The following is a 55,894-nucleotide window of genomic DNA, read 5'->3' on the forward strand; positions in this document are numbered from 1 at the left end:
TTGCGGGAATTCGAAACGCTCTATCGCTACGGCTCTCCCGGCGGCAGCAGGGCCATCCGTGCCCACCGCCGCAAGATCCGTGAAAGGCTCTCGCAGGCGATCGACGCGAACCCGGAGATCCTGCCGCGCGAACCGGCAGAAAAACCGGTGACCGCCTTCCTGCCGCGGGCGCTCGATATCGCGGCGCGCGGATCGGTCTACGCCCTGGCGCGCGCTTTCGGGCGTATCTGCCCGGCGCTGACCTGGGAATACGGATACGAGAAGGTGCCCAAGGCGCTGGAAAAGAAATATGCCTATTGCGAGGTGCTGGGACCCAAGGGGCCGGTTCAGGCCGATAAGCTCATCCTCGGATTCGTTCTCTTCGCGCCGCGCACGACCTATCCCCAGCACAGCCATCATGACATCGAGGAAAGCTATGTCTCGGTGGCCGGCGCATGGTCCGAGAACGACGCGGCCGTCTACGCGCCCGGCTCTCTGATCCTGAACAATCCCGGCCATGAACACCGCATCACCACCGGCGATCAGGAACCCTGCCTGCTCGCCTATGCCTGGACGGGAACCCAGGAGCGCCTCGTCGCGCCGGGGATGAAATTCTCCTCCACCCGCAAGATCCGGGCCGCCAAGGGGATCTGAGCCCCGAAGTGGAAAGGCGTCTGGCTTCCTCTTTAGCGGAAATGTCTCCGGAACGGCGCCTATGGGGGCAGGCCCCGCCCCTGCTCCGCGCGAAACGACGCTAGCGCCGGAACAGCACAGACTGGCTCGCCTTGTCCTTCCGGAAATCGCCCCGCTTTTCGGCCGCAAGCGCGCGTCCCCGCTGCACGCCCGGACGCGCGCCCATCGTCTCCAGCCAGCGCGCCATATGCGGCTTGTCGTCCAGCGTCTGCTGCTGCCCTTCCCAGAGCGAGGCCCAGCCCCAGATCGCCATATCGGCAATCGAATAGAAATCGCCGGCCACGAATTCATGCTTTGCCAGTTGCCGGTCCAGCACGCCGTAAAGTCGCGCAGTTTCGGCCCGGTAGCGGTCTTTCGCATAGGGCAGGTCATTGGGCGGATCCATCGCCGGGGCGTATTTCAGAAAATGATGCGCCTGTCCCGCCATTGGGCCAAGCCCGCCCATCTGCCACATCAGCCACTGGTCGACGGCAATGCGCTCGCGTTCGCTCTCACCATAAAAGCGCCCGGTCTTGCGAGCGAGATATTGCAGGATGGCGCCGGATTCGAAGATCGAGATCGGCGCACCATCGGGACCCTCGGGGTCGATGATCGCCGGCATCTTGTTGTTCGGCGCAATCTTGAGGAAATCCGGCTCGTACTGCTCCCCCTTGCCGATATCGACAAGGTGCAGCTCGTAGGGCAGCGCCATTTCTTCCAGGGCGATGGATACTTTCCAGCCATTCGGGGTCGGCCAGAAATACAGATCTATCGGCTCCCGCTGCATTGTACCCTCCCGTGAGTCCGGCGGTCAGATTGCCGCTCAGGAGGCGAAGGGCAAGGGCGGAATGCACCGTGCGAAGCTGCCTGTGCCAATCCTCTCGCCTGCTGGCCTCGGCTGGGGCGCAATCAGACTGACCAATGCAATGGCACGCCCGCGCGCCGGAGATCGGTATCTCGAATCCTTGCGCCGCCAGCGCCGCCACGATCTCGCGTCAGGCAATAGTCACATCGGTCCAGTTTCGAGGCGCCGCGAAATGCCCATCCCGAGCGCCCGCTCGTCAAAGCGTAGCGGTGTAACCAACCATTCCAGCAGCTGCGATCCGGGGCGCGCGACAGGATATGGGGGCGGGCTGTTCACGTGTCATTGCCACGGCGGGGGGACGGCCCGATTGCAGCGCCGTGACGCATCGGTAACGAAATGGCAACGCTCTCGGCCCGCGCTTGACGAGACGTCCCTCAAGGCGATAACTGCCCCTCACGAGACTCGTGGCGATTTGTGCACCGGATTGCGGGCCACGTTAAACATGCCGCTAAAGAGGTCAGAAGCGGGTCGCCCCGCCGCTGGCTGCGGTGGGGCTTTTTTGTTGGGAGGTCTCCACATGGAAGACTGGAAAACGCGCACCAAACTGATCCATTCCGGCATTCGCCGAAGCCAGTATGGCGAAGTGGCCGAAGCGATCTTCATGACCCAGGGCTTCGTCTATGAAAGCGCCGAGCAGGCCGAGGCTCGCTTCCTTGAGGCAGGGCCGGACGAATTCATCTATGCCCGCTACGGCAACCCGACTGTCAAGATGTTCGAAGACCGCATTGCCGCGCTGGAAGGCGCGGAGGACGCCTTTGCTACCGCCTCCGGCATGGCCGCAGTCAACGGCGCGCTGACTTCCATGTTGAAGGCGGGAGATCACGTTGTGGCCGCGCGGGCTCTGTTCGGTTCCTGTCTCTATATTCTCGAAGAAGTGCTGACCCGCTTCGGCGTCAACGTGACCTTTGTCGACGGTACCGATCTCGACCAGTGGAAGCACGCGATCAACAAGGACACCAAGGCGGTCTTCTTCGAATCGATGTCCAACCCGACGCTCGAAGTGATCGACCTTCCGGCGGTGGCCAGGCTGGCCCGCCGCGTGGGGGCAAAGGTGATCGTGGACAATGTCTTTGCCACGCCCGTCTTTTCCCGCGCGCTGGAGCAGGGCGCCGACGTGGTCGTATACTCGGCCACCAAGCATATCGACGGGCAGGGCCGTGCACTGGGCGGCGTGATCCTTGGAACAAAAGAGTTCATCCGCAAGACGGTCGAGCCCTATCTCAAGCATACCGGCGGTTCGATGAGCCCGTTCACCGCCTGGATCATGCTGAAGGGACTGGAAACGCTGGACCTGCGCGTGCGCGCACAAGCGGCGACGGCGCAGGCCATGGCCGAAGCTCTGCAATGGGATGCCCGGCTGGAACGGGTGATCTATCCCGGCCTGGAACAGCACCCGCAGCATGTGCTGGCCGGGAAGCTTCTGGAAAAGCCGGGCACGGTCCTGTCGCTCGACATCAAGGGCGGGCAGGCGGCGGCGTTCCGCTTCCTCAATGCGCTCAAGATCATGACGATTTCGAACAATCTTGGCGACGCGAAATCCATTGTTACGCACCCGGCGACGACGACGCATCAACGCCTTAGCGATGAGCAGAAGGATATGCTGGGTATCACGCCGGGACTCGTGCGTGTCAGCATTGGCATCGAGGATTCTGACGACCTGATCGCGGATGTGAAACAGGCGCTGGATGCTGTGGAGGCCAGATAGCGGTCGGTTAGCGAACCGGGTGGCCGTCGGGTGGCGTGCGCTTCGCGCGCGTGAACGATCCTGCGGATCATGCCTCCGGCGGAAGTATTTGGAGAAAGATGAAAGCGGAAGCCGCTTATCATCCTCTTTCTGAAAGTATCCTGGGGGGAGTGCTCGTAAGAGCACCGGGGGGCAAGGCCCCCCGAAACCGTCTATATCGGCTCCTTCCAGCTAGTCCGAATTACGTCCCCAGCGGACCCGTGCCCAGGCTCGCTCGTGCAGCATATAGGTGACCATGCCCGATGCCGCGCCAAGCAGGGCAATGGCGCCGCCTGTTTCAACCGATCCCGTCAGCGCCCAGGTGATCGCGGTCATCACCACCAACCCCATTGCCTGCCATGTCAGGGCCTTCGCGAAACTACGCCTGGGGGTCTCTGTCATGTCCAATCTCCAGATCTTGTTGGTTTTTTCATCTCTCTATCGCGCGGTTCTCCGCTGTTGGAAACTCTGCAAATACTCTTGCTTTTTTCTCCATTGGTGAGAATAGTCTGCAATTATGACAAATATGGACAAGCGTGATCGTGTGGTGACGTTCCGCGAAAGGCTGATCGCGCAGATGGCAGCCTCCGGGATGAACCGCAGTGCTCTGGCGCGCGCCACGGGTGTGGACCGCTCCACCGTGGCCCAGATCCTGGCCGAAGGGACGGCGCGGCTGCCGAATGCGCATCTGGCGGCGGAATGCGCCCGCGCGCTCGGAGTTTCCTCGGACTGGTTGCTGGGTCTGACGGATCGACCCGAACGGCCCGGCGATGTGCTGGCCGCGGCGATGACAATGACCGAGGCAGCGCGTTCCTCGGCAGATGCGCAGCTTCACGAGTGGCACCGGGAAGCCGCCGGTTCCAAAATCCGCCACGTTCCGGCGACGTTGCCGGATGTGCTCAAGACCGAGGCGCTGCTGAACTGGGAGTACAGCCGCTTCCTTGGCAAGACACCGGAGCAGGCAATAGGTGCCTCGCAGGATCGTTTCGGCCTTCTGGGCGAGCAGATGTCGGATTACGAGATCGCCATATCAACGGGCGAGTTGCGCGCTTTTGCCAGCGGGGCTGGGTACTACCAGGGGCTCGATGCCGGGATACGGCGTGAACAGCTCGATTACCTGATCGAGGCCTCGCGCGAGATCTATCCCGCCTTGCGCTTGTTCCTGTTCGATGCACGCCGGGTCTTCAGCGCGCCGGTCACCGTGTTCGGCTCTTTCCTCGGCGTGGTCTATGTCGGGCGGTTCTACCTGGCTTTCCGCTCGCGCGACCGGGTTCGCTCCCTGGCCGAACATTTCGACAACCTCGTCCGGGAGGCGGAAATCGGCGACAGGTCAGTCTCCGACTGGTTGACGGAGCTGCGCGACGGGGCCGAGATGGCTTGACCTCCTCGGGGGCAACACGGCAGATGCAGGAATGCAAACAGGATCCCGCCCCATGAAGCCATTTCTCATTCTGCAATTGCGCCCCGAACCGGAGGCCTCGGACAATGAATTCGATGCCTTCCTCGAAAAGGGGGGGATGCGGCTCGAAGAGACACGGCGGATCCGGCTGGAACGGGAGGAGATCCCCGCCGACCTCGACCTGACCGATTATGCCGGCGTGATCGTCGGCGGCGGTCCGGGATGCGTGTCGGACCCGGACGAAAGCAAGCCCGCCATCGAGAAGCATATCGAGGAGGAGATCCTCGGCCTGATGCCGCAGATCACCGAACAGGACATTCCCTTCATGGGATGCTGCTACGGGATCGGTATCCTGGCGCATCATCTTGGCGGGAAGGTATCGAAGGAGCGCTATGGCGAACCGGTGGGAGCGGTGCCCTGCACCGTCACCGCCATTGGGCGGGCCGATCCGGTTCTGGCGGGACTGCCGGAGCGGTTCGAAGCGCTGGTCGGGCACAAGGAGGCTGTGCAGGAGTTGCCGCGGGGCTGTGTGCAATTGCTGAGCTCGGAGCCTTGCCCGTTCCAGATGATCCGCCACGGGCAGAATGTCTATGCCACGCAGTTCCACCCGGAGGCCGATGGCGCGGTCTTCGCGCTTCGCATCGCCATCTACAAGGACAAGGGCTATTTTCCGCCTCAGGAGGCCGAGGCGCTGACCCGCACCGTGCTGGCCTCGAAGACCGAGCTTGCCCCGCGTATCCTGCGCAATTTCGTCGAGCGATATCGGTAATTTTTCTCGCCCGGGCGTTCGACCTCCGTGCCGGGAACACTATTTAGGGCCAAACGGGTATTGGAGATGACCCGAAAGCGGCGCAAGGTTGACTCCTGTCCGCTGAAACTGGACACCGGAGGGGATGTTATGAACCGCCCAATGACTGCGCCTGACCGAGAACCGAACCGCAACGAAGCGAAACGTGCGCTGGAGCTTTTGCGCAAATGGGCGGATTCGGCTTCCGATGCAGAACTCGTGGACCTCGATCCGCTGGTTGCGCGGCTGTTGCCGCAGGGGGCGCCGAACTCCTATCCGGCGCTGAGCCGCCTCTACCCGTCGGATTTCCGGGTGGATGAGTCCTACAAGGCAAGCATGCCCGACCTCCAGAACGGCCCCGAAAGCCTGATCCGCGGCGCGAAGCGGCAGATCCAGCATGTCGGTATCTCCAATTTCCGCCTGCCGATCCGGTTTCACCGCCGCGAGGGGGCGGAGTTGGCGCTGGAGACCTCGGTCACCGGCACCGTCAGTCTCGATGCGGAGAAGAAGGGCATCAACATGTCCCGCATAATGCGCAGCTTCTATGCCTCGGCGGAGCGGACCTTCAGCTTCGAGGTGATCGAGGATGCGCTGGAAAGCTACAAGCGCGACCTTGAGAGTTTCGACGCCCGGATCCTGATGCGCTTCTCCTTCCCGATGATGGTGGACTCTCTCCGCTCGGGCCTGAGGGGCTACCAATATTACGACATGGCGTTGGAGATGACCGAGCAGGCGGGACAGCGGCTCAAGGTCATGCATCTCGACTATGTCTATTCCTCCACCTGTCCGTGTTCGCTGGAACTGGCCGAGCATGCCCGCAAGGAGCGCGGCCAGATGGCGACGCCGCATTCGCAGCGCTCGGTGGCGCGGCTTTCGATGGTGGTGGATCCGTCGGCCTCCTGCCTATGGTTCGAGGATCTGGTTGAGATGTGCCGCAGGGCGGTGCCGACCGAGACTCAGGTGATGGTCAAGCGCGAGGACGAGCAGGCCTTTGCCGAGTTGAACGCCGCCAACCCGATCTTTGTCGAGGATGCCGCGCGACTCTTTGCCGAGCAACTCCATGCCGACCCGCGCGTGGGCGATTTCCGCGTCGTGGCCAGCCACCAGGAGAGCCTGCACAGCCATGATGCCGTCAGCGTTCTGACCGAGGGCGAGACGTTTTCCGGGGCCAGCCTGGAGCCGCATCTCTTCTCCAGCCTCGTGCACGGAGGCTGATCTCAGCCTCGACGTGTTCCGAAAAGCTTCTGCGCCGCCTCGGCGCGGTTGCGCACGCCGAGCTTGCGATAGGCTGATTTGGTGTAATCGGCGACGGTATTTGGCGAGAGGTCGAGCTTTCCAGCGCATTCCTTGCGCGAATCTCCCGTCCCGATCAGCTCGATGATTTCTCTTTCGCGGGGCGTCAGAAGGCTGAACCCGTCGGCATCGGTATGCGACAGTTCTTCGAAACGGCGATGCAGAAGCAGGCAGAAACCGCGGATATCTGCCAGTTGATCAGACATTTCGGCCTCGAACCGCTCGCGGTCCAGAGAGGTGCCGATATTGAAGCCGCCGAATCGCGGTGAGCCGTCCAGCCGGGTCGGGATGCCGAAGCCAGTCCGAAATCCGACCTTTTCGGCGGTAAGAATGAGTGCGCGGGCTTCCTCCGGCAGGTAGTCATGAGTCTGCAGGTACTCCACGCCCGTGCGCGTGGCCTGATAGCTTGAACAGCAATATTCCAGAAAAGGGTCGCGGGCAGGATCGGCCGTCCCGTAGATCTGCGGGATGTTCGTTCTCAGATCGACCGTGCTACGTTCCGCGTTGGTCAAGATATAGATGACATGCGGAAAACCGGCGGCGGCGAAACTCTCAATGGCGCCGGCCCAAAGACCCTCCGCTGTTGCCTCGCGTTCCAGCAAGGCCGCACGTTCCATCAACACCGACAGCCCCCCATTTGGGGGGATATTCGTCGCCCCCCCACACTTGTACTCTTCACACGTACCCGGGGCGGTCCCGGGCAATTTAAACCGGTTCTAATTCTAACGAGTTCAGCCGACCAGTACGAAATACTTTTTTCAATTCAGGCGCGTGGTCTGAACGGGTTTTGTTTCCATGTCCCCTCGGAACTGCCTGTCCGGCCCATGAGCCCGCGGGGCCGCAACGTGGAGATCTGCTCGTCCTCCCGTCAGGTGGGGGGCAGGCAAAAACGATGACCGGCTGCGGTGAGTGAGTGGCACCTCGGTCGGTCATCGTTACATTGCCGGGTGTTGACAGCCGCGTGCAGGCACGCCAACCCTTGCCGCCATGTTCGACTATCGCCCCGTAGGATACGTCATTGGCTTGCTTGTCGCCGCACTCGGGGCGGTCATGCTGCTGCCGATGCTGGCCGACCTTATTTCAGGGAACGAGCACTGGTTCGTGTTCCTGGTCTCCTCGCTCGTGACGATATTCGTTGGCGGCCTGATTGCGCTGGCCTGTCAGAATGGCGTCGAGGCGGGGCTGACGATCCGGCAGACCTTTATCCTGACAACGGGTGTCTGGGTGATGCTGCCTGTGTTCGGGGCCATTCCCTTCGTGCTGGGCGAGACGCAGGCCAGTTACACCGACGCATTCTTCGAAGCGATGTCCGGGCTGACCACGACCGGTTCGACCGTCTTTACCGGGCTCGATGATCTGCCCGAGGGCCTGCTGCTGTGGCGCGGGCTCATGCAATGGCTTGGCGGTATCGGCATCATCGTCGTGGCGATGGTGTTCCTGCCCGAACTGCGGGTCGGGGGGATGCAGATCTTTCGCTCCGAAGCCTTCGACACCTTTGGCAAGATCCTGCCGCGCGCGGGCCAGATCGCCAGCCAGATCTCGGTGATCTATTTCCTTCTCACGGCCGCCTGCGCGCTGGTCTATGGGAGCCTTGGCATGGCGCCGCTGGATGCAGTCACCCATGCCATGACCACGATCGCCACCGGTGGTTTCTCCAATTACGATGCCTCTTTCGGCGGGTTCCACGCTGGGGTGGAATATGCGGCAGCGGCGTTCATGATCCTCGCTGGCCTGCCCTTCGTGCGCTACGTGCAGATGGTTGCCGGGAGCTGGAACGCGCCGTTGAGGGACCCGCAGGTGCGTGCTTTCGTTGGTATCGTGGCGACGGCGGCGCTGCTGATGGCCCTCTGGCAGGTTTCCCAGAGCGGGCGTGACTGGGAGCCGGCGATCCGCAAGAGCCTGTTCAACGTGGCATCGATCATCACCGGCACCGGCTATGCCAGCGAGGATTACATGCTCTGGGGGGCCTTCCCGGTAACACTCTTTTTCTTTGTCGGGCTGGTCGGCGGCTGCGCGGGCTCGACCGCCTGCTCGGTCAAGGTCTTTCGCTACCAGCTCCTGTTTGGCGCGATCATGACCCAGGTGAAGGCGCTGCATTCGCCGCGCGGCATGTTCCCGCTGCGCTACGACGGTCGCACGGTTTCCGAGGACGTGCTGAGCTCGGTGATGTCCTTCTTCGTCATGTTCATGGTGACTCTGGGGGCGCTCTCGGCGGCTTTGGCGCTGACGGGACTGGATTTCATCACCTCGGTTTCCGGGGCGGGCGCGGCGCTGGGCAATATCGGTCCGGGGCTGGGGCCCATCATCGGGCCGGCTGGGAATTTCGGAGAGCTGAACACGACCGCGAAATGGCTGCTCTCGATCGGGATGCTGATCGGGCGGCTGGAACTGCTCGTCGTCTTTGCCATCTTCACGGTGAATTTCTGGCGCCGGTGAGCGCTGGAACGGAAGCGCGGGGCGCGGGGTCAGGTGATCCCGAGCCCCGCCGCCTGTGTCAGTTCCAGCAACTGATCCGCACGGTCACGTCGCCCGCCAGCGTCACCAGGTCTTCGGGTGCCAGCGATTTGTTGAGAACGGCCGCACGCGGCGACAGGCCCGCTTGGCCGAGGAAATCGGCGATGGCCGGCACGTCGACGGCAAAGTTCACATCCGGCGGGAGCTGCTTGTCTGCCTGCTCGTTGCGCGCCCTGAGCATTCCCAGCACCGCGCCGGTCGTGTCGAAGACCGGGCCTCCGGCATCGCCCGGCAGGGCGGACAGCGCGAGGCGCTCGACGAATTCCTCGCCCTGAAGGCCGCGAATATCAGCAAGCGTTCCGAAGGTCAGCACGGGCAGGTCGAGGATGTCCTCATAGGAGAAGCCGGCCAGCGTAACCTCGGAGTTCAGCCGCGGCACCGAGCCCTGGAATTCGGCCACCGCGAGCGGGCGCAGGGATTGGCGCGGGGTCAGGAGGGCAAGCCCGAGCGTATCATCCCGCGACGTCACGTCGGCCTCGATCTCCTCGCCGATGGTGATCCGGGCGCATTGGCCCAGCACATCGGTCGTTGTCAGGACCTTGCCGGTTTCGTCGATATAGAAACCGCTGCGCGAGCGCTCCGGGCGGCGGATTTTAAGGCCTGCCATCAGGTCAATGCGTTGATCCGAGCCGTCGCCCGACAGCGCGTTGTCGGGCAGAACGATGCCCTCCACTGGCGCGAAGCTCTCCTGCATGGTGTTGACGACGCGCTCCATCACCCGCGCGTCGCCGCCGGGCTTCCAGCTGACGGTGAAGCCCTTGATCGCGCCATCCTTGAGCTCGGCATAGCTGTAGGAGTTCAGCGTGGAGGACTGCCCGGTCAGCACGAAGCTCTGCTTCTTGCGCTCGCGGAAGCCCTCGGTGGGTACCATTTCGAGCGTCTGCATGATGTCGTAGAGGCCGAACAGGGTCGCTTCGTCGCCCGACTGGCTGATCAGGATCACCTGGACCTCGTCCTCGTCGGTGCTGTCGTAATGCACGAAAGGCGCCTCGGCGCGGGAATACTTGACCTTGCCGGTGGGCAGGATCATTTCGATCCCGGCAGCATCGTCGCGCACGGAGGCGAGGCCGAGATCGGCGAAGGGGGAGCGGTAATCCCCGACCAGCTCGGTTCGCTGCCTGGTGGTCAGAACGCCGGTCGCGTCATAGCCCTTGGCCTCCTGCCAGGCAGCCATTGCGCGCCGTGTACCGGCGCCGAAGGAGCCGTCGATTGCCGCGTCGTAGAAACCTTCCCATTTCAGGCTTTCCTGCAGCAGCATGCGCTGCGCGGCATCGAGCGCGCGTTCGCTGGCGCGCGCCTCGCCCGGGGTCTCGTCGGGGATGTAGGCCGGCGGAACCGGTTCCTGCGCCAATGGCTGGTCCGTCTGTTCAGGCTGGGCGAGAGGCGACAGCACGGTGTCTTGCGGCGTGGCAAGCAGCGCATTCGCGCCAACGGGCCAGAATTGCTGTTCGTACTGGTTGCTGTAGGCGATGTAGCTGTCCTGCGGAATCAGCCGCCCGCGCTTGAGAGCACCCAATTCGGCACTGGCCGCGGCCGGGGTGTAGGGGCCCAGGGCAACGGCGTACCAGCGGCCGCCGACCCGGAAGCCCGCCACGTTGGGAAAGCTGGCCGCGTAGCTGCGCGCGCGCGCCTCGCCATCGGCCAACGTCCGCAAGGCTTCGATCTGGATCCAGGCGCTTCCCTGTTCCTGCGCGTGCGCGCTGGAGGAAAAAACCGAAAGAACGAGGGAAAATACAAGAACAAGAAAAGTCTTCACTGCGTCGTCCTCAATAAAAACTGGCGCCTTGGCGGTGCCGAATGGTTCTTTCGGGACAAAATAGCAGAGCGGCGGCGCTGTGCACTTCAAATCTGCCACAGGCCGCTATGCGTGGCGCGGATGCATCGACAGGGCGACGGTTGCGAGCGGCGCCACCGTCAAGGGCGACAAAGGCGTTGGTTTCTTGGCAAACCCGCCTTGATGACCGGGGCGCTTCATTGACCCCAATGCCCCGCAAGCCTATTGAGACGCGAAATCACGACGCGCCGTGCGCGCGACCACGTTAAAGAGACCGGGACATCGCAATGACCGAGACGAGCCGACCGACCTGTTTCCAGGAGGTGATCCTGCGGCTTCAGAATTACTGGGCCGAGAAGGGCTGCGCCGTGCTGCAACCCTATGACATGGAAGTGGGGGCAGGGACCTTTCACCCGGCCACGACGCTGCGCGCGCTCGGCTCCAATCCCTGGGCGGCCGCCTATGTGCAGCCCTCGCGCCGGCCCACCGATGGCCGCTATGGCGAGAACCCCAACCGGCTCCAGCATTACTACCAGTACCAGGTGCTGATCAAACCGAGCCCGCTGGACCTGCAGGCGCTGTATCTCGGCTCGCTCGAAGCCATCGGCATCGACATGGGCCTGCACGATATCCGCTTCGTCGAGGACGACTGGGAAAGCCCGACGCTGGGGGCCTGGGGCCTTGGCTGGGAAGTCTGGTGTGACGGGATGGAAGTCAGCCAGTTCACCTACTTCCAGCAGGTCGGCGGGCATGACTGCAAGCCGGTCTCGGGCGAGCTGACCTATGGCCTGGAGCGGCTGGCGATGTATGTGCTGGGCGTCGATCACGTGATGGACATGCCCTTCAACCGCCCCAACGCGCCGATTCCGCTTACTTATGGCGATGTCTTTCGTCAGACCGAGGGCGAGTATTCGCGCTGGAATTTCGATGTGGCCAATACCGACGTGCTGCTCAAGCAGTTCGAGGAGGCTGAGGAGCATTGCGACTTCATCCTGACCCATCCGGAGGTCGACCCGAAGACCGGCAGGCGCATCGTCATGGCGCACCCGGCTTATGATCAGTGCATCAAGGCATCCCACCTGTTCAACCTGCTCGACGCCCGTGGCGTGATCTCGGTCACCGAGCGGCAGGCCTATATCGGTCGCGTTCGCGCGCTGGCCAAGAAATGCGCCGATGCCTTCGTTCAGACCGAAGCGGGAGGCTGGAACGCCTGATGGCGCCTGATCGCCAGAAGTGCCAGCTGGCTTCAGGCCAGCCCGGGCAGCAGGGCTTTCAGCCCGGTCGCGATCATGTCGATCGCGATGGCGCGTTGTACCTGCGGAGACGCACCCTCGGTCACGCCGAGAAAGACCGGCAGGTTGGTAATCGGGTTCATGATGGTGAAAAGCGCGCCGAAGAACTTGATCGCGAATTCGAGGTCAATGGAAATGGCCTCGTGCAAAAAGTGTCGGCCTCCGCGCTAACATGGCTGCGGTTGTGTCGGAAGCCTGTCCGTTGCGGGAGGGTCGCGGTATGAGCGGCAAGATTTTCGCAGGAGGTATCGTGGTGCTCGCCCTGATTGCCGGAATCGCGATGTATTACCTGCAGGTCTATTACTATTACGAAGAGGTGGATGTCTCTGCCGAGCAGGTGACGCTGACTTTGCTCGAAGGGTCGGCCGATCCCATCGTTGCCGACAACCTGCAGGCCATCGACGCGACCTCCTCGCCGATCCGCTACCGGGCCTGTTTCACCACGTCCCACTCGCTCGCGATGCTGAGCGAGACCTATGAGATGTATGAAGGCGCCGAGCCGCTCATCGCTCCCTATTGGTTTGAGTGTTTCGACGCGATGGAAGTCGGCAAGGCGCTGGAAAAGGGCCGCGCGCTGGCCTTCCTCGGCCAGAAAAACATCGCCCATGGTGTAGACCGCGTCGTCGCCGTGATGGAGGATGGGCGCGGCTTCGTCTGGCACCAGGTCAACGAGGAGATCAAGAAGTGACTCCGGAAGTCATTGACATACATCCATTTATTTCCGTTACCGTGGCGTTTCTGGTTTATATCCTGGGGGCCAAGCTGACCCGGAAGGTGGCCTTCCTGCGCGATTTCAACATACCCGAGCCGGTTTCGGGCGGTTTGCTCGTTGCCGTTGCAACCATGTTGGTCTTTATCTTCTACGACCGCGCAATCTCATTCGACCTGTCCGCGCGGGACTATTTCCTGCTCGTCTTCTTCACGGGCATCGGCCTGAACGCCCGAATCTCGGACCTGGTGAAAGGCGGCTTGCCGCTGGCGATCCTGCTGGGGCTGACGATAGTCTACGTGATCCTTCAGAATATCATCGGCGTGGCTGGCGCGCGGCTCTTCTCGCTGCCGCCGGAATTCTCGGTGTTGCTGAGCTCGGCCGCGCTGATTGGCGGGCATGGCACCGTGATCGCCTGGACGCCGCGCATCGAGGAAATGACCGGCGGCGCCGCGGGCGTCAGCGAGCTGGGCGTGGCCGTGGCGACGATCGGGCTGGTCTGCGCGGCGCTGATTGGTGGCCCGATCGCGAAATACCTGATCAACCGCTGGCGGCTGGAGCCGGATCGGCCGGACGAGGAACCCACGGTCGGTGTTTCCTTCGAGGACGAGGGATCGGAGACGATCAACCACCTCTCCTTCATGCGGGTCATGCTCTGGGTCCATGTGACCATCATTATTGGCTACGCGCTCTGGGAAACGCTGGAATACCACGGAATAAACCTGCCGCCCTTCGTGCCCTGCCTGCTGGCCGGGATCGTGCTCGGCAACCTGATCCCGGTAATCCTGCCGCGCGTGGTCGAGGTGCGCCGCACGTCAACGCTGGCCATGGTCTCCGACTTCTCGCTCGGCACCTTCCTTGCCATGTCTCTGATGTCGCTCCAGCTCTGGACGCTGCAGGGCATGGGGCTGGTGCTGATCGTGGTGATGACGGCGCAGACACTGCTTTCCATCGTATTTGCCATCCACGTGCTCTTCCCGGCCATGGGGCGCGGCTACCGCGCCGCCGTGCTGGCCTCCGGTTTCGGCGGCGTCACGCTCGGCGCCACGCCGACGGCCATCGCCAACATGACAGCCGTCACCAAGCGCTACGGGCCCTCGCCCATGGCCTTCGTCATCCTGCCGCTTGTCTCGGCCTTTTTCGTGGACATCGTGAACAGCTTCGCGATCCAGTTCTTCCTTCCGCTCTGAGGACCCCGCAATGCCCGATCTGCTGATCGAACTCTTTTCCGAAGAAATCCCCGCCCGGATGCAGGCGCGCGCTGGCGCTGACCTGAAGAAACTCGTGACCGACGGGCTGGTCGAGACGGGCCTCACCTATGCCTCCGCGCAGGCCTTCACCACGCCGCGCCGGCTGGCGCTCACGGTCGAGGGGCTGCTCGCGACGAGCCCGACCCTGACCGAGGAGCGCAAGGGGCCGCGCACGGATGCGCCGGAGAAGGCGCTGGAAGGGTTCCTGCGCTCGACCGGGCTCACGAAAGACCAGCTCGAAGCACGTGACGACAAGAAGGGGCAGGTCTGGTTCGCCAGGATCACGAAGGAAGGCCGTCCGGCGGCCGAGATCGTGGCCGAGGTTCTGGAATCCACCATTCGCAATTTCCCCTGGCCGAAGAGCATGCGTTGGGGCGCGGGGGCCCTGCGTTGGGTGCGGCCGTTGCATTCGATCCTGTGCATCCTGAGCGACGAGGCGGGGGCCGATGTGGTGCCGCTGGACGTGGACGGGATCGCCGCCGGCAACACGACCCGGGGACATCGGTTCCTCGCGCCCGAGCCTTTTGCCGTGACCGGCTTCGAGGATTACGCGGCCAAGCTGAAACGTGCCAATGTCGTGCTGGACCCGGCCGAGCGGGCCGAGACGATCTGGCATGACGCGACCAACATGGCCTTTGCGCAAGGGCTGGAAGTGGTCGAGGACAAGGGGTTGCTGGCCGAGGTGTCCGGGCTGGTGGAGTGGCCCGTGGTGCTGATGGGCGATATTGCCAATGATTTCCTCGGCCTGCCGCCGGAAGTGCTCAAGACCTCGATGAAGGAGCACCAAAAATTCTTCTCCGTCCGAAACCCGAGAACGACCCGGATCGAGAAATTCGTCACCGTCGCCAACATGGTGACCGCAGACGACGGGGCGACGATCCTTGCGGGCAACCAGAAGGTGCTTTTCGCGCGTCTGTCGGATGCCAAGTTCTTCTGGGAGAACGACCTGCGCGTGGCGCAGAAGGAGCAGATGACGCCGTGGCTGGAGAGCCTAGACCACGTGACATTCCACAACAAGCTCGGCTCGCAAAAGGCGCGGATCGACCGAATTGCGGCGCTGGCGCGCGAGATTGCCCCGCTGGTCGGCGCCGATCCGGACGCCGCCGCGATGGCCGCACAAGTGGCCAAGGCGGATCTCTCGTCCGAGATGGTCTACGAGTTCCCCGAGCTTCAGGGCATCATGGGCCGTTACTATGCCGAGGCCGCCGGCCTCAGCGCCGAGATCGCCGCCGCCGCCGAGGAACATTACTCGCCGCTCGGGCCCTCGGATGACGTGCCCACCGCGCCGATTTCCGTCGCCGTGGCGCTGGCCGACAAGCTGGACACGCTGACCGGCTTCTGGGCGATCGACGAGAAACCGACCGGTTCAAAGGACCCGTTTGCGCTGCGCCGGGCGGCGTTGGGGGTGATCCGCTTGCTGCTGGTCAACAACCTGCGCCTGTCCCTCGACAGGCTGAACGATGCGCAACTCCTGCGGCACAAGATTGATCCGGGCAATCACCACGAAGCAGCGCTTCTGGATGCGGTGCTTTGCGAGATCGCGCGTCACGGGGTGTTCGGTGCCGCAGTGCACGGGATCATCGACAAGATCGAGGGGGACGCGCCGGAATGGATCGAGCATGTCGTCAACCACGATCCGGATCTGAGCGACAACCTGCTTTCCTTCTTCCATGACCGCCTGAAGGTCCACCTGCGCGACGAGGGCGTCCGCCACGACGTGATCGACGCCTGCCTTTCCATGCCGGGCAATGACGACCTCGTGCTGCTGGTCAAGCGGGCCGAGGCTTTGGCCGAGTTCCTCAAGACCGAGGATGGCGAGAACCTGTTGCAGGGTTTCAAGCGGGCCAACAACATCCTGACCCAGGCCGAGGAGGCCGATGGGGTGTCCTACGAATACGGGCCGGACCGGAAATTCGCCGAGACCGACGAAGAAAAGGCGCTGTTCGACGCGCTCGATTCGGCGGAAGGTGCGATCTCCTCGGCCATCGAGGCCGAAGATTTCGCGTCGGCCATGGCGAGCATGGCCTCCCTGCGTGCCCCGATCGACGCGTTTTTCGAGGCAGTTCAGGTGAACACCGAAAATAGTATCGTGCGGCGCAACCGGCTCAACCTGTTGCACCGTATCCGGGAAACCTGTCTGAAGGCGGCGGATCTGACGCGGATCGAGGGTTAACGGCACGCGGGGCATTTGCGCGAACACAACTCTCGCATATCGTGCGGGGGATCCGTTATGGAAGGGAGCAGCTCCGTGCTGATGACCGGCGAGACCAAGGACTTCACGTTGATCACGCCGAGTGCGGAGATCTCGGAGCAAAGCCATGGCGGGCGGGCGAAATGCCTGCAGCGGTTGATCCGGCTCGAGATACCGGTGCCACGCACCGTGTCGCTCTCCTTTGACGCAGTGCATCGCATCGCCGAGGGCGAGCGGCCCGACACGGCACGGCTGCTCTCGGCCTTTGGCCGCACGCCGCTGGTTTCGGTGCGCCCGTCCAGCGAGGATCCGGATTGGGGCGGGCCAGGGGCTATCCTGAGTATCGGCATGAATGACGAGCGACGAGCGGAGCTTGCAACGCGCCTTGGACAAGAGGCGGCCGACCGGCTCTACCTGCGGTTCATCACGGCTTACGCCAATGACGTGGCGCGGCTCGACCCGGAGCCCTTCGAGGAAGCGGCCGAGGCGGAGGATCCGGTCGCGGCGGCGCTGGCCGCCTTCGAGGATGAGGCCGACATGCCCTTTCCGCAGGAGCCGGCCAAGCAGCTTGCCGGAGTGCTGCGCTCGATGGCGCGGGCCTGGGAGGGCGTGAGCGCGCGGCTCTTGCGGCAGGCGCGCGGGGCGCCGGTGGATGCGGGGCTCGGGCTGGTCGTGCAGGACATGGCGCATGGGCTCGGCCCGGGCGAAAGCGGATCGGGCGTGATCCGCATGATCGACAAGGTTACGGGCGATCCCCAGGTGATGGGGCGCTACAAGCGCAAGTCGCCCGAGATGCGTGCGATGGGGCGCAAGGGCAAGGAGCTGTACCTTGCGACCGACCCGCGTGGCACGTCGATGCAGGACGAGGCGCCAGAGCTGTTTGCCAAGCTGGTCGATATCGCGGATCGCTGCCGCAACAGGCTGCGCGAGGAGATGGAGATCAAGTTCACCGTGGCCGAGGGGAACCTGCAGGTTCTGGACGCGGTCAAGGTACAGCGGAGCGCGCGGGCCGATGTAAAGGTCGCCGTGGCGCTGGCCGAGGACGGTATCATCTCGCCGCGCGAGGCATTGCTTCGGGTGCAGCCGAAATCGCTCACCGAGCTTCTGCACACGCAGGTGGACCCGCAGGCGAAGCGGGACGTGATCCTTAAGGGAATCGCCGCCTCGCCCGGCGGCGCCACGGGGCAGCTGGTCTTCACCTCCCGTGCGGCACAGACATCGGCCAGCCACGAGATCCCCTGTATCCTGGTCCGCCGGGAGACAACGCCGGAAGATATTCGCGGCATGCATGCCGCCCAGGGCATCATCACCGAGCGCGGCGGCATGACCAGCCACGCGGCGGTGATCGCGCGTGGCCTTGGCTTGCCATGCATCGTGGGGGCAAACAAGCTGACGATTTCCGCGCGCAAGAAGACGGTGACGACGGCGGATGGGCGCATCTTCCACGAAGGCGACCTGGTGACGGTCGACGGCACGACGGGCGAGGCGCTGGCCGGTGCGGTGCCGATGCTGGAGCCCGCGCTCGACACGGCCTTCCGCAAGCTTATGAGTTGGGCCGACGAGGTGCGCGATATCGGCATCCGCGCCAATGCGGACACGCCCGACGATGCGCATATGGCGCATACCTTTGCCGCGGACGGGATCGGTCTGTGCCGGACGGAGCACATGTTCTTCGAGCCGGCGCGCCTGTCGGTCATGCGCGAGATGATCTTTACCGACAGCGAGGTCGACCGGCAGGCCGCGCTCGAGCAACTGCTGCCAATGCAGCGCGAGGATTTCGTCGAGTTGTTCCGGATCATGGCCGGGCTGCCGGTCTGCATTCGCCTGTTCGACCCGCCGCTGCATGAATTCCTGCCATCGGACCGCGAGGGGATGATGGGGCTGGCCGAGTCGCTCGATCTGCCGCTCAGCGACGTCGTCCGGCGGGTGGAGTCGCTCTCCGAATTCAACCCGATGCTAGGGATGCGCGGCGTACGGCTCGGCGTGACGGTGCCCGAGATCTACGACATGCAGGTGCGCGCGATCTTCGAGGCGACGGTCGAGGCCAGCCGGCAGGCGGGCAAGGCAGTCGTGCCCGAGATCATGATCCCGCTGGTCTCGGCCAAGCGAGAGGTGGAACTGGTCAAGACCCGGATCGACGCGGTGGCCGCGGCGGTGCGCGTCGAGTACGGGGTCGCCTTCGATTACCGGCTGGGCGTGATGGTGGAGACGCCGCGCGCGGCGCTCAGGGCAGGCGAGATCGCGGCCCACGCGGCCTTTCTCAGCTTCGGCACCAACGACCTGACGCAGATGACCTACGGGCTGTCGCGCGACGATGCCGGCCGCTTCATGGGCACCTATGTCAGCAACGGCGTTTTCCACGAAGACCCATTCCACACGCTCGACAAGGAGGGCGTGGGAGAGTTGCTTCTGATTGGGGCGGAGCGTGGTCGAGCGGCCCGGCCGGAGGTCGTTCTGTCGGTCTGCGGCGAACATGGCGGCGACCCTGATACGATCGATTTCTGCCGTCAGGCGGGATTCGATTATGTCTCCTGTTCGCCTTTCCGAGTGCCCGTTGCGCGACTCGCTGCGGCGCACCTGGCGTTGAAGTCGTCGAGTCCCCGCGAGTCAGATCATTGAAAAAGCGCGGAAATCTGCCGGTTGTCGGCGGGTTTCTGCTCAAAAACACCGAAAATTCGTTGCCAATTTGCTCCGCTGAGCCTGCCGAGGCGATTCTTGTGATTCGCAGCATTTACTTCTGATTGGCCGATTTGTTATCGCCGCCGACGGCTGGGTGCGGTCTTGCGCATCGCTGGTGGGATGATCTTATGTTGCGTCTGCGCAATCTGTTCTTGTCATTTTTGACGTGCCTGTGCTTGGGCGTTCCGGCTTCGGCCGAGATGTTCCTGTCGAGCTCCAATTACACCGGCGAGGAGGATGGCGCGCTGCGACTGGAAGGCCTGATGGGGATGGAGAACCGTGTTCTCAACTCCCTCAGCAACGAACATCTGGGCTTGCTCAGCCCGCGTAGCTCGATCCGGGCCAAGGCTCGACCGCGGGAATTCCAGACGGTCTCCTACACGAAGAAGTGGCTGGATCAGCAGCAAAGTATCGAAGGAAGCGCAGAGTGGCGTTGCCTGTCCGAGGCGCTCTATTTCGAAGCGCGCGGCGAAAGCGTGAAGGGTCAGTTCGCGGTTGCCGAAGTGATCCTGAACCGGGTGAAAAGCTCGCTCTATCCCAATACCGTTTGTGGCGTGATCCACCAGGGCACTGGCAAGAAATACCAGTGCCAGTTCACGTATACCTGTGACGGCAACCCGGAGAAAATCGCCGAGCCCAAGGCTTTCGAGCGTGTGGGCAAGGTTGCGCGCCTGATGCTGGCCGGAGCGCCCAAGGTGCTGACCGGTGGCGCCACCCATTACCACACGGTTTCGGTGCGGCCGTCCTGGGCGCGAAAATTCTCGCATACCGCGTCGATCGGCGTGCATCAATTCTACAAGCATCCGCGGTCGTGAACCCTGCGCGGGCCGAAACCGGGCCGTTGGTGGCGTTGAAAGCGGAGGATGGGTCGCCCCAAGCGGGGTTTCTGTCGTTTGAGACGTGGCTTTCGCCGTCAGGCATGGCATGAAGCTGGCATGACCTCTGAACTCTCGCTTGCCTTTGCCCACCCCGAGGACCGTGCCGCCGCTACCGCGCCCGCTGATGTCCCGCGCGATCGTATTGCGCTGCGCGACTATGTGCGTGCCGTCGAGATCGGCGCGTTCCAGGAGGAGCGCGGCATCGCGCAACGCCTGCGCTTCAATGTTGTGGTCGAGGTTGGTCGTGCATCGGCCCCCCTGGCCGACGATGTAGATCGTATCCTGAGCTACGATACGATCACCGAGGCCGTGGAGGGGTCGCTCTCCGAGGAGCGGTTGAGTCTTCTGGAGACACTGGCCGAACGGATCGCCGAGCGGCTGTTGAGTGAACCGCGCGCGCGCCGGGTTTTTGTCCGGATCGAGAAGCTGGATCGCGGGCCGTTTTCGCTCGGGGTCGAGATCGAACGTTCGCAGGCGCAGTTCGGTCCGGTCGAAACGGCAGGGACAGCTTTTTCCCGACCGCTCGTGGTGTTTCTGTCAAACCAAGCGATTGCAGATTCGCGCTTGCCCGGCTGGCTGGACAGCCTGGAGGCGCTGTCGCTGCCGGTGGTGCTGACGGTGGGGTTGCCTGGGACGCCACGCCCTGCGGCCGGCTCGGCGATGCCGCAACGACGGATCGACCTGCTGGCGCTGGAGCAGAATGCCTGGGTTCTGGCCGCGCGGGACAGGCGCTGCATCGTCGTCGAAAGCCGCACCGAGATCACCCATGCCGTTCACGCTGGGCGCATCGTGGTCTGGGCACCATCGAAGATCGTTCTGGATTCGATTGACGGGCCGGATGTCGCCCCGCGCGATGCGGCCGGATTGTCGGCCTGGTTCGCGGGAATCCTCAATGCCGAACGGCTTCTGGGGCTGGGAGCGGAAGTTCCCGGTGGCGACACCCTGGCGCTTGCCGACAGTCTCGATCTGTAGCAAACGGAGCGCAACGGCGCAGGCATTTGCATGACAGAATATTACCGACCCATTCCAGTCTTCGACGTGGCCCGTCCGAGTGAGGCTTTCCCTCTGGCCGGTGGCTGGACCTGGTTCGATAGGGTCGAGTTGATGCGTCGCGGCGCACCGCCCCGGATCGTCCCGGCACGCGACCTGCCCAAAGAGGTTCTGATGCGCCTGAGCGAACCGCGCGGCGCTCTGCCGGGCCTTGGGGTGCAGCACCCGCGCATCATGGGCATCCTGAACGTGACGCCGGACAGCTTCTCCGATGGTGGCTTGCACGATGCCCCGGCCGCCGCGCTCGCCCATGCCCGCGAAATGGCGAAAGAGGCCGACATCATCGATATCGGCGGCGAGTCGACGCGGCCCGGGGCAAAGGACGTGCCGGTCGATCTGGAAATCCACCGCACGGCTCCGGTGATCGCCGCGATGCGCGCCACCGGCATCTCGACACCGGTTTCCATCGATACCCGCAAGGCTTCCGTGGCGCAGGCAGCGCTCGACGCGGGCGCGGACATGGTCAATGACGTGTCGGGGCTTGGCTTCGATGCCGGCCTCGCACCGCTTGTCGCGGAACGCGGCGTGCCGCTCTGCATCATGCATTCGGTGGCCACCCCGGCGACGATGCAGGACGATCCGACCTACGAGGACGTCCTGCTGGATGTATATGACTTCCTGTCCGAACGGGTAGAGATCGCCGTTTCGGCAGGCATTCCGCGCCAGTGGATCCTGGTCGATCCCGGGATCGGTTTCGGCAAGACGCTGGCGCATAATCTCGCGCTTCTGGCCCGGATTTCGCTGTTCCACGGGCTTGGCTGCCCGATCCTGCTCGGGGTGTCGCGCAAGCGCATGATCGGCAGTATCGGTCGCGCCGCCGAAGCGCGGGAGCGTGCGCCGGGATCGGTGGCTGCCGCGTTGGCTGCGGTGGCGCAAGGCACGCAGATCCTGCGTGTGCACGATGTTGCGCAGACCGCGCAGGCGTTGCGACTGTTTATGGCTGTAAATTCTGGAATTGTCCCCGAGGAGAAAAAATGAGCAGGAACCTTTTCGGCACCGATGGTGTGCGTGGAACGGCCAATGAATTTCCGATGACCGCGGAAATGGCGCTCAAGCTGGGGGAGGCGGCGGGACGTTATTTCCGCCGGGATCACTCTGCGGCGCACCGCGTCGTGATCGGCAAGGATACGCGCCTTTCGGGCTACATGTTCGAAACCGCCCTGACGGCGGGGCTGACATCGACGGGCATGAACGTGCTCCTTCTGGGGCCCGTGCCTACGCCGGCGGTCGGCTTTCTGACCACGTCGATGCGGGCCGATCTGGGCATCATGATCTCGGCCAGCCACAACCCGGCCTCCGACAACGGAATCAAGTTTTTCGGTCCCGACGGTTTCAAGCTCTCCGACGATGCGGAGGCCGAGATCGAGGCGCTTGTCGAGACCGGCGTGACCCCCTCCCAGTCGCAGCATATCGGTCGCGCGAGGCGGATCGACGATGGCCGTTTCCGGTATGTCGAACGCGCAAAGCAGAGCTTTCCCGACACGCTGACGCTCAACGGGCTGAAGGTTGTGATCGACTGCGCCAATGGCGCCGCCTATCGCACCGCGCCGCAGGTGCTGTGGGAATTGGGGGCGGAGACGATCGAGATCGGGGTGTCACCCGATGGCTTGAACATCAACGATAACTGCGGATCCACCCATGTGGCGACCGCCGCCGCGGCGGTCGTGGAACATGGGGCGCATGTCGGCATCTGTCTCGATGGCGATGCCGACCGGGTGATGATCCTGGAAGAGAACGGCAAGGTCGCCGATGGCGATCAGATCATGGCCCTGCTGGCGTCCCGCTGGGCCGTAAACGGCCGGCTGAAAGGCGGTGCCCTCGTTGCCACTGTGATGTCCAACCTTGGCCTAGAGCGCTACATGCAGGGACAGGGGCTGACGCTCGAGCGCACGCCGGTGGGCGACCGCTATGTGGTGGAGCGCATGCGCAAGGGGGGCTGGAATCTCGGCGGCGAACAATCCGGTCACATCGTGATGACGGACTATGCGACGACCGGAGACGGGCTGATAGCGGCGTTGCAATTCCTCGCGGCGATGGCCGAAACCGGCCAGCCGGCCTCGGAGCTGGCGCAGAATTTCGAGACCGTCCCTCAATTGCTCAAGAATGTCCGGTACGAGAAAGGCTCCGTTCCGCTGGAGGCCGATGGTGTGAAGGCGTCTATTCGCTATGCGGAAGAGCGGCTTCAGGGCAATGGACGGCTGCTTATCCGGAAATCCGGAACCGAACCGCTGATCCGGGTGATGGCCGAAAGCGAAGACCCGGTCCTGATGAAAATGGTGGTCGATTCCATCGTCGAGGCAGTCGAGGCTGCCGTTTGAGCCAACGCAAGTTTGCTGCCGCCTAGCCGCGCCGGCTGCCGAACGCGGCCTGGATCGCCCGGCTCTGGCTCACCGCGATCCCGGCCAGGATCAAGGCAAGCGCGATGAAGAGTTGCGGCGGCAAGTCTTCATCGAGCAACACGATGCCAAAGATCACGGCCCAGATCGGCAACATGTAGTTGGTCAATGTCATGAAGAGTGAGCCCGCCGTGGTGATCACCCGAATGCGTACGGCCGCCGCGAGCGCCGTCGGAAACAGGGCCGCATAGAGCAGGGCCAGCGTTGGGCGCAAGGGCCACGCCGCCGGCCAACCCTCGATCCAGATCGCGATCGGCAGCAGCAGGATGGCACCGCTGGCGAGCGATGCCGCGGCGAAGGCAAGTGGCGGCATCTTGGGAGCCCGGCGCGTGGCAACCGAGCCCGCCGCGTAGCAGAAGGCCGCGAGCAAAACGGCGAGGCGCCCCAGAAGCTCGAAACGCGACCCATCGGATTCAAGCGCGGAGGGCCCGAAGAGGATCAGCAGGCCGACGCTTCCAAGGCCTATTCCGGCGATCCGGCGTGGGCCGATGCCCTCCTCCGGCGAAAAGACTGCCACCAACGGCAGGATCAGCAGGGGGAGCATCCCCATTGTCACGCCGGCAAATGCCGAAGGGACATGCTGCAAACCCCATGTCAGCAGGGCAAAGGGCAGGGCGTAGGATTCAAGCCCGAGCACGATGGCATAGACCCACCCACTTGCACCGCCAGTGCGCGTGATCTCCCCGAAACCTTGGCCGATAGCCGTGCCGATGGCCGTCAGGGCGATTGCTCCTATAGCAAGGCGCCAGGCGGCGACCGTCCAATACCCAAAGCCTTCCAGGGCGACCGTCATCGCCATGAAGGCCGCGCCCCAAATAACGCCAAGGGAAATTATCAGCAGCCAATTGGTCAGGCCTGGATTTTGTGGAGAGGGGGCGGACATGGTTGCAGCAATCGGACGAAACGCGGGCCGGTACAAGGGAGTGGGGATGCCCTTTATGTCGCGGCGCTGTTTCGCGGGTCCTTTTGTCCTTGGGGGTTTTACCCCCAAACCCCCAGGATATTTAGCGTCAGAAGAAGACCGGATCGTTCAATGCTTCTTCTGGCCGGAAATATCCCGGGGGGAGCGCCGGGAGGCGCGGGGGGGGCAGCGCCCCCCGATTCACAGTTGCAACCGACTCGGAACGGGCAAGTTGACTTCCGGGACACAAAAAAGACCCCGGCCGGAACCGGGGTCTTCTTGTTTGAACCCTAAGCCGCGATCAGTTGCGCGACTTGTCCACCATCTTCCCGGCGGAAATCCACGGCATCATGCCGCGCAGTTTCTCGCCTGTCGCTTCGATCTGGTGTTCGTCGTTGATGCGGCGGGTCGCCTTGAAGGACGGCTGGCCGACGGCATTCTCGAGCATGAAGTCACGCACGAACTTGCCGGTCTGGATGTCGTTCAGCACGGCTTTCATGCGCGCCTTGGTCTCGTCATAGGGCAGGATTCGCGGGCCGGAAACGTACTCGCCGTACTCGGCCGTGTTCGAGATCGAGTAGTTCATGTTGGCGATGCCGCCTTCGTAGATCAGATCCACGATCAGCTTCACCTCGTGCAGGCACTCGAAATAGGCCATCTCCGGGGCGTAGCCGGCCTCGACCAGGGTCTCGAAGCCCATGCGGATCAGCTCCACGAGACCGCCGCAAAGCACGGCCTGTTCGCCGAAGAGGTCGGTTTCGCACTCTTCGCGGAAGTTGGTCTCGATGATGCCCGAGCGGCCGCCACCGATGGCGGAGCAGTAGGAGAGGCCGATTTCCAGCGCACGGCCGGAGGCGTCGTTATGCACAGCCACGAGGCAGGGAACGCCGCCGCCCTTGGTGTATTCGCCGCGGACGGTGTGGCCCGGGCCCTTCGGCGCCATCATGATCACGTCGACGCCGGCGGGCGCTTCGATCAGGCCGAAATGCACGTTCAGGCCGTGGGCAAAGGCGATAGCGGCACCCTCGCGGATATTGTCCTTGACGTATTTGTTCCAGGTTTCGGCCTGAAGCTCGTCGGGCATGGTGAACATCATCAGATCACACCAGGCGGCGGCCTCGGCAATGCCCATCACCTTCAGGCCTTCGCCTTCGGCCTTGGCCGCGGAGGGCGAGCCTTCGCGCAGGGCGACGACGACATTCTTGGCACCGGAGTCGCGTAGGTTCAGCGCATGGGCGTGGCCCTGCGAGCCGTAACCCAGAATGGCGACCTTGGTGTCCTTGATCAGGTTGATGTCGCAGTCGCGGTCATAATACACGCGCATTTTGTTATCCTTTACTTGGAGCGGTGTTGATGGGCGCAGCATAGGTCTTTTATCCGAATAGACGTTTCGGAATGCACATGATTGGAGAAAAATTGCGAGTTTTAATTCGCAAAACCCGATGATATGAGGGAATTCATGATTGACGATCTGGACCGACGCATCCTGCGCCATCTACAGCATGACCCTGTCATTGCAACTGGCGCGCTGGCCGACGCTGCCGGCACGACTCCCGCCGTTTGCTCCCGCCGCCTTGCGCGCATGCGCGATCGCGGCATCCTGAAAGGGCAGGAAGCCGTGCTCAACTGGCCAGCGCTCGGCTATTCCGTCCATGTCTCTCTCCGCTTTTCACTCGACAAGACCCAGACCAACGCTTTCGATGTTTTCATTCGAGAGGCGCGAAAGGTGCCGGAAGTTCTTGAAATACAAACGTTCCTTGGGCGGGTGGATGTGCGCCTGGTCATGATCGCCCGCGACATGGCGCATTACCAGCATCTCTACCGCACCCGTATCCTGACCCTGCCGCATATTGCCGATATCGAGGCGCTGGTGCACGTGGCCTCGATCAGGGCAGAGGAGGTTCTTCCGATATGATCGAGCTTGACGAGATCGACAGAGCCTTGTTGCGCGAGGTCCGGGCGGATGCCACGCTGGCCACGGGCGAATTGGGCCGTCGTCTCGGCCTTTCGCAGCCCGCGGCCTGGCGGCGGATGAAACGGTTGAACGAGGCCGGGGTTCTCGCCGGACGCCGGCTGGTGGTGGACCGAGAAGCGCTCGGTTTCGGTGTCACCGTGTTTCTCGGCGTCAAACTGGCCATGAAGGGACGCGTTTCCCTGGACGAATTTGAGCGCGCTGCCTCCGCAATTCCGGAAGTTCAGACCATCGAGCATGTGTTGGGCCTCTACGATTACCGCTTGCGCGTCGTGGCGCGCGACCTGTCGGATTTCGAGCGTGTCCTGCGCCGCCGGATCATGACCTTGCCAGGAGCCGGAGACGTAGAGGCCAATGTTCTGCTGAGCGAGGAGCGGCTGCCGGGGCCGATCTGAACCTTCGTATTCGATGAAAATCCGAGTCGCCCCAACGAGGGGAGCTAACCTTCTGTTAGGGCCACAGCCCGTACCGTCCATCAAATCGGGGGGCGAGGACTGAGGATGGTCAAGACCAAGCGAGGCGTCTGGCTCTATACAATTGCGGTTACGTTGACTGTCGATGCTTCGGTAACGCCGCTGATCATGATGCTTGCGCCGCGCTCCGAGTGGTACACCGACGTGCCGCCGGCCCTCGCGCTGGCGACGCTGTTGAGCGTGTTTTTTTCCGTTTTCGCATGGCAGCAGAATTTTCGGAGCTACCAGCTTACTCAGGAACTCAGGAACCTTCTTGAACGGGACAAGCTGACGGATGTCGCCACGCGGGATTTCTTTTTCAAACGGATGGCCGAGGCTCCCGATGCCTATGGCCTGTCGCTGATGGTCGATATCGATCATTTCAAGACGGTCAATGACACCTATGGCCATATCGCCGGCGATGCCGTGATCCGCCAGGTCGCCCAGATCTTGCAAAGGAACTGCCGAAGCAAGGATATCGTCTGCAGGTTCGGCGGCGAGGAATTCATCGTGTTCCTGTTCGGCGTGGGCAAGGAGAATGGTCTCGATGTCGCGGAACGCATCCGGCGCGTAGTGGAAGCGGAGGTTTTGCGCCACGATGATCTGAAACTTCAGGTTACGGTCTCCATTGGGGGGGGCGCTCAAGGACAGGACGGATGAGGTCAACCGCGCCATCATGGAGGCGGACGAGGCGCTCTACCGCGCCAAGCAGCCTGGACGAAACCGGTCCATCATGAGTTGGTTGCGCTCCGACGAAGCCGTGCAGGACGCTGCCTGAAGGTGTCTGGAGCGTCCGTGCGCGGCAGCCAACGAGATGCCGTCAAGACCACGCCGGCAACGAATGAGATCTCCGATGCCTATTGGCAAAACCTTTCCCATGAATCCGTAACTCATTTCTGAAGATACACTTTTCCAAAAATCTTACCTTAGGTAAACTGTTTGGGAGAAGAGTGTCGACTATGGTATACCTAAGTGGTCTCACCATTTGGAGATCACGACATGAGAAAAGCTATTCGTCGATTTTTAATTTGCGCATCCACAGTTCTTTCCATGGCCACCGCTGCTTTGGCAGAGGTTCCGGAGCAACCGAACTGGAAGGATGTGGAAGCGCTGGAAACCTACCGAACCGCCTTGTACCGGAACTACCGAGCCTGTGACGGCATTCTGGAAGACCAATTGCCCTCGGCCAGCCTCGCGCGCGCATGCACTCAATTCTACCTTCTTCTGAAACTGTCTTTTCTGAGCGATGTTTCCCTGGAACGGTATCAACGCATGGGGGCCGAAGCTCGCGCGAAAACCAACCGAAGAGGGTATGATGCATATTTTGCCTGGAAAAAGGCGCGGATCGCGGGAGTGATCTAGCCATTTCGGCCAAGATTCGCGGTCAAACCCTTATGTGCCTTTTCCTCCTGCGTCTCTCGCGTTAGCACCGGAGAAAACGGAGGATCCTCAATGGCACTGCTCGATACCGTCGATCCCGATGGCCTGCTCGAATTCTCGGTCGTCTTCACCGACCGGTCCCTGAACCACATGTCGAAAACCTTCCAGAAGGTGATGCTCGACATCAACGACATGCTCAAGGAGGTCTACAACGCCGATGCCGTCGCCATCGTCCCCGGCGGCGGAACCTGCGGCATGGAAGCCGTGGCGCGGCAATTCGGCACCGATGCGCATGCCCTGGTCATTCGTAACGGTTTCTTCTCCTTCCGGTGGTCGCAGATCTTCGATGCGGGCGGTTTCACTGCGAAGACGACCGTGCTCAAGGCGCGGCCGTCCGGCAATGCCCCCCGCGCGCCGTTTGCCCCGGTTCCCGTGGAGGAGGCAGTTTCCGCGATTCGCGAAGCTCGACCCGATGTCGTCTTTGCTCCCCATGTCGAAACGGCGGCGGGCCTGATCCTGCCGGACGACTATATCGCGCAGGTGGCCAGCGCCGCGCACGAGGTCGGTGCACTGATGGTGCTCGACTGCATCGCCTCCGGCGCTGCCTGGGTCGACATGAAGAAAACCGGCGTCGATGTGCTGATCTCGGCTCCGCAAAAAGGCTGGTCTTCCAGCCCCTGTGCCGGACTTGTCATGATGAACGAGCGCGCGACGGCGCGCCTGGCCGAGACCAGCAGCTCCAGCTTCGCGCTCGATCTCGCGAAATGGCGGGCGATCATGGTGGCCTATGAAAATGGCGGCCATGCCTATCACGCCACCATGCCCACCGACGCGCTGCGCAGCTTCCGCGACACGATGCTGGAAACCCGGGACTACGGCTTCGAGCGGCTCCGGGAAGCGCAATGGGCGCTCGGAGACGGTACCCGCAAGTTGCTCGCTGATCGTGGTGTGAAGTCGGTTGCGGCCGAGGGCTTCGGCGCCCCGGGGGTAGTCGTCAGCTATACCGAGGACCCGGATATCCAGAACGGCAGTAAATTCGCCAAGATCGGCTTCCAGATTGCCGCCGGCGTGCCGCTGCAATGCGATGAGCCGGAGGACTTCCGAACCTTCCGCCTTGGCCTGTTCGGGTTGGACAAGCTTTATGACGTACCGTCTACGCTCGTCCGCCTCGAAGAGGCGCTCGACAAGGTCCTCTCGTAGACCTGCTGCAGTCGGCATCCTCTTTCGAGAAATATCCCGGGCGTCCGGGGGCTTGGCCCCCGGCCTCGAATTCAATGCCCCATACCGGCCCGCATGATGGCGTGACGCAGCGCCGTCAGGTCATGTGCGGCCTTCATTCCCGTTAAGCGCAGGTTTTGCACCTGCGGGTGCGGCGAGCGGGTGACCCGGTTGAACAGGTCGATGGCCTGAACGCGCTTGCGAATATCAGCGCTGCGCTTTCGGTCGTATTCCTTCAGCATCCGCTCGCCCCCAAGCCCGTCATGGCCGGCCATGAGGGCGAGATCGCGCAACAGGATCAGGTCATTCAGGGAGGTGTTCAGCCCCTGCGCGCCGATGGGCGGGATCACATGGGCGGCCTCGGCCATGATCGCCACGCGCGCGGCCGAAAGGCGTTCCGCCCGCTGGCTGATAATCGGCCAGAGCCGGCGCTCCGATTTCAGGTGCAGCGGGCCGAGAATATAGCAGCTTCGCTCAGACATCCGCGCCTCGAACGCGGTCTTCTCCATCGCCGCCAACTCCTCGGCCCGGGGGCCCCGGTTCATCCAGACCACGGCCGAGGCCGGTTGGCCGTTCAGGTCCTGAAGCGGCACCAATGTGAACGGACCGCCCTGGTTGTAGATCTCGGTGGAGACATTGGCATGCGGTTTGGGATGGCTGACGACGAAGGCCAGCGTCTTCTGGCCGTAGCGCGTGGTCTTCACGCCGATACCGGCGGCCTCGCGCACGGCCGAATTGCGCCCATCCGCGGCGATGACCAGCTTGGCGGCGACGGAATCGCCATTGGAAAGGCGCACGATTGCGCCGCTATCCCGTGCAACCATGGACACGAAGGACGTGCCGAAACGCAGGTCGACATTCTCCTGTGCTTTCAGCACCCGGGCCAGCCCCTGCAGCACCCGCCAGTTCATGAGGTTCCAGCCGAAGCTCTGCTCGCCCATATCGGTGGCCAGGAATTCCCGGCTGTCGCGGATCTGTGGCGGCCAGTTCACCGTGTCCACGACGCGCAGGATGTTCAGCGGTGTGGCGGTTTCAGCCAGATCGTCCAAAAGGCCGATCTGCTCGAACAGGTTCTTGGCGGGCTGGAGAAAGGCGGTCGAACGCAGGTCCGAGCCGTCGGCGTTCCCTTCGGTCACGGGCGGTTCGGGCGAGACCAGCACAGTACGAAAACCCGCGCGGCCAAAGGCCAGCGCAGCAGTCAGGCCGGCGATCCCGCCGCCGGCGATCAGAATATCTGTGTGGGTGCGTGCCATGGTCGGGCCCTCCTGCGCTTGGATTTAGGGCGACAGCGCCCCCCCGTACAAGCGGCAAACGGTCCCGGCCGAGTGTCGCCCTATTGTCCGATCGAGATCAGGACCAGTGCGGCCAGCGACACGAAGGACAGCAGCACGAAGATGAAGCCGACTCCCGCCACGCCCATGGTCAGCCCGGCAATGACCGCGACAACGACGAGCAGAAGCACAATCGCGAAGAAAGCGCCTTCGCCTTCACTACGCTGGAGGCCTTTCCAGCCACGGTCGCCGCTGAAGGGCACAAGATTTTCGGAAGGGGCGGCGTGGGTTTCGGTCTCGCTCATGAGATTCTCCGGATCAAAAGGTTTTGACTACATTAGCCGATAGTGCCGCCATGCAGGCGGCGCAACATGCCGCAGATTGAATGTTTGTGAGCAGCCTGCAAGCCTGGCGGGCTGTGTCACCGTTCTGCCCAATCAGACATCCTGCAGGGCGCGGACTCCGATTTCCCCTTCCTCGCGGGCCTTCATGGCCAGCGCCGCGGCATGGGCGGCGGCGAGGGTGGTGAAGTAGGGGATGCGATCCATCAGCGCGACGGACCGCATCGAACGCGAGTCCTCGACGGCCTGTGCGCCCTCGGTGGTGTTCATCACCAGGTGCACCTTGCGGTCCTTCATCACGTCGACAATGTTCGGCCGGCCCTCGTAGACCTTGTTGACGATCTTGGCCGGGATGCCCTCCGCCGTCAGGAACTTTGCCGTGCCGCGGGTGGCGATGATCTCGAAGCCGAGATCGTGCAGGGCCTGGGCCGTCTCGAGCAACTGGGGCGACTTGTCATCCGGCTTGATCGACATGAAGACACACCCGCTCTTGGGCAGGTCGGCGCCCGCGCCGATCTGGGCCTTGAGGAAGGCGCGGTGGAAATTCTTGTCGGAACCCATGACCTCGCCGGTCGAGCGCATCTCCGGGCCGAGGAGTGTGTCGACGCCGGGGAACCGGGCGAAGGGCAGCACGGCTTCCTTGACGGCGAAAGTGTCGATCTGCGGATCGACGAGCTCGAAAGCGGTCAGTTTCTCGCCGGCCATGAGCCGGGCGGCGATAGAGGCGATGGGCGATCCGACGGCCTTGGCCACGAAGGGCACGGTACGCGAGGCACGCGGGTTGACCTCGATGAGGTAAACCACGCCGTCCTTGATCGCGTATTGCACGTTCATCAGGCCGACCACGTTGAGCGCCAACGCCAGCGCCTCGGTTTGTTTCTTCAGCTCGGCGATCATGCCGGCGCTGAGCGAGTAGGGCGGCAGCGAACAGGCCGAGTCGCCGGAATGGACGCCCGCTTCCTCGATATGCTGCATGATGCCGGCGACATGGACGTTTTCGCCATCGCAGAGTGCATCGACGTCGATCTCGATCGCGCCGGAGAGGTAGCTATCGAGCAGAACCGGGCTGTCGCCGGAGACGACCACTGCCTCGGAGATGTAGCGCTCGAGTTGGGCATGGTCGCGCACGATCTCCATCGCCCGGCCGCCGAGAACATAGGAGGGGCGGATGACCAGCGGGAAGCCAATCTCGTTGGCGATCGTCAGCGCCTGGGCATCGGTGGAGGCGATGCCGTTACGGGGTTGCTTAAGACCGAGCTTGTTGACCAACGCCTGGAACCGCTCGCGGTCCTCGGCGAGGTCGATCGCGTCCGGCGTGGTGCCGAGGATCGGGATGCCGGCCTCTTCGAGGTCATTGGCGAGCTTGAGCGGTGTCTGTCCGCCGAACTGCACGATCACGCCGTGCAGCGTGCCTCTCTCCTGTTCGACCCGCAGGATCTCCATCACATGTTCGAAGGTCAGCGGTTCGAAATACAGCCTGTCGGAGGTGTCGTAGTCGGTGGAGACCGTCTCCGGGTTGCAGTTGATCATGATGGTCTCGTAGCCGGCATCGGTCAGCGCGAAACAGGCATGACAGCAGCAATAGTCGAACTCGATCCCCTGGCCGATCCGGTTCGGACCGCCGCCGAGGATGACGACCTTTTTCCTGTCGGAGGGCCGCGCCTCGCATTCGGCCTCGCCCATCGCGGGGACTTCATAGGTCGAATACATATAGGGCGTCTGGGCCTCGAACTCGGCCGCGCAGGTGTCGATCCGCTTGAACTGCGCCACGACGCCGAGATTTTGGCGGGCGCGACGGATATTGGCCTCGTCCCGACCCGTCAGCTTGGCCAGCCGCGCATCGGTGAAGCCCATCATCTTGAGGCCGCGCAGGCCCTTTTCGTCGAGTGGGATGCCATCCTTGCGGATGCGGGCCTCGGCGCCGATAATCTCGCGGATGCGGGCGAGGAACCACGGATCGAAATCGGTGATCTCCCGGATCTCCTCGTCCGAGAAGCCGAAGCGCATGGCGTGGGCGATGACGCGGATCCGGTCCGGCGTCTTGAGCGCCAGCGCGCGGGTCACGGCCTTGTCGATGGACATCTGGTCGGTCTGGGTCTTGCCAACGAGGATCTGCGGCACAACCGGATCATCGCTATCGGCAAGAACGACGTTCTCGTCGCCGGGCAGGCCGGCAATCTCGGCCTCGTCGAAGCCGGTCAGGCCGGTCTCCATCGAGGCCAGCGCCTTTTGCAGCGATTCGTGGATGGTGCGGCCGATGGCCATCGCCTCGCCCACCGATTTCATCGCCGTGGTCAGCTCCGGCTTGGAGCCGGGGAATTTCTCGAAGGCAAAGCGCGGGATCTTGGTGACGACATAGTCGATGGTCGGCTCGAAGCTCGCCGGCGTCACCTTGGTGATGTCGTTGTCCAGCTCGTCCAGCGTGTATCCCACCGCGAGCTTGGCGGCGATCTTGGCAATCGGGAAGCCGGTTGCCTTGGAGGCAAGCGCCGAAGAGCGCGAGACGCGCGGGTTCATCTCGATGACGACCATGCGGCCATCCTCGGGGTTGATCGCCCATTGCACGTTGGAGCCGCCCGTTTCGACGCCGATCTCGCGCAGCACGGCAATCGAACCGTTGCGCATGATCTGGTATTCCTTGTCAGTCAGCGTCAGTGCCGGGGCCACGGTGATCGAATCACCCGTGTGGACGCCCATCGGGTCCACGTTCTCGATGGCGCAGACGATGATCGCGTTATCCGCCTTGTCGCGGACAACCTCCATCTCGAATTCCTTCCAGCCCAGCAGGCTCTCGTCGATCAGGATCTGGCTTACCGGCGACGCGTCGAGGCCGGTCTTGCAATAATACTCGTAGTCGTCGCGGTTATAGGCGACGCCGCCACCGGTGCCGCCCAGCGTGAAGGCGGGGCGGATGATCGCCGGAAGGCCGACATGCTCCAGCGCGTCGAGGCATTCTTCCATCGTGTTGGCGATGACGGCCTTGGGGTTCTCCAGCCCGATCCGGTCCATCGCCTCGCGGAAGAGCTTGCGGTCCTCCGCCATTTCGATGGAAACGCGGTTGGCACCGATCAGTTCGACACCGTATTTGTGCAGAACGCCCATATCGGCAAGCGCCAGCGAGGTGTTCAGACCGGTCTGGCCGCCCATCGTCGGCAACAGCGCGTCGGGGCGCTCCTTCTCGATGATCTTGGCGACGATCTCGGGCGTGATCGGTTCGATGTAGGTGGCGTCGGCCATGTCGGGATCGGTCATGATCGTGGCCGGGTTGGAGTTGACCAGGATGACCCGGTACCCCTCTTCGCGCAGCGCCTTGCAGGCCTGCGCGCCGGAATAATCGAACTCGCAGGCCTGGCCGATTACGATCGGTCCCGCTCCGATGATCATGATGGACGATATATCGGTGCGTTTGGGCATGGTAGGAGTCTCCGGGCAGCGGGCTTCGGCAAATTGACTGCGTTATAGGGATGGGCTGGAAAGGTGCAAGAGGGCAAGGGCCCGGCATTGCGATTGAAGTCGCGTCACCCGGCATTCACCGCATTTTTGCCCAGGGGAAAAAATTGGCAGGTGGACCGGGTCTATCCAACCAAATCGGTGCGCCGTTCGTGGCGTAGTTGCGTTTCGGGCAACGTGGTGCGGCCCTTCCCGGCTCTCAGAAGAACGCGAGAAACAGAAGGCTGACCGCGCATAGCCCTGCCCAGCTTCGCCAGAGCGCGGTGACGGAGCGGTCGATCGCCTCGGGGCCGGGGGAGCGGTCTCCCGCTGGGTAGATGACGGGAAAGTCTCGGATCTCGCCGCCATAGCTGCGCGGGCCGGAGAGCGCGACATTCAGGCAGCGCGCCATGGCGGCCTCGGGCCAGCCGGCATTGGGCGAACGGTGCTGGCGCGCCTCACGGGCAACCTTGCCCCAGCCCGAGAACAGGCCGTGCGACAGCAGGATCAGCGCCCCAGTGAGCCGAGAAGGAATGTAATTCAACACATCGTCAAACCGGGCTGAAGCCCAGCCGAAAGCCTCGTGCCGTTCCGTGCGGTGGCCGATCATGCTGTCGGCGGTATTGGTCACCTTGTAGATCAGGATGCCCGGCAACCCGCCGAGCAGGTACCAGAAGACCGGGGCGGTGATGCCGTCCGAGAAGTTCTCCGCCGCGCTCTCGATGGCGGCGCGGGAGACCGCGGGCACGTCCATGTCGGTCGTGTCGCGGCCAACGATCATCGATACCGCGCGCTTTCCGGCCTCCAGGTTCTCGCGCAGCGCGTTGGCCACGGCGGCGACGTGCTGCACCAGCGATTTCTGCGCAACGAGGATGGCAACGACGATGATGTCGGCAAGCTGGCCGGGAATCCATGCCTGAAGCGCCCAGCCAAGCAGCCCGGCGAGAAGCACAAGCGCCAAGAGCGAGAGGGTGCCCTTCACGCGGCGATGATTGCCTGTGTTGAAGCTGCGATCCACCCAACCCACCGCTCGGCCCATCACGACCGCAGGGTGTGGCAGGCGCGACCAGAGCCATTGCGGCTCGCCAAGAACCGCGTCCAGTGCCAGCGCGAGCAGGAGGACGAGCGGGGAGCCGGTCATGCCAGCGCCTGCTCAAGCTGTTGCCAGTCGGACTCGTTTCCGGGCAATCCGAGGCGGATCCATTCGGAGGAATAGGGAAAGCGCCGGGACCAGACATGCCCGCGCGCAAGCCGTTCCTGCATCGCGGTCGCGTCATCGGTTCGATATAGCCGGAACAGCGACGTGCCACCGGCAAGCGTCGCGCCCGCAGCCGCCATCAGCGCATCGAGCCGTGTGGCATCCGTGTCGAGGCGGGCGCGGGTCGCTTCGGCCCAGGCAGTGTCTTGCAGGGCGGCCGCCCCGATCGTCAGCGCCGGGCCTGAGACGGACCACGGGCCGGTCATCTCCCGCAAGGGGGCGATCAGTTCCGGCGGGCCGATGACGAAGCCGAGCCGTAGGCCGGCCAGCCCCCAGAACTTGCCAAAACTCTTCAGCACGAGCGTCCGCGGTCGCGTGGCCACCACCGGCAACAGGCTCCGTTCCGGGTGGATATCGCAGAAGCTTTCATCGACGATCAGAAACCCGGTATCGGGCAACTCTCCAGCCGTCCACACGCGGCCATCGGGATTGTTGGGATGTACGAGGACGGTGGCATCAACAGGGCGGTCGTCGATCCGGGGAACCACGTCGAACCCGGCATTGCGAAAGGCGGCGGCGTGTTCGTTATAGGTTGGCGCCGGTATATGTACTTTGCCCGATGCCTGCCGCGTCAGGAGAAACGGGATCCGGGCGATCGGGGCCGAGGCGCCATGCGTCGGCAGCACCTCCAATCCGGCGGGAACTTCCCAGCATTCCCGCGCCGCCACGATGAGCCGCGCGAGGCTGTTGCTGTCGGGCAGCGCGGTCCACGCGTCGCTCGGCAGTTCGGGCAGCGGATAGGGGACCGGGTTGATGCCGGTCGACAAGTCCAGCCAGTCGTGACGCTTGCCGCCCCACCTTTCGCAGGCCGCGTCCAACCCGCCGCCATGGTCCCGTTTGGAGCCGCGCGTTCCGTTGCCTTTCTCGCCTGCCATGCCGAAGCCTCGTCATCAAGCCGCCCGCCTTCGCGGTGTCGCGCTGCTTTTGCTGTGTTTCTCGCGCGAAGGGAAGCCGTTAACGCCCGCGAACGGTCCATTAACGATTCGTTAAGAATAAGCGCTCAGGAACGAAGGGCAGTGGTGCCGTATTGGTTTCGGCACGGGGGTTACATGCAAGTCTTGATTGTCGAGAGCAGCCGCGATCTGGGCCGTCTCTGGAAACGTCATATTGAACGGATGGGCTACGAAGTTTCGCTCGCAAAGGATCAGGCGGAAGCGATCACGTTTCTGCAAGACCGGGATTTCCAGGTCATCATACTGGATGTCGTGCTGGAGGAGGGAAGTGCATTCGCGGTTTCCGATTTCGCTTCCTATCGCCGCCCCGAGGCGCGGGTGATCTTCGTGACCAATACCAGCTTCTTTTCCGACGGGTCGATCTTCAGCCTCGCGTCCAATGCCTGCGCCTACCTGCAGTCGGAGACTCCACCGGACGATCTCGCGGCGATGGTCGAGTATTACGGCACGACCAACCGCTGAGACGGATCAGGCCGCGCTATCGGCTTCCAGGCTTTCGCGGCCATGCGGCGCGGACCAGTCCATCAGCGGCGCCACCGGCACAATCCGGGACGGGTTGATCGTTTCGTGGCTGTAGAAATAATGGCGGCGGATATGATCGAAATCGACCGTCCCGGCAACGCCCGGATATTGGTAGAGTTCCCGTGTGTAACCGAGCAGGTTTGGCATGTCGGCCAACCGGTTGCGACTGCATTTGAAATGGCTGAAATAGACTGGATCAAAGCGGATCAGGGTGGTGAAGGCGCGCCAGTCGGCCTCCGTGATTTGCGCTCCGGCCAGGTAACGTTGCCGCGAAAGGCGATCCTCCATCCAGTCCAGCACCTCGAAGACATCGGCAACCGCGTCGTCATAGGCGGCCTGACGGGTGGCGAACCCGGCGCGGTAGACGCCATTGTTCAGGTTGGGATAGAGGCGTTCGTTCACCGCATCGATTTCATCGACCAACGCGGGTGGACGCAAGCGCGCGCTATCGCCGGTCATTGCGGCAAAGGCACTGTCGAACATGCGGATGATTTCCGAGCTTTCGTTGGAAACGATCCGCCCGGTGGCCTTGTCCCACAGGACGGGTACCGTGACGCGGCCGGTGAAATCGGCTGTATCGCGGGTGTAGACGTCGCGCAGGTAGGGCAGGCCGAACAGGCTGTCGCCCGTCGCGCCGGGATACTCCCGCCCGAAGCTCCAGCCTTCGGACAGCATGTCCGGATGGACGACGGAAACCGAGACATGTTCGGCAAGGCCCTTGATCTGCCGGTAGATCAAAGTGCGGTGCGCCCAGGGGCAGGCCAGCGACACATAGAGGTGATAGCGGTCGCTTTCGGCGCTAAAACCGCCCGTTCCACTAGGTCCGGGCCGGCCATCCGGCGTGATCCAGTTGCGGAAACGCGACTCGGAGCGGATGAACTCGCCGCCCGTTTTGCTGGTGTCATACCAGCTGTCATGCCATTTTCCGTCGATCAGAAGACCCATTTCTACCCCCATTTGCTTTCGTCCTAGAAGGTAGGGATCCTGCCGAGTTTCGAAAGGCCGACCGGTGCAGAGGCGCCTGCGGTTTTCTGCACATGCTGTCATGTTGTTGAAATGTCGCGAATTTGTGGGGCGCGGGCGGGATCCGCCCAGTCGCCGTTGACAGCGAAGCCGGTGAATTGCCCAATACTGGCACGTTCGACACGGAGAGCCGCATGTCCGAATTTCTGCCGCGGGAACTGCGAGATGAGATGGAGCGCGCGCGCCGGACGCAACGCCGCAAGCGTACCTATATGAAGGTCCGGGCGGGCGAACAGGAGATGCCCATCCTGCGCTACTGGGAAAGTGGTTTCGCGGTGACCGCCGAGGACGCACCGCGCCTGCGCGGACTGGTCGATCAGTTCGATCACGGCAAACATCTCTGCCAGGCTCTCATCGTCACCAGTTCCGAAACGGATGGCGAGCGAATCTACGAGGTAAAAACCGCCAACCCGGCCGGCCGAAGCGCGCCTGCCGTGGATTTTGTGCGCGAGCGACCGGAAACGGTAGGATTGTTGTCGAACGATTAAATAACGACCGCAGTTGAAGTTGACCTGCTCGGGAAGCCTTGCTGTCACTATTGGACGCGCTGCGTGCGCCGGAACGATCCTTCGGATCGTGCTTCCGGCGGGGATATTTGCGGTCAGAAGAAGCCGGGAGATCCGCCTCACTTCTTCTGACGGAAAATATCCTGAGGGGAGCGCTCGGAAGAGCGCGGGGGCAAAGCCCCCTACGCGCCAGACAACAGCGCGTAACAGTCCGTGCATGAAGCAAAGTGAGGACGCATTGACTGGAATCTCGCAATTCAGGGGCGAATCTCGACCTCAGTGCCGATCCTCGTGTGACGAAACAATTCCTCGATCTCGGAATTGGTTATTGCAACGCAGCCCTCGGTCCAGTCGCCGGGGATCTTCATGAAATCGGGCAGCTTGTTGGGCTGGCCGTGGATGAAGATGTCCCCGCCGGGGTTCACGCCGAGCGCGGAGGCTTCGGCGCGGTCCTCGGGGCGTGGGTAGTCCAGACCGAGCGAGAGGTGGAACCGGCTGCCGTCGTTGCGGCGGTCGATCCGGTAGATCCCTTCCGGCGTCTTGCCGTCGCCCTGCTGTTGCTTGTCGCCCTCCGGCGCGAAGCCGAGTGAGATGCGATAGCGTTTCTGAATCTCGCCATCGCGGTAGGCCACCATCGTGCGGCGGCCCTTCTCGATGACGATCCGGTCAATATCCTCGGTCAGGGTCCGTGGTGGGGTCAAGTCCCAGGGCGCGAAATGGTGCCAGAGCGAGACTCCCAACATGGAGGGCGGCGCCAGCAGCGCCGCCGTGACGAGCAGAGGGCCGATCAGCCCCGTCACTGAAGATCCGCGAAGGCGGCGGTCAGGCGCTCCATCGCTTCGTTGACCACGCTGCGGGGCGTGGCGAAATTGAAGCGCAGAAAGCTCTCGCCGCCCTTGCCGAAGGTCGGGCCGTGGTTGATGGCGATGCGGGCGTCCTTTTCCAAACGCCGGGTGAATTCGTCCCGTTCCATGCCGGTGCCCGCGAAATCCACCCAGGCGAGATAGGTCGATTCCATCTTCATCGAGGCGAGGCCGGGAATCGAATCCACCGCCGCGTCCAGCAGCTTTCGGTTGCCATCGAGATAAACGACCAATTCATCAACCCAGGCCGCTCCATCCGGCGAGTAGGCCGCGGTGGTCATGGCCAGCCCGAAGCTGTTGGGCGAAAGGCCGAGCGCGGACATGCGCGTACCGAAGGCCTTGCGCAGCTCCGGATTGGGAATGATCACGTTGCCGGTATGGGAGCCGGCGATGTTGAAGGTCTTGGTCGTGGCGGTCATCATGATCAGCCGGTCCTCGATGCCATCGATATTGGCAGTCGGGATATGTGTCGCGCCGGGATAGACGAGGTCGTGGTGGATTTCGTCGGAGACCAGGATCAGGTCATGCCGTCTGGCGAAAGCGGCGACCCCTTCCAACTCCTCGCGGGTCCAGACCCGGCCGCCCGGGTTGTGGGGCGAGCACAGGATCATCAGCTTTTCGCGCCCTGTCATCTGCGCGTCCCAGGCGTCGAAATTCATTTCGTAACGGCCATTGTCGTTGATCATCTGGCACTCGACCACTTCGCGGCCTGCGGCGCGGATCACCCGTGCAAAGGCGTGATAGACGGGTGTCATCAGCACGACGCCATCGCCGGGCGCGGTCCAGGTGTCCACGCACATACCGGTGCCGTGCACGAGACCGTGAGTGGTAAAGATCCACTCTGGGTCGACCTTCCAGCCATGGCGTTCCTGCATCCACCAGCAGATCGCCTGCTTGTAATCGCCCTCGCCGCCCCAATAGCCATAGACGCCATGCGCGGCCATGTCCTCGACCGCCTTCTGCACGCAAGCAGGCGGGCGGAAATCCATGTCCGCCACCCACATGGCGATGCCGTCCTTGGCCGGAACGCCGTAGATCGGTTCCATCATGTCCCATTTCGCGCAATGGGTTCCGAACCGGTCGATGATCTCGTCGAAGGACATTAGGCACCTCTTTTCTGCTCGGCGCAGAAGCTATCGGCTGCGGCAGCAGGCGCAAGCAAAAGCCGCTGAGTGACGGCGTGATATTGCCTCGCAAGCGGGCATCGCCTACATCGCGTGCATGACTCTACGTTCTATCCTGATACATCCCGACCCGCGCCTCAAGAAGGTGTGCGATCCCGTGCCCGATCTGTCCGACGAGCTGCGGACCCTGGCCGACGACATGCTGCAAACCATGTATGATGCCCCCGGCATCGGGCTCGCGGCACCACAGGTCGGGGTTACCCGGCGCCTGATCGTGCTCGATTGCGTGCGCGACGGCGAAGGCGAGCCACGCCCTCTGGTGATGTTCAACCCCGAGGTGATCGCGGAATCGGAGGAGAGCAGCGTCTACGAGGAAGGCTGCCTGTCGATCCCGGAACAATATGCCGAGGTCGAGCGACCGGCCGAGGTGACGGTGCGCTGGATGGACCGCAACGGGATGGAGCAGCAGGAAGACTTCGACGGTCTTTGGGCCACCTGTGTCCAGCACGAGATCGACCACCTGGACGGCGTGCTGTTCATCGACTACCTCAAGCCGCTCAGGCGCCAGATGATCACGCGCAAGATGCAGAAGCTCAAGCGCGAAATGGCACGGGGCTGAACGGCATGGGGCGACTGAATATCGTCACATGGCCCGACCCGGTTCTGGCGCGCGACTGCGACCCCGTGCGCGAAATAGATGCTTCGCTGCGCCAGCTCGCCGAGGACATGCTCGCCACGCTTTATGCCGCCGAGGGGCGGGGACTGGCTGCGCCGCAAGTCGGCCGGCCGCTCCGCCTGTTCGTGATGGATACCGAGTGGAAGGAACGTGCGCCCGCGCCGCGGATCTTCATCAATCCCGAGATCACCTGGACCTCGCCGGAGACGCAGGCTTTCGAAGAAGGCTGCCTGTCGATCCCCGGCATACTGGCGCGGGTGGAACGCCCGGCGCAGATCCACATGCGCTGGACCGCGATTGACGGCTCCGCGCAGGAGGCGGACCTGCACGGGTTCGACGCCATCTGCGCGGAACACGAGCTGGACCATCTCGACGGGATCGTCACGCTCGACCGGGTGGACCGGCAAACGCGCCTTGCCCTGATCGAGGAATACAACGCATGACCGTGCGGCCCTTCGTGCCCTGGCCAGACAGGCGCCTGCGAATGGCGGCCGCGCCAGTCGGGGAGGTGACAGACGAGATCCGCGCCATCTGGACCGACATGGTCGACACGATGGAAGACATGCCCGGTCTGGGACTGGCCGCGCCGCAGATCGGGGTGATGCTGCGGCTCGCCGTCGTCGATTGCTCCGAGGAGCGGGGCAAGGCGGTGCTGCTGGCCGATCCGGAGATCGTGGAGGCCTCGCCCGAGCTGCGCGCCCATGACGAGGCGAGCCCGAACCTGCCCGGTATGCATGCGCGGCTGGAGCGGCCGGCGAAGGTGGATGTCGCCTTTACCGATTATCAGGGTGCCCTTGTAAGGCAAGTCTTCGAGGGCGTCTGGGCGACCTCGGTCCAGCACCAGATCGACCATCTGAACGGCAGGATGTATTTTGATCGGCTGAGCCGGACCAAACGCGAGATGCTGCTGAAGAAAGCACGCAAGGCAAAGGGGTAGGGGATGAAGGTCGTCTTCATGGGAACGCCGGATTTCTCCGTTCCGGCGCTGGACGCACTGCTGGAGGCCGGGCACGAGATCGTTGCGGTCTATAGCCAGCCGCCACGGCCGGCCGGTCGCGGCAAGAAGCCCCGCCCCAGCCCGGTGCAGGCCCGCGCCGAGGCGCTGGGCCTACCGGTGCGCCACCCGGTTTCGCTGCGCCCGCAGGAGGAGAAGGATGCCTTTGCCGCGCTCGGCGCCGATATTGGGGTCGTCGTGGCTTATGGGCTGATCCTGCCGCAGGCGATCCTCGATGCGCCGGCGCATGGCTGTCTCAATATCCATGCCTCACTGCTGCCGCGCTGGCGCGGAGCGGCGCCGATCCACCGGGCGATCATGGCCGGCGATGCGGAGACCGGCATCTGCATCATGCAGATGGAAGCGGGGCTCGATACCGGACCGGTGCTGCTGCGTGAGGCAACGGGGATCGGGCCGCAGGATACGACGGCGGACCTGCATGACCGGCTCTCGGCGATGGGTGGACGGATGATCGTGGCGGCACTGGCGCAGGCAGGCGCGCTTGCGCCGCAGATCCAGCCCGAAGAGGGTGTCACCTATGCCAACAAGATCGACAAGGCTGAGGCGCGGATCCACTGGAGCCAGCCCGCCGAAGCGGTGGACCGCCAGATCCGGGGCCTGTCACCTTTCCCGGGAGCATGGTGCGAGATCGCTGGCGAGCGGGTAAAGCTTCTGCGCAGTCGACTCTCGGAGGGCAACGGGGCGCCGGGCGCGGTACTGGGCGGGTTCAGGGTCGCCTGCGGCAGCGGTGCTATCGAGGTTCTCGAAGCGCAGCGACAGGGCAAGCGCCCGATGCCGGCGGAAGAGATCCTGCGCGGGCTGACTCTGCCGGCGAGGCTCGACTGATCGGGATCAAGACTTGAAAGGCGCCATCCCGGCGCGCGCCAACTCGTCGGCACGCTCGTTCTCCGGGTGACCGGCATGGCCCTTGACCCATTCCCAGGTCACATCGTGGCGAGCTTGCGCAGCGTCGAGGCGCTTCCAGAGCTCCTCGTTCTTCACCGGCTTCTTCGCGGAAGTCTTCCAGCCGTTCTTCTTCCAGCCGTGGATCCACCCGGTCACGCCGTTCTTCACATAGGCTGAATCGGTGATCACGGTAATTTTGCTCGGTCGGGTCAGGCTCTCCAGCGCGCTGATCGCGGCCAGAAGCTCCATCCGGTTATTGGTGGTTGCAGGCTCGCCGCCCGACAATTCCCGTTCCTTGACGATTGTGTCGCCATCCTTGGCCTGCAGCAGCGCGCCCCAGCCGCCCGGGCCGGGATTGCCTGAACAGGCGCCATCGGTGAATGCATATAGCTCGGTCATGCGGGGCGGATACGGGAGGTTTCGGGGCAGGGCAAGGGATCACGGCTTGCGGGCAGTTAGCACGATGAAATCATGCGACGTGCCATCGAAGCCGACATCCTCCCCGTGCTCCCGGGCGACGATTTCAAACCCGGCCGTATCGAGAAGCCCGCCGATCTCATCCTCCGTGTAGTAGGTATAAAACCGGTCCTTACCGTCGCGGGCCTCGCCGGTTCCGAGCTTCAGCGCGAGCAGGAACCACCCGCCGCAGCGCAGCGCCTCGTGCAGGGCAGCGAGATGGCCGGGCATGGCGGAGCGCGGCGCGTGTAGCAGGCTGAAATGCGCCCAGATCCCGTCATAGGCCTCGATTTCCGTGACGCTATCGAAACGCGCCACCCTCACCGTCAGCCCGTAGCGTTCGCCGGCCACCGCGGCCATGCCTTCGGAGGCGTCCAGCGCGACGACCTCCAGACCCCGTTCGATCATGCGCGCGGCCCAGTTCCCCGGCCCGCAGCCGAGATCCAGCACCCGCCCGCCCTTGGGTAACCGGTCGATGAAGGATTCAAGTCGCGGATAGGGGCGCCCGGTATCGACCAGCCGGGCATAGTCGCCGGCCTGTGTGTCGTAGACGGAGAGGGTGCGCTTGTCGCTCATTCTTCCAGGGCCCTCGCGGATGTTACGCCCGCTCCAGCGCCAGGCGCAGACCGAGGGCCGCAAAGATCGCGGCAAAGGAACGGTTGAGCCAGCGCATGGCTTTCTCGCTCGACAGGACGGCATCGCGCGCGGCGGCAGCAAAGATGCCGTAGCCGACAAAGACAACGAAGGTCATGAGCATGAACACCGCGCCAAGCAACATCATTTCGCCATTCGCCGCCAGCGGATTGCCCGACAGGAAGGGCGGCAAAAGGGCGAGGAAGAAAATCGAGAGTTTCGGGTTCAGGATGTTGATGAGCGCACCACGCCGGGCGATGGCCCAGGGCTGCGGTTTGCCCTGGCTGGGCGATATTGCCAGCGTGCCACCGGAGCGGAGGGCTTGCCAGGCGAGCCAGAGAAGGTAGGCGACGCCGGCGAACTTCACCGCCTGGAACAGAATGGCCGAGGTATGCAGAACCGCTGCCAGCCCGAGAATCGCGGCTGTCAGGTGAGGCAGGATCCCGACATTGCATCCCAGGGCGGCCCAAACAGACGCGCGGCGCCCTTGTCCCAGCCCGATGGCAAGCGTGTAGATGACGCCCGTTCCCGGTGCGATCACGACCACGAAAGCAGTCAGAAGGAATTGCAGCGAGATCATTTGGCGGCTTCCCGGAGGACGCGCGGCACCTTGAACTCCACCCTTTCGATGGCGGTTTCCACCTGCTCGACGGAGACCTCGTAACGCTCGGAGAAAGCATCGATTACCTCGCGCACCAGCACTTCCGGGGCCGAGGCGCCGGCGGTGATGCCAAGCGTCGTGATCCCTTCCAGGGCCCGCCAGTCGATGTCGCCGGCTCGCTGTACGAGTTGCGAGTAATCGCAACCAGCCCGTGCGCCGACTTCGACCAGCCGGCGTGAATTCGATGAGTTCGGCGCGCCGATCACCAGGATTGCGTCAACCATGGGTGCCATCGCCTTGACCGCCTCCTGCCGGTTGGTCGTAGCGTAGCAGATATCCTCCTTGTGCGGTCCGATGATGGCGGGAAATCGGGCTTGAAGCGCGGCGACCACTCCGGCGGTGTCGTCGATGGAGAGAGTCGTCTGGGTGACATAGGCGAGGCGCTCCGGGTCGCGCACGTCGAGCGTGGCCACATCCGCGACCGTTTCCACAAGCAATACGTCGCCGTCGGACAACTGGCCCATGGTGCCGATGGTCTCGGGATGGCCGGCATGGCCGATCATAACGATCTGAAGACCTTCCTCCGCATGCCGCTCGGCCTCGATATGCACCTTGCTGACCAAGGGGCAGGTCGCATCGACAAACACCATCTCCCGCCGCTCCGCCTCGGCCGGGACCGCTTTCGGTACCCCGTGGGCAGAGAAGATCACCGGCCGGTCCGTCGGGCACTCGTCGAGTTCTTCGACAAAGACGGCCCCCTTGTCGCGCAGTCCGTCAACGACGAAGCGGTTATGAACGATCTCGTGGCGGACAAAGACGGGCGCGCCCCATTTCTCGAGTGCCATCTCGACAATTTTGATGGCCCGGTCCACGCCGGCACAGAAGCCGCGCGGCGCAGCGAGATACAGAGTCAGGGCAGGTTTGGTCATGGGCACCTCCGGAGGTCAGGGGTAAGGCTTGGGCGCGGAGGCGTCCAGCGGAGAAATCGCAGCCTGTAACTGTTTGTGTGGGGTGAAGGGGGGGCGTCGCCCCCCACGCTCATGCGAGTGCTCCCCCCAGGATATTTGAGGAAAGAGGATCGGATATTTCCTCTACCATGATCTTTCCCAAAATATCCCCGACGGAGGCACGATCCCAAGGATCGTTCACGCGCGCAAAGCGCGCGCTGCCGAATGCCCAATATCCCCGAGGAATTAGAAGCGTTATAAAACGCGAAACGGCCCGCCAATAGGCAGACCGCTTGTTCCGTTCCAAAACGCAGGGCGGGTCAGTCGCGTGCGAACTCTTCGGTGCGCATCTGTTCCGGGCGGGGTTCGCGGGGCGGCCGGCCGATCACGTCTTTCAACTCGTCCAGCTCGATGAAGTTGTCGGCCTGGCGGCGCAGTTCGTCGGCGATCATCGGCGGCTGGCTGCGGATCGTGGAGACCACGGAGACCCGTACGCCGGAGCGCTGCAGGCTTTCGACCAGCGGGCGGAAGTCGCCATCGCCCGAGAACAGCACGATGTGGTCGACATGCGGCGCGAGTTCCATGGCATCGACCGTCAGCTCGATATCCATGTTGCCCTTCACCTTTCGGCGACCCTGGCTGTCGATATATTCCTTGGCCGGCTTGGTCACCATGGTGAAGCCGTTGTAGTGGAGCCAGTCCACCAGGGGCCGTATTGGAGAGTAGTCGTCGTTTTCCAGAAGTGCCGTGTAGTAGAACGCTCGAAGAAGCTTGCCGCGGCGCATGAATTCCTGCCGGAGAAGCTTGTAGTCGATGTCGAAGCCCAGGGCTTTCGCGGCGGCATAAAGATTCGAGCCGTCAATGAAGAGCGCAAGGCGTTCATCCCTGTAGAACATAAAATATCCTTTCGGTATACCGCGCGGACATGTGAGTGGTTGAGTGGATAACGTCCGCTGCGGAAAACGACTAAAAAAGGAAAAACCACTGTGCTGCAAGGTATATCACGTCATAATTCCGATACAAAGGCCGTGATTGCCCTAGGGTCGAATGTCGCATCCACGACGCTTTCCAGCGGAGGGCTTGTCAAGGCGGCTTTTTCTGCAGTCGAGAACGACTCGGTTCGGCTCGTTTCCGCCAGCCGCCTCTATGCCACGCCTTGTGTCCCGGAAGGCGCCGGTCCCGATTATGTCAACGCGGTGGCGGTGGTGGAGACGGATCTTTCGGCCGAGGCCCTGCTCGCTCGGCTGCACGAAATCGAAAAGGAGTTCGAGCGCAGGCGGGAGGGACGCTGGGCGTCACGGACACTCGATCTCGACCTGCTGGATCATGGCGGGCACGTCGCGCCGAACCTGGAGACATGGCAGCAGTGGCACGACTTGCCGTTTGAGCAGCAGAAAACCCTGTTTCCCGACTGTATGATCCTGCCCCATCCGCGCATCCAGGACCGGGCTTTCGTTCTTGTTCCTCTCGTCGAAATCGCACCAGACTGGCGCCATCCGGTCCTGCGACGCAGTGCGCGCGAACTTCTCGCGGAATTGACAGAGGATCAACTTGCCGGCATTCGTGCCATCTGAATCGAGCGAATCCCTTGCACTCCGTGGTAAGGGGATGTATCAGACACGCTCGCACCCCTGGCAAGCTGGAGTTCCCTATGGCCCGCGTGACCGTAGAAGATTGTGTTGACAAGGTTCCGAACCGTTTCGAGCTCGTGATGCTCGCCGCGCATCGTGCGCGCGAGATCTCGTCGGGTTCCGAGATCACCGTGGACCGGGACAACGACAAGAACCCGGTCGTCGCCCTGCGCGAAATTGCGGAAGAAACGCAGCTTTCCGGCAATCTACGCGAGCGCATGATCGAGGCAAACCAGACCCAGATCGAGGTCGATGAGCCCGAAGAAGATTCCATGGCACTGCTGATGGGCGCCGAGACTCCGGATCGTCCCGAGCCGGACGAAATGGACGAGGAAAAGATGCTGCGCGCTCTCATGGAAGCGCAGGAGCCGCGGTAAGACGCCACGAAATGGCATTGTGACGAGCTTGTCCGCGCATGATTGATGTCGAAGACCTTGTCGCGCTCGTTACTGCCTATAACCCGCGCAGCGACACCGGGAAGATCCGGGAGGCCTACGCCTTCGGACAGGAAATGCACGAGGGTCAGAACCGGCATTCGGGCGAGCCTTATTTCACCCATCCGGTCGCTGTTGCCGCGCTTCTGACCGAGCAGCGGCTCGATGATGCGACGATCATCACCGCGCTTCTGCACGACACCGTCGAGGATACCCGCGCCTCCTATGTCGATGTCGAACGGCGCTTTGGCCGCGATGTGGCCGAACTGGTGGATGGCGTCACCAAGCTGACCAACCTGCAATTGTCGAGTTCGGAGACCAAGCAGGCGGAAAACTTCCGCAAACTGCTGATCGCCATGTCCAAGGATCTTCGCGTGATCCTGGTCAAGCTTGCCGACCGGCTGCACAACATGCGGACGATCAAGTACCAGCGGCAGGAAAAGCAGATCCAGAAATCCCGCGAGACAATGGATATCTATGCCCCTCTGGCCGGCCGCATGGGTATGCAATGGATGCGTGAGGAGTTGGAGGACCTGGCCTTCCGTGTCCTCAACCCGGAGGGGCGTTCCTCCATTATCCGCCGTTTCATCACCCTGCAGCGCGAGACCGGCGACGTGATCCACAAGATCACCCACGATATGCGGTTGGAACTGGACAAGGTCGGCATCGAGGCCGACGTGTTCGGCCGGGCCAAGAAACCCTACTCGATCTGGCGGAAGATGCAGGAGAAGGGACTCGGCTTCTCGCGCCTGTCGGATATCTACGGCTTCCGCGTGATCACCGAAGATGTGCAGGACTGCTACCGCGTGCTTGGAGCGATCCATCAGCGCTGGAAGGCGGTTCCGGGGCGGTTCAAGGACTATATCAGCCAGCCGAAATCCAACGGCTACCGCTCTATCCACACCACGGTTTCGGGGCGCGACGGCAAGCAGGTGGAAATCCAGATTCGCACCCGCCAGATGCACGAGGTCGCCGAATCCGGCGTTGCCGCGCATTGGTCCTATCGCGACGGTGTGCGGGCCGAGAACCCCTTCGCGGTGGATCCGGCCGAGTGGATCTCGACCCTCTCGGAGCGGTTCAGCGAAAGCGACAACATCGATTTCCTCGAGCATATGAAGCTCGAGATGTATTCCGACCAGGTCTTTTGCTTCACGCCCAAGGGCGACGTGATCAAGCTGCCCAAGGGGGCGACCCCGCTCGATTATGCTTATGGCATCCACACGCGGATCGGCGACAAATGCGTCGGCGCCAAGATCGACGGTGTGCGCGTGCCACTCTGGACCCGTCTCAAGAACGGTCAGTCGGTGGAAATCATTACCGCCGAGGGGCAGCGTCCGCAGGCGACATGGCTTGATATCGTGGTGACCGGTCGGGCGAAATCCGCCATTCGCCGCTCCCTGCGCGAGGAAAACCGCGAGCGGTATATCAAGCTTGGCTCGGAACTGGCGCGGGTTGCCTTCGAGCATATCGGAAAGATCTCCACACCCAAGGCGTTGCAGACGGCGGCAAAACAGCTTGGGTTGCAGGATCACAAGGAGTTGCTTGCGCGGCTCGGATCGGCGGAACTCACCGCGCGCGACGTTGTCTCGACGCTCTATCCCGAACTGGCCGCCCGCGAAGGCGAAGAGGTCGAAAGGGAACGTGCCGTTCTCGGCCTCGCGGCGGATCAGACTCCAACCCGCGGCAAATGCTGTCAACCGGTTCCCGGCGAGCGGATCGTTGGCATCACCTATCGCGGCCAGGGGGTCGTGGTGCATGCCATCGACTGTCCGACCCTGGTCGAACTGGAAGACCAGCCCGACCGTTGGGTCGATCTGCATTGGCATTCGGGGTTGCACCCGGCCGTCTATACGGTGACGCTGGAAATGACGATCAGCAACGACGCTGGTGTGCTGGGTCGAATCTGCACATTGATCGGGGAGCAGAAGGCCAATATCTCGAACCTGGAATTCGTGGACAGAAAACCGGACTATTATCGCCTCGAAATCGACGTGGACCTGCGCGATGTCGAACATCTTCATATGGTCATGACGGCGTTGGAGGCGGATAACGATGTGGCGATGGTCCAACGTCTCCGGAATGCCGATCGCAAGACGCAGGGCCTTGCGGAATTCGAGTGAAAGGTCGTGAGGCGTGGTCTTCAAGCGACGTGACAGACGTAGCTGGCTACGGATCGTGGGCGAAAGCCTCTGGCCACGCGGTGGCTGGGGGCGTGCTGCGATCTATGTCAAGCATCGTATCCGCCGCTTGCCCGACAAGCCGCACCGAATCGCGCGCGGCATCTTTGCAGGGGTCTTCGTCTCCTTCACGCCCTTTTACGGCTTTCACTTCCTGACAGCCTATATCGTCGCGAAAACAGTTGGTGGGAACATTTTGGCCGCGATCCTGGCCACATTCTTTGGCAATCCCATCACGTTCCCCTTCATCGCCGCCATCGCGCTCAAGATGGGGTATTGGATCCTGGACCTGGAAATCGCGCCACATGTGGCCGCGCGCCTTCACGAGGGGGGCGCCGAGGAAATGAGCGCAAGCCTGATGGAGAAGTTTTCCGGCGCCTTCGCCGACCTCTGGGCCAATTTCCTGACGTTTTTCAACGGCGAAGTCGCCAATTGGCATCGGCTCGATGTCTTCTTCGAAGAGGTCTTCCTGCCGTTTCTCGTTGGCGGGATCATTCCCGGAATCATCGTCGGCCTCATCGCCTATCACATCACACTGCCGCTGATCACAGCCTATCAGAACCGCCGCCAGATGCGGCTTCAGCGCAAGATCAAGGAACTCCAGGCCGCCGGCCAGCCGAAGATCTCCGAGCCCGGGCATTGAGCACCTGCCGGTGCAAATTCCTCGAGAAATGGCTGAAATTGCGTTTTCCCACCTCACGGCCTCGCCTGCTACGCAAATTCAGACACGCGATGTCTCCGCTTTTCCCAAAGCGCCATAAAGACCCTTTTGCCTCCGGTGGGGATATTTTCTGTCAGAAGAAAACAGGCGCGCCCGGGTCCGGGCCGCGGAACCGGGCGTCTTCTCCTGACACGGCCATCGGCGTCCCCGCCTGTGCCGTGGACCTACCTTCACGTGTCTCGGTTAATTTCCGGTTTTCTTCTGACCGGAAATATCCCGGGGGAGGCGCGGCTTGCCGCGACGGGGGCAGCGCCCCCACTTGCTCAGGAAAACTGGTTGTCGCGCGGGAAGCCGTAGGGCGGCTGACGGCCGACGCCGGCGCGCTTGCCGATGTAAGGCGAAAGATCCTTCTCGTGGCGTGTCTGGCCATTCGGCATAAGCCATTTCAGGCCGGCCTCCACGTAGAACGTCGTGATATCCGACAGCCCGCCATCCAGTTCCAACATGCCCTGCCGACCGCGGGTCTGGTTGTATTTCTGGATCCGAACTCCCTTGCCTCTGGTCATCTCGGGCAACTCATCGACCGGGAAAATCAGGAATTTCCGGTTCTTCGAGATTACCGCGACATGGTCGCCTTCGACCGGTTTGCAGATATGCGCGCTTACCTCGCCCTTCACGTTCAGCACCTGCTTGCCTGAGCGCGTTTGGGCGAGCACCTCATCGGAGGGAACCACGAAGCCATCGCCCGCCGTCGAGGCCACGAGCAGGCGCGTGCCCGCGCGGTGAATCATCAGCGAGACGATCTCTGCCTCGTTGGGCAGATCCACCATGAGCCGCACCGGTTCGCCCATGCCGCGCCCACCGGGAAGCTGGGAGGCGGACAGCGTGTAGAAGCGGCCATTGCTGCCAAAGACCAGCAGGCGATCAGTCGTTTCGGCGTGGAACAGGAACCGGCCTTCGTCGCCATCCTTGAATTTCAGCTCCGAATCCAAGGCGATATGGCCCTTCATGGCCCGGATCCAGCCCATCTTGGAGCAGACGACCGTAATTGGTTCGCGGTCGATCATCGCTTCGAGGGGAACCTCGGACACCTCGACGGCCTGGGCGAATTGTGTGCGGCGCTCGCCGCCGGGGACCTTCTTGCCGAACTTGGCGCGAACCTCTTTCAACTCCTCGCCAATGCGGGTCCATTGCAGGTCCTCGCTGTCGAGCAGGTCCTGCAGGCCGGCCCGTTCTTCCAGAAGCGCTTCCTGCTCGGAGAGGAGTTCCATCTCCTCCAGCTTGCGCAAGCTGCGCAGCCGCATGTTCAGGATCGCCTCGGCCTGCACATCGGAGAGCGATCCCTCGTCGCCCTCGGCCAGCGGGGCAGGGGGCACGTAATCGGCCTCCGACATCGCGCGCGGGAAGGTGCCGCCCCAGCGTTCGCGCATCAGCGCGTCCTTGGGCGAGGCGTCATAGCGGATGATATCGATCACGCGGTCGAGATTGAGGAAGGCGATGATGAAGCCTTCGAGCACTTCGAGCCGGTGGTCGATCTTTTCCATCCGGTGCTGCGCGCGCCGGATAAGCACCTCTCGGCGGTGATCGAGGAAGGCGCGCAGCACCTCCTTGAGCGAGCAGACCTTGGGCGTGCGCCCGTCGATCAGCACGTTCATGTTCATCGAGAAACGGCTTTCGAGATCCGAGCTGCGAAACAGCATGTTCATCAGCACATCCGCTTCCACGTTGCGCGAACGCGGCTCCAGCACAATGCGGATATCTTCGGCGCTCTCGTCGCGCACATCGCCCAGGATCGGGACCTTCTTGGTCTGGATCAGCTCGGCAATTTTCTCGATCAGCTTGGACTTCTGCACCTGGTAAGGGATCTCGGTGACCACGATCTGCCACTGGCCGCGGCCGATCTCCTCGATCTCCCAACGCGAGCGCAGGCGGAACGCCCCGCGCCCGGTGCGATAGGCCTCGGCGATGTTCTCTGGCGGCTCGACGATCACACCGCCGGTCGGGAAATCCGGGCCCGGGATGTAGTTGAGCAGCGTCTCGTCGCGCGCGTCCGGCGTTTTGATCAGGTGCAGGCAGGCCTGGACCAGTTCGTCGAGATTGTGCGGCGGGATGTTGGTGGCCATGCCGACCGCGATCCCGCTCGATCCGTTGGCGAGCAGGTTCGGGAAAGAGGCCGGCAGCACTTCGGGTTCTGTGAGCGTGCCGTCATAGTTTTCGCGGAAATCGACGGAGTTCTCGGTCAGCCCTTCCAGCAGCGCCTCGGAAGCGCCGGTCAGCCGGGCCTCGGTGTAGCGCGAGGCGGCGGGGTTGTCGCCGTCGATATTGCCGAAATTGCCCTGGCCGTCGACCAGCGGGTAGCGGATAACGAAATCCTGAGCGAGCCGCGCCATCGCGTCATAAATCGCCGCGTCGCCGTGGGGGTGATAGTTGCCCATCACGTCGCCGGAGATCTTGGCCGATTTCCGATAGGCCCCGGTCGATGTCAGCCGCAGCTCGCGCATGGCGTAGAGAATGCGCCGATGCACGGGCTTGAGCCCGTCGCGGGCATCGGGGAGCGCGCGGTGCATGATCGTGGAAAGCGCATAGGTCAGGTAGCGTTCGCCGATCGCCCGGCGCAACGGTTCGGCGGTCTCTTTCGGGGTCATCTTGGGGTCGTTTGCGTCGTCGCTCATGAAGGGTGTGTATCCAAGCAGGCAGGGGCGAACAAGCGCGACGCGTCGTAGAAATTGCCTCTCGGTGCGCTATCTTCTGGATGAATGTGTTATTATCTAAATCCAAAGTTTTTTGTTGCTGATTCTCTTGTGTGTTTCCAGGGAGGTGTTCGATGCTCGGACGTTATATTGCAGGGACATTGCTGGTCCTCGGGGTTGCTATGATGGTGGCGCCCGATACCCCTGAAAAGAAATCCGCCGTTACCGTTGCCAGGACAGAAACCTCGCCGGTAGCGCTTGCTACGGCCGAGCCCGAGGCGATGGCCGCAGCGGTGCGTAATTCCTCCGACAGCATGGCCGAACGTCCGGCCCCGATTCAGGCGCCGGTAAGCGATCCGGAACCCACGGCCATCCAGGCCGGTGTGCACGCTGCTCTCGCGCAGGCTCTCGCGCTCGACGCGACGGAGACATCCGCAGAAGCGCCGCTGGAACCTGCGGGTGAGCTTGTGCCGGTGGCCGAAGCACCGCTTCCGGCAGAGACCGAGGCCGATACCGCGCTTCTCGCGGGCCTGACGCTGGACATGGACGCCTCGACCGAACCCTTCCTGCGTTTGCCAGGGCAAGCCGCCGCAACTGCCACCCAGTCGGATACGCTGGCCGAGCGGAACGGGCGCATGATGTTTGTGACCGGCACACGGGTGAATGTGCGCGCTGGCCCATCCACGCAGTATCGTGTCGTGGACACGGTGGCCTATGGCGACTCGGTGGAACTGGTTGCCTATGAGGGTGACGGTTGGGCACGCATTCGTATTGGAAATAGCGACATGGTCGGTTTCATGTCGCGCAATTTCCTCGACAACGAGTTGTCCGGCGGCTGATCCAAGACAGGTTGAACACCTTGGTCTGAAAAGGCAGTAGGGGGCAAATAATCAAAGGCCCCCTCATGACTGGCATCCCATCGCAGAAAACCATTCTTATCACTGGATGTTCCTCCGGGATCGGCCATGACGCGGCGCACGGGCTCAAGGAGCGCGGATGGCGTGTTTTTGCTACATGCCGCCGGGATGAAGATGTCGAACGCCTGAAAGGCGAAGGGCTGGAAAGCCTTCGGCTCGATTACGCGAATCGCGACTCCATCACGGCCTGTGTCGCGAGCGTCCTGGATCGCACCGGCGGGCGGCTCGACGCGCTCTACAATAACGGCGCCTTCGCGCTGCCCGGTGCGCTTGAGGATTTGCCGACGGACGGGCTGCGTTCGCTCTTCGAGGCCAATTTCTTTGGCTGGCACGAACTCACGCGTCAAGTGATCCCGGCGATGCGCGCGCAGGGCCATGGGCGTATCGTACAGTGTTCCTCCGTGCTGGGGCTGGTGCCGATGAAATGGCGCGGTGCCTATGTCTCGTCGAAATACGCGCTGGAGGGTTTGACCGACGTTTTGCGCCTGGAGATGGCCGATACGGGGATCAAGGTGATCCTGATCGAACCGGGGCCGGTGACGTCGAAACTCCGGATCAACGCCATCCCGCATTTCGAACGCTGGATCGACTGGCGTGCCTCGCCGCGGGCCGAACAATACGAGAAGAGCCTGCTCAAGCGCCTCTACGAGGAGCGCGGCCCGGACCGGTTCGAACTGCCGGCCGCGGCGGTGACGGCGAAACTCCTGCGCGCGCTGGAAGACCGCAACCCCGCGCCGCGCTATTACGTGACCACGCCCACCTATATCATGGGTGCGCTGCGGCGGGTCCTGCCGACGCGGGCGCTGGACGCGATCATCCAGAAAGGCTGAATCGGGCTTCGCAATCCTGCCCCGAGGGGCTATGTCGTGCCGTAGGTCCAAAGGGGGAGAGACCCGATGCTATCCGATCCGCTCTTCATACTCTCCGCGGCGGCGGTCCTGGTCGTGCTCTTCATCCTGTTGACAGGCATCGGCGGTTTCGCCCGCGGCGGCGATTTCAACCGCAAACATGCCAATCGGATCATGCGCTATCGCATCGTCGCCCAGTTCGTGGCGATCCTGATAATTCTTCTCGTTGTCTGGCTTCGCCGGGGAGGTTGAAAATGGTTGTTCTGAACAAAATCTACACGCGCACCGGCGACGGCGGCGACACGGCGCTCGGCAATGGCGAGCGCGTGGCCAAGCATTCGGCGCGGGTTAATGCCTATGGCACGGTCGATGAGTGCAACGCGACGCTCGGCCTGGCGCGGCTCCACGCGGAAGGCGAAATAGACGAGCGCCTCGCAGCGATCCAGAACGACCTGTTCGACCTCGGCGCCGATCTCTGCCGCCCCGACATGGATAAGGATGCCACGGCGGAATACCCGCCGCTGCGCATGGTTCCGTCCCAGGTCGAGCGGCTGGAGGCCGAAATTGACGCGATGAATGCCGACCTGAGGCCGCTGCGCAGCTTCATCCTGCCCGGCGGCTCGCCCCTCGCGGCCCATCTGCATCTGTGCCGGACGGTG

General features: G+C 63.0%; 55 protein-coding genes and 1 riboswitch (2 of these 56 running past the window's edge). Of the genes, 34 read left to right on the forward strand and 21 right to left on the reverse strand.

Going from position 1 to position 55,894, the window contains the following annotated elements; translation table 11 throughout:
• A protein-coding gene (locus tag BLR85_RS04580) for a dimethylsulfonioproprionate lyase family protein (protein WP_093150460.1) crosses the window boundary here: on the forward strand, positions 1-633 show its 3' portion. 69 nt of this gene lie to the left of the window's left edge; the window shows 633 of its 702 coding nt (coding positions 70-702); the start codon falls outside the window, past its left edge; its stop codon occupies positions 631-633.
• 100 nt (positions 634-733) lie between these two features.
• Here the strand turns inward: BLR85_RS04580 and BLR85_RS04585 are convergent, their stop codons facing one another.
• Positions 734-1,438, reverse strand: a complete 705-nt coding sequence (locus BLR85_RS04585) for a glutathione S-transferase N-terminal domain-containing protein (RefSeq protein ID WP_093150464.1) — start codon at positions 1,436-1,438, stop codon at positions 734-736.
• Between the two features lie 472 nt (positions 1,439-1,910).
• A riboswitch (SAM riboswitch) is annotated at positions 1,911-1,989 on the forward strand.
• A gap of 44 nt (positions 1,990-2,033) precedes the next feature.
• On the opposite strand from BLR85_RS04585, the gene metZ reads away from it, so the two are divergent.
• Positions 2,034-3,221, forward strand: a complete 1,188-nt coding sequence (gene metZ / locus BLR85_RS04590) for an O-succinylhomoserine sulfhydrylase (RefSeq protein ID WP_093150467.1) — start codon at positions 2,034-2,036, stop codon at positions 3,219-3,221.
• Positions 3,222-3,431: 210 nt separating this feature from the next.
• Here metZ and BLR85_RS04595 read toward each other — a convergent pair whose 3' ends face one another.
• Complete coding sequence (locus BLR85_RS04595; protein WP_093150472.1) at positions 3,432-3,641, reverse strand: DUF2061 domain-containing protein; 210 nt, start codon at positions 3,639-3,641, stop codon at positions 3,432-3,434.
• A 115-nt stretch (positions 3,642-3,756) separates the two neighbouring features.
• On the opposite strand from BLR85_RS04595, the gene BLR85_RS04600 reads away from it, so the two are divergent.
• From BLR85_RS04600 to folE2, 3 genes are all read left to right on the forward strand, one after another.
• On the forward strand, positions 3,757-4,620 hold the full coding sequence (locus BLR85_RS04600; protein WP_342028770.1) for a helix-turn-helix domain-containing protein: 864 nt from the start codon (positions 3,757-3,759) through the stop codon (positions 4,618-4,620).
• A 52-nt stretch (positions 4,621-4,672) separates the two neighbouring features.
• Positions 4,673-5,407 (forward strand): glutamine amidotransferase, encoded by a 735-nt coding sequence (locus BLR85_RS04605; protein ID WP_093150476.1) that lies wholly within the window; start codon positions 4,673-4,675, stop codon positions 5,405-5,407.
• 129 nt (positions 5,408-5,536) lie between these two features.
• Positions 5,537-6,640, forward strand: a complete 1,104-nt coding sequence (gene folE2 / locus BLR85_RS04610; RefSeq protein ID WP_093150716.1) for a GTP cyclohydrolase FolE2 — start codon at positions 5,537-5,539, stop codon at positions 6,638-6,640.
• A 2-nt stretch (positions 6,641-6,642) separates the two neighbouring features.
• Here the strand turns inward: folE2 and BLR85_RS29760 are convergent, their stop codons facing one another.
• Positions 6,643-7,335 (reverse strand): helix-turn-helix transcriptional regulator, encoded by a 693-nt coding sequence (locus tag BLR85_RS29760; RefSeq protein ID WP_244520605.1) that lies wholly within the window; start codon positions 7,333-7,335, stop codon positions 6,643-6,645.
• A gap of 370 nt (positions 7,336-7,705) precedes the next feature.
• On the opposite strand from BLR85_RS29760, the gene BLR85_RS04620 reads away from it, so the two are divergent.
• Positions 7,706-9,154, forward strand: a complete 1,449-nt coding sequence (locus BLR85_RS04620) for a TrkH family potassium uptake protein (protein WP_093150480.1) — start codon at positions 7,706-7,708, stop codon at positions 9,152-9,154.
• Between the two features lie 58 nt (positions 9,155-9,212).
• On the opposite strand, the gene BLR85_RS04625 is transcribed toward BLR85_RS04620, so the two are convergent.
• Complete coding sequence (locus BLR85_RS04625; RefSeq protein WP_093150722.1) at positions 9,213-10,988, reverse strand: trypsin-like peptidase domain-containing protein; 1,776 nt, start codon at positions 10,986-10,988, stop codon at positions 9,213-9,215.
• A gap of 305 nt (positions 10,989-11,293) precedes the next feature.
• Here BLR85_RS04625 and BLR85_RS04630 point away from each other — a divergent pair, with 305 nt between their 5' ends.
• Positions 11,294-12,220 (forward strand): glycine--tRNA ligase subunit alpha, encoded by a 927-nt coding sequence (locus BLR85_RS04630; protein WP_093150484.1) that lies wholly within the window; start codon positions 11,294-11,296, stop codon positions 12,218-12,220.
• Positions 12,221-12,252: 32 nt separating this feature from the next.
• On the opposite strand, the gene BLR85_RS04635 is transcribed toward BLR85_RS04630, so the two are convergent.
• The gene (locus BLR85_RS04635) at positions 12,253-12,447 is read right to left on the reverse strand and encodes a MarC family protein (protein ID WP_093150487.1); all 195 of its coding nucleotides are present in this window, start codon (positions 12,445-12,447) and stop codon (positions 12,253-12,255) included.
• Positions 12,448-12,518: 71 nt separating this feature from the next.
• Between BLR85_RS04635 and BLR85_RS04640 the strand changes: the two genes are divergently transcribed.
• The 8 genes from BLR85_RS04640 to glmM all read left to right on the forward strand — a co-directional run bounded on the left by BLR85_RS04640 (position 12,519) and on the right by glmM (position 23,373).
• Positions 12,519-12,986, forward strand: coding sequence for a DUF6446 family protein (locus tag BLR85_RS04640; protein WP_093150493.1), 468 nt, complete (start codon positions 12,519-12,521; stop codon positions 12,984-12,986).
• A complete protein-coding gene (gene gltS / locus BLR85_RS04645) occupies positions 12,983-14,197 on the forward strand; it encodes a sodium/glutamate symporter (protein WP_093150500.1) in 1,215 nt (404 codons plus the stop codon). Before BLR85_RS04640 ends, gltS begins: the two co-directional genes overlap by 4 nt.
• A gap of 10 nt (positions 14,198-14,207) precedes the next feature.
• On the forward strand, positions 14,208-16,430 hold the full coding sequence (glyS, locus tag BLR85_RS04650) for a glycine--tRNA ligase subunit beta (RefSeq protein WP_093150504.1): 2,223 nt from the start codon (positions 14,208-14,210) through the stop codon (positions 16,428-16,430).
• A gap of 57 nt (positions 16,431-16,487) precedes the next feature.
• Positions 16,488-19,067, forward strand: coding sequence for a putative PEP-binding protein (locus BLR85_RS04655; RefSeq protein ID WP_244520601.1), 2,580 nt, complete (start codon positions 16,488-16,490; stop codon positions 19,065-19,067).
• A 260-nt stretch (positions 19,068-19,327) separates the two neighbouring features.
• Positions 19,328-19,942 carry a cell wall hydrolase gene (locus BLR85_RS04660; protein ID WP_093150730.1) on the forward strand — a complete coding sequence of 205 codons (615 nt, stop codon included), beginning with the start codon at positions 19,328-19,330 and terminating at the stop codon, positions 19,940-19,942.
• Between the two features lie 120 nt (positions 19,943-20,062).
• Positions 20,063-20,977, forward strand: coding sequence for a dihydroneopterin aldolase (locus BLR85_RS04665; protein WP_093150510.1), 915 nt, complete (start codon positions 20,063-20,065; stop codon positions 20,975-20,977).
• Positions 20,978-21,007: 30 nt separating this feature from the next.
• Positions 21,008-22,033: a dihydropteroate synthase gene (folP, locus tag BLR85_RS04670; RefSeq protein WP_093150514.1), complete on the forward strand. Its 1,026-nt coding sequence runs from the start codon at positions 21,008-21,010 to the stop codon at positions 22,031-22,033.
• A complete protein-coding gene (glmM, locus tag BLR85_RS04675; protein ID WP_093150518.1) occupies positions 22,030-23,373 on the forward strand; it encodes a phosphoglucosamine mutase in 1,344 nt (447 codons plus the stop codon). Before folP ends, glmM begins: the two co-directional genes overlap by 4 nt.
• Before the next feature lie 22 nt (positions 23,374-23,395).
• Here the strand turns inward: glmM and BLR85_RS04680 are convergent, their stop codons facing one another.
• Positions 23,396-24,334: a DMT family transporter gene (locus BLR85_RS04680; protein WP_093150522.1), complete on the reverse strand. Its 939-nt coding sequence runs from the start codon at positions 24,332-24,334 to the stop codon at positions 23,396-23,398.
• Positions 24,335-24,653: 319 nt separating this feature from the next.
• Positions 24,654-25,676: a ketol-acid reductoisomerase gene (gene ilvC, locus BLR85_RS04685; protein WP_093150527.1), complete on the reverse strand. Its 1,023-nt coding sequence runs from the start codon at positions 25,674-25,676 to the stop codon at positions 24,654-24,656.
• 135 nt (positions 25,677-25,811) lie between these two features.
• On the opposite strand from ilvC, the gene BLR85_RS04690 reads away from it, so the two are divergent.
• The 5 genes from BLR85_RS04690 (at position 25,812) to BLR85_RS04710 (ending at position 29,356) form a co-directional block, all read left to right on the forward strand.
• On the forward strand, positions 25,812-26,267 hold the full coding sequence (locus BLR85_RS04690) for an Lrp/AsnC family transcriptional regulator (RefSeq protein ID WP_093150734.1): 456 nt from the start codon (positions 25,812-25,814) through the stop codon (positions 26,265-26,267).
• Complete coding sequence (locus BLR85_RS04695) at positions 26,264-26,719, forward strand: Lrp/AsnC family transcriptional regulator (RefSeq protein WP_093150532.1); 456 nt, start codon at positions 26,264-26,266, stop codon at positions 26,717-26,719. Before BLR85_RS04690 ends, BLR85_RS04695 begins: the two co-directional genes overlap by 4 nt.
• A 105-nt stretch (positions 26,720-26,824) precedes the next feature.
• Positions 26,825-27,436, forward strand: coding sequence for a GGDEF domain-containing protein (locus BLR85_RS04700; protein ID WP_093150536.1), 612 nt, complete (start codon positions 26,825-26,827; stop codon positions 27,434-27,436).
• Positions 27,437-27,775: 339 nt separating this feature from the next.
• Positions 27,776-28,138, forward strand: a complete 363-nt coding sequence (locus tag BLR85_RS04705; RefSeq protein ID WP_139188304.1) for a hypothetical protein — start codon at positions 27,776-27,778, stop codon at positions 28,136-28,138.
• Positions 28,139-28,228: 90 nt separating this feature from the next.
• Positions 28,229-29,356 (forward strand): aminotransferase class V-fold PLP-dependent enzyme, encoded by a 1,128-nt coding sequence (locus BLR85_RS04710; protein ID WP_093150546.1) that lies wholly within the window; start codon positions 28,229-28,231, stop codon positions 29,354-29,356.
• 71 nt (positions 29,357-29,427) lie between these two features.
• Here BLR85_RS04710 and BLR85_RS04715 read toward each other — a convergent pair whose 3' ends face one another.
• The 5 genes from BLR85_RS04715 to cobD form a co-directional block, all read right to left on the reverse strand.
• Positions 29,428-30,627 carry an FAD-dependent monooxygenase gene (locus BLR85_RS04715; RefSeq protein WP_093150551.1) on the reverse strand — a complete coding sequence of 400 codons (1,200 nt, stop codon included), beginning with the start codon at positions 30,625-30,627 and terminating at the stop codon, positions 29,428-29,430.
• An 80-nt stretch (positions 30,628-30,707) separates the two neighbouring features.
• Complete coding sequence (locus tag BLR85_RS04720; RefSeq protein ID WP_093150554.1) at positions 30,708-30,950, reverse strand: hypothetical protein; 243 nt, start codon at positions 30,948-30,950, stop codon at positions 30,708-30,710.
• Positions 30,951-31,082: 132 nt separating this feature from the next.
• On the reverse strand, positions 31,083-34,400 hold the full coding sequence (gene carB / locus BLR85_RS04725; protein ID WP_093150558.1) for a carbamoyl-phosphate synthase large subunit: 3,318 nt from the start codon (positions 34,398-34,400) through the stop codon (positions 31,083-31,085).
• Between the two features lie 235 nt (positions 34,401-34,635).
• The gene (cbiB, locus tag BLR85_RS04730; protein ID WP_093150562.1) at positions 34,636-35,556 is read right to left on the reverse strand and encodes an adenosylcobinamide-phosphate synthase CbiB; all 921 of its coding nucleotides are present in this window, start codon (positions 35,554-35,556) and stop codon (positions 34,636-34,638) included.
• Positions 35,553-36,548, reverse strand: coding sequence for a threonine-phosphate decarboxylase CobD (gene cobD, locus BLR85_RS04735; RefSeq protein ID WP_093150567.1), 996 nt, complete (start codon positions 36,546-36,548; stop codon positions 35,553-35,555). The genes cbiB and cobD overlap by 4 nt, the downstream gene beginning before the upstream one ends.
• 174 nt (positions 36,549-36,722) lie before the next feature.
• Between cobD and BLR85_RS04740 the strand changes: the two genes are divergently transcribed.
• On the forward strand, positions 36,723-37,088 hold the full coding sequence (locus BLR85_RS04740) for a response regulator transcription factor (protein ID WP_093150571.1): 366 nt from the start codon (positions 36,723-36,725) through the stop codon (positions 37,086-37,088).
• 6 nt (positions 37,089-37,094) lie between these two features.
• Here the strand turns inward: BLR85_RS04740 and BLR85_RS04745 are convergent, their stop codons facing one another.
• A complete protein-coding gene (locus BLR85_RS04745) occupies positions 37,095-38,093 on the reverse strand; it encodes a glutathione S-transferase family protein (protein ID WP_093150575.1) in 999 nt (332 codons plus the stop codon).
• A 212-nt stretch (positions 38,094-38,305) separates the two neighbouring features.
• On the opposite strand from BLR85_RS04745, the gene BLR85_RS04750 reads away from it, so the two are divergent.
• Positions 38,306-38,659, forward strand: coding sequence for a hypothetical protein (locus tag BLR85_RS04750; RefSeq protein WP_093150579.1), 354 nt, complete (start codon positions 38,306-38,308; stop codon positions 38,657-38,659).
• 275 nt (positions 38,660-38,934) lie between these two features.
• Here the strand turns inward: BLR85_RS04750 and BLR85_RS04755 are convergent, their stop codons facing one another.
• Together BLR85_RS04755 and BLR85_RS04760 are read right to left on the reverse strand one after the other, a co-directional pair.
• Positions 38,935-39,477 carry a L,D-transpeptidase family protein gene (locus BLR85_RS04755; RefSeq protein WP_244520604.1) on the reverse strand — a complete coding sequence of 181 codons (543 nt, stop codon included), beginning with the start codon at positions 39,475-39,477 and terminating at the stop codon, positions 38,935-38,937.
• Positions 39,474-40,643 carry a MalY/PatB family protein gene (locus tag BLR85_RS04760; RefSeq protein ID WP_093150582.1) on the reverse strand — a complete coding sequence of 390 codons (1,170 nt, stop codon included), beginning with the start codon at positions 40,641-40,643 and terminating at the stop codon, positions 39,474-39,476. The genes BLR85_RS04755 and BLR85_RS04760 overlap by 4 nt, the downstream gene beginning before the upstream one ends.
• 118 nt (positions 40,644-40,761) lie before the next feature.
• Here BLR85_RS04760 and def (BLR85_RS04765) point away from each other — a divergent pair, with 118 nt between their 5' ends.
• The 4 genes from def (BLR85_RS04765) to fmt are packed head-to-tail and all read left to right on the forward strand — an operon-like array spanning position 40,762 to position 43,180.
• Positions 40,762-41,283, forward strand: coding sequence for a peptide deformylase (gene def / locus BLR85_RS04765; protein WP_093150587.1), 522 nt, complete (start codon positions 40,762-40,764; stop codon positions 41,281-41,283).
• Between the two features lie 5 nt (positions 41,284-41,288).
• Positions 41,289-41,783 (forward strand): peptide deformylase, encoded by a 495-nt coding sequence (gene def, locus BLR85_RS04770; RefSeq protein WP_093150591.1) that lies wholly within the window; start codon positions 41,289-41,291, stop codon positions 41,781-41,783.
• A complete protein-coding gene (gene def, locus BLR85_RS04775) occupies positions 41,780-42,277 on the forward strand; it encodes a peptide deformylase (protein ID WP_093150595.1) in 498 nt (165 codons plus the stop codon). Before def (BLR85_RS04770) ends, def (BLR85_RS04775) begins: the two co-directional genes overlap by 4 nt.
• A 3-nt stretch (positions 42,278-42,280) precedes the next feature.
• The gene (gene fmt, locus BLR85_RS04780; RefSeq protein ID WP_093150601.1) at positions 42,281-43,180 is read left to right on the forward strand and encodes a methionyl-tRNA formyltransferase; all 900 of its coding nucleotides are present in this window, start codon (positions 42,281-42,283) and stop codon (positions 43,178-43,180) included.
• Between the two features lie 6 nt (positions 43,181-43,186).
• On the opposite strand, the gene rnhA is transcribed toward fmt, so the two are convergent.
• From rnhA to BLR85_RS04805, 5 genes are all read right to left on the reverse strand, one after another.
• On the reverse strand, positions 43,187-43,639 hold the full coding sequence (gene rnhA, locus BLR85_RS04785) for a ribonuclease HI (protein WP_093150604.1): 453 nt from the start codon (positions 43,637-43,639) through the stop codon (positions 43,187-43,189).
• Between the two features lie 39 nt (positions 43,640-43,678).
• The gene (locus tag BLR85_RS04790; RefSeq protein WP_093150608.1) at positions 43,679-44,272 is read right to left on the reverse strand and encodes a class I SAM-dependent DNA methyltransferase; all 594 of its coding nucleotides are present in this window, start codon (positions 44,270-44,272) and stop codon (positions 43,679-43,681) included.
• A gap of 22 nt (positions 44,273-44,294) precedes the next feature.
• Complete coding sequence (locus BLR85_RS04795; RefSeq protein ID WP_093150613.1) at positions 44,295-44,909, reverse strand: LysE family translocator; 615 nt, start codon at positions 44,907-44,909, stop codon at positions 44,295-44,297.
• Positions 44,906-45,859, reverse strand: a complete 954-nt coding sequence (ispH, locus tag BLR85_RS04800; RefSeq protein ID WP_093150620.1) for a 4-hydroxy-3-methylbut-2-enyl diphosphate reductase — start codon at positions 45,857-45,859, stop codon at positions 44,906-44,908. Before ispH ends, BLR85_RS04795 begins: the two co-directional genes overlap by 4 nt.
• A gap of 338 nt (positions 45,860-46,197) precedes the next feature.
• Positions 46,198-46,773: a LabA-like NYN domain-containing protein gene (locus BLR85_RS04805; protein ID WP_068310734.1), complete on the reverse strand. Its 576-nt coding sequence runs from the start codon at positions 46,771-46,773 to the stop codon at positions 46,198-46,200.
• A 132-nt stretch (positions 46,774-46,905) separates the two neighbouring features.
• Between BLR85_RS04805 and folK the strand changes: the two genes are divergently transcribed.
• From folK to BLR85_RS04825, 4 genes are all read left to right on the forward strand, one after another.
• Positions 46,906-47,451 carry a 2-amino-4-hydroxy-6-hydroxymethyldihydropteridine diphosphokinase gene (gene folK, locus BLR85_RS04810; protein WP_093150740.1) on the forward strand — a complete coding sequence of 182 codons (546 nt, stop codon included), beginning with the start codon at positions 46,906-46,908 and terminating at the stop codon, positions 47,449-47,451.
• Between the two features lie 77 nt (positions 47,452-47,528).
• Positions 47,529-47,885, forward strand: coding sequence for a DNA-directed RNA polymerase subunit omega (gene rpoZ, locus BLR85_RS04815; RefSeq protein ID WP_093150623.1), 357 nt, complete (start codon positions 47,529-47,531; stop codon positions 47,883-47,885).
• Between the two features lie 38 nt (positions 47,886-47,923).
• On the forward strand, positions 47,924-50,062 hold the full coding sequence (locus tag BLR85_RS04820; protein WP_093150628.1) for a RelA/SpoT family protein: 2,139 nt from the start codon (positions 47,924-47,926) through the stop codon (positions 50,060-50,062).
• Positions 50,063-50,075: 13 nt separating this feature from the next.
• The gene (locus tag BLR85_RS04825) at positions 50,076-50,762 is read left to right on the forward strand and encodes a DUF2062 domain-containing protein (protein WP_093150633.1); all 687 of its coding nucleotides are present in this window, start codon (positions 50,076-50,078) and stop codon (positions 50,760-50,762) included.
• Positions 50,763-51,103: 341 nt separating this feature from the next.
• On the opposite strand, the gene BLR85_RS04830 is transcribed toward BLR85_RS04825, so the two are convergent.
• On the reverse strand, positions 51,104-53,452 hold the full coding sequence (locus BLR85_RS04830) for a DNA topoisomerase IV subunit A (protein WP_093150637.1): 2,349 nt from the start codon (positions 53,450-53,452) through the stop codon (positions 51,104-51,106).
• A gap of 152 nt (positions 53,453-53,604) precedes the next feature.
• Between BLR85_RS04830 and BLR85_RS04835 the strand changes: the two genes are divergently transcribed.
• From BLR85_RS04835 to BLR85_RS04850, 4 genes are all read left to right on the forward strand, one after another.
• A complete protein-coding gene (locus BLR85_RS04835; RefSeq protein WP_093150641.1) occupies positions 53,605-54,309 on the forward strand; it encodes an SH3 domain-containing protein in 705 nt (234 codons plus the stop codon).
• Between the two features lie 65 nt (positions 54,310-54,374).
• Positions 54,375-55,217 (forward strand): SDR family oxidoreductase, encoded by an 843-nt coding sequence (locus BLR85_RS04840; protein WP_093150646.1) that lies wholly within the window; start codon positions 54,375-54,377, stop codon positions 55,215-55,217.
• A 66-nt stretch (positions 55,218-55,283) separates the two neighbouring features.
• Positions 55,284-55,487 (forward strand): twin transmembrane helix small protein, encoded by a 204-nt coding sequence (locus BLR85_RS04845; protein ID WP_093150650.1) that lies wholly within the window; start codon positions 55,284-55,286, stop codon positions 55,485-55,487.
• 2 nt (positions 55,488-55,489) lie between these two features.
• Positions 55,490-55,894: the 5' portion of a cob(I)yrinic acid a,c-diamide adenosyltransferase gene (locus BLR85_RS04850; protein ID WP_093150654.1), read on the forward strand. 168 nt of this gene lie beyond the right edge of the window; the window shows 405 of its 573 coding nt (coding positions 1-405); its start codon is at positions 55,490-55,492; its stop codon lies beyond the right edge, outside the window.

Source organism: Aliiruegeria lutimaris (genome assembly GCF_900099935.1).
Classification (GTDB): Bacteria; Pseudomonadota; Alphaproteobacteria; order Rhodobacterales; family Rhodobacteraceae; genus Tropicimonas; species Tropicimonas lutimaris.

Bases quoted from the DNA above. Each gene is read 5' to 3' on its own strand.
- BLR85_RS04585 (WP_093150464.1), bottom strand. From the start codon at position 1,438: ATGCAGCGGGAGCCGATAGATCTGTATTTCTGGCCGACCCCGAATGGC.
- metZ (WP_093150467.1), top strand. From the start codon at position 2,034: ATGGAAGACTGGAAAACGCGCACCAAACTGATCCATTCCGGCATTCGC.
- BLR85_RS04595 (WP_093150472.1), bottom strand. From the start codon at position 3,641: ATGACAGAGACCCCCAGGCGTAGTTTCGCGAAGGCCCTGACATGGCAG.
- BLR85_RS04600 (WP_342028770.1), top strand. From the start codon at position 3,757: ATGACAAATATGGACAAGCGTGATCGTGTGGTGACGTTCCGCGAAAGG.
- BLR85_RS04605 (WP_093150476.1), top strand. From the start codon at position 4,673: ATGAAGCCATTTCTCATTCTGCAATTGCGCCCCGAACCGGAGGCCTCG.
- folE2 (WP_093150716.1), top strand. From the start codon at position 5,537: ATGAACCGCCCAATGACTGCGCCTGACCGAGAACCGAACCGCAACGAA.
- BLR85_RS29760 (WP_244520605.1), bottom strand. From the start codon at position 7,335: ATGGAACGTGCGGCCTTGCTGGAACGCGAGGCAACAGCGGAGGGTCTT.
- BLR85_RS04620 (WP_093150480.1), top strand. From the start codon at position 7,706: ATGTTCGACTATCGCCCCGTAGGATACGTCATTGGCTTGCTTGTCGCC.
- BLR85_RS04630 (WP_093150484.1), top strand. From the start codon at position 11,294: ATGACCGAGACGAGCCGACCGACCTGTTTCCAGGAGGTGATCCTGCGG.
- BLR85_RS04640 (WP_093150493.1), top strand. From the start codon at position 12,519: ATGAGCGGCAAGATTTTCGCAGGAGGTATCGTGGTGCTCGCCCTGATT.
- glyS (WP_093150504.1), top strand. From the start codon at position 14,208: ATGCCCGATCTGCTGATCGAACTCTTTTCCGAAGAAATCCCCGCCCGG.
- BLR85_RS04655 (WP_244520601.1), top strand. From the start codon at position 16,488: ATGGAAGGGAGCAGCTCCGTGCTGATGACCGGCGAGACCAAGGACTTC.
- BLR85_RS04660 (WP_093150730.1), top strand. From the start codon at position 19,328: ATGTTCCTGTCGAGCTCCAATTACACCGGCGAGGAGGATGGCGCGCTG.
- BLR85_RS04665 (WP_093150510.1), top strand. From the start codon at position 20,063: ATGACCTCTGAACTCTCGCTTGCCTTTGCCCACCCCGAGGACCGTGCC.
- folP (WP_093150514.1), top strand. From the start codon at position 21,008: ATGACAGAATATTACCGACCCATTCCAGTCTTCGACGTGGCCCGTCCG.
- glmM (WP_093150518.1), top strand. From the start codon at position 22,030: ATGAGCAGGAACCTTTTCGGCACCGATGGTGTGCGTGGAACGGCCAAT.
- BLR85_RS04680 (WP_093150522.1), bottom strand. From the start codon at position 24,334: ATGTCCGCCCCCTCTCCACAAAATCCAGGCCTGACCAATTGGCTGCTG.
- ilvC (WP_093150527.1), bottom strand. From the start codon at position 25,676: ATGCGCGTGTATTATGACCGCGACTGCGACATCAACCTGATCAAGGAC.
- BLR85_RS04690 (WP_093150734.1), top strand. From the start codon at position 25,812: ATGATTGACGATCTGGACCGACGCATCCTGCGCCATCTACAGCATGAC.
- BLR85_RS04695 (WP_093150532.1), top strand. From the start codon at position 26,264: ATGATCGAGCTTGACGAGATCGACAGAGCCTTGTTGCGCGAGGTCCGG.
- BLR85_RS04700 (WP_093150536.1), top strand. From the start codon at position 26,825: ATGGTCAAGACCAAGCGAGGCGTCTGGCTCTATACAATTGCGGTTACG.
- BLR85_RS04705 (WP_139188304.1), top strand. From the start codon at position 27,776: ATGAGAAAAGCTATTCGTCGATTTTTAATTTGCGCATCCACAGTTCTT.
- BLR85_RS04710 (WP_093150546.1), top strand. From the start codon at position 28,229: ATGGCACTGCTCGATACCGTCGATCCCGATGGCCTGCTCGAATTCTCG.
- BLR85_RS04715 (WP_093150551.1), bottom strand. From the start codon at position 30,627: ATGGCACGCACCCACACAGATATTCTGATCGCCGGCGGCGGGATCGCC.
- BLR85_RS04720 (WP_093150554.1), bottom strand. From the start codon at position 30,950: ATGAGCGAGACCGAAACCCACGCCGCCCCTTCCGAAAATCTTGTGCCC.
- carB (WP_093150558.1), bottom strand. From the start codon at position 34,400: ATGCCCAAACGCACCGATATATCGTCCATCATGATCATCGGAGCGGGA.
- cbiB (WP_093150562.1), bottom strand. From the start codon at position 35,556: ATGACCGGCTCCCCGCTCGTCCTCCTGCTCGCGCTGGCACTGGACGCG.
- cobD (WP_093150567.1), bottom strand. From the start codon at position 36,548: ATGGCAGGCGAGAAAGGCAACGGAACGCGCGGCTCCAAACGGGACCAT.
- BLR85_RS04740 (WP_093150571.1), top strand. From the start codon at position 36,723: ATGCAAGTCTTGATTGTCGAGAGCAGCCGCGATCTGGGCCGTCTCTGG.
- BLR85_RS04745 (WP_093150575.1), bottom strand. From the start codon at position 38,093: ATGGGTCTTCTGATCGACGGAAAATGGCATGACAGCTGGTATGACACC.
- BLR85_RS04750 (WP_093150579.1), top strand. From the start codon at position 38,306: ATGTCCGAATTTCTGCCGCGGGAACTGCGAGATGAGATGGAGCGCGCG.
- BLR85_RS04760 (WP_093150582.1), bottom strand. From the start codon at position 40,643: ATGTCCTTCGACGAGATCATCGACCGGTTCGGAACCCATTGCGCGAAA.
- def (WP_093150587.1), top strand. From the start codon at position 40,762: ATGACTCTACGTTCTATCCTGATACATCCCGACCCGCGCCTCAAGAAG.
- def (WP_093150591.1), top strand. From the start codon at position 41,289: ATGGGGCGACTGAATATCGTCACATGGCCCGACCCGGTTCTGGCGCGC.
- def (WP_093150595.1), top strand. From the start codon at position 41,780: ATGACCGTGCGGCCCTTCGTGCCCTGGCCAGACAGGCGCCTGCGAATG.
- fmt (WP_093150601.1), top strand. From the start codon at position 42,281: ATGAAGGTCGTCTTCATGGGAACGCCGGATTTCTCCGTTCCGGCGCTG.
- rnhA (WP_093150604.1), bottom strand. From the start codon at position 43,639: ATGACCGAGCTATATGCATTCACCGATGGCGCCTGTTCAGGCAATCCC.
- BLR85_RS04790 (WP_093150608.1), bottom strand. From the start codon at position 44,272: ATGAGCGACAAGCGCACCCTCTCCGTCTACGACACACAGGCCGGCGAC.
- BLR85_RS04795 (WP_093150613.1), bottom strand. From the start codon at position 44,909: ATGATCTCGCTGCAATTCCTTCTGACTGCTTTCGTGGTCGTGATCGCA.
- ispH (WP_093150620.1), bottom strand. From the start codon at position 45,859: ATGACCAAACCTGCCCTGACTCTGTATCTCGCTGCGCCGCGCGGCTTC.
- BLR85_RS04805 (WP_068310734.1), bottom strand. From the start codon at position 46,773: ATGTTCTACAGGGATGAACGCCTTGCGCTCTTCATTGACGGCTCGAAT.
- rpoZ (WP_093150623.1), top strand. From the start codon at position 47,529: ATGGCCCGCGTGACCGTAGAAGATTGTGTTGACAAGGTTCCGAACCGT.
- BLR85_RS04820 (WP_093150628.1), top strand. From the start codon at position 47,924: ATGATTGATGTCGAAGACCTTGTCGCGCTCGTTACTGCCTATAACCCG.
- BLR85_RS04830 (WP_093150637.1), bottom strand. From the start codon at position 53,452: ATGAGCGACGACGCAAACGACCCCAAGATGACCCCGAAAGAGACCGCC.
- BLR85_RS04835 (WP_093150641.1), top strand. From the start codon at position 53,605: ATGCTCGGACGTTATATTGCAGGGACATTGCTGGTCCTCGGGGTTGCT.
- BLR85_RS04840 (WP_093150646.1), top strand. From the start codon at position 54,375: ATGACTGGCATCCCATCGCAGAAAACCATTCTTATCACTGGATGTTCC.
- BLR85_RS04845 (WP_093150650.1), top strand. From the start codon at position 55,284: ATGCTATCCGATCCGCTCTTCATACTCTCCGCGGCGGCGGTCCTGGTC.